The following is a 57,671-nucleotide window of genomic DNA, read 5'->3' on the forward strand; positions in this document are numbered from 1 at the left end:
CAACCTCTAGTGTTGCAAGGGTTTCGTGGGCAAATCAATGGACCATGGAAAGCTTCCACTGTCACCCACTGCTATGAAAAACAAAGCGGATACACCACAGAAATTACACTCGAAGCGCCAGACAAGGGAAAAAAACAAGAGAAAAGGAAAACTCTGAGTGACAAAAAATCAAAGGGACAACTTGACCCTTTGATCGGTGTTGAAGAGTATTGAGACCAAAATCAAAAGTTCGCACTTTGGTGTGGAGGTAAGGAATAGGTGCAACTTGCACCAATTGCTAAAAGGAGAAATAGGATCAAGTTGACCGAATTGCTTAAACGCTTTTTCTCTTTTTGATAGTATGCTTAGGATACAGAAAAATTATCAGTCAATTTGATTGATCATCTCAAATTGTGATTTTGAGCAGAAAAGAAAAGAGGCTTTAAACGATCTTTGAAAGGTCTTTGAAGATCCTTTGAGAACCACTTTAAAACTCTTTGAGAAAAAATAAATTGGTACAAAACCTAGTGGCAAAATATACAAAACCTGCTGGCAAGCTACAGCTACACTACACCCGCTGACAAGCTACAAAGCTACAACAACAAAAAAGTAATGGTAGCGGAGGAGGGATTTGAACCCCCGACACAAGGATTATGATTCCTCTGCTCTAACCTACTGAGCTACTCCGCCAAAATAAGCAATCATAACTGTAAAGAATTACATCTTTTGCGGATATAAGGGGTAGAATAGTAAGATGTCAAGCATCGTTTTTAAGCTTTTCTCTTGTCATTCTATTTTATCCTCGATATGTAAAAGTGTAATTTTATATGATAAAGTGGGGTAAGGCATGAAAATGGTGCCACGTGTAGCGGTTTTAGGATGCGGTCATTGGGGTGAAAATCATATACGGACACTCCATTCTCTCGGGGCTTTGGCAGCAGTCTCTGATATTGATAATGATCGTGCTGCTAGTTTTGCAACGATGTATGGTGTAGAGCTTGTTACACCAGATGGTCTTTTTACGCATCGAGATATTGATGCGCTGGTATTAGCACTGCCGCCACAATTGCATACGCAAAATGTGCTCCGTGCTGTTAAAAATGGTAAAGATGTTTTGGTGGAAAAACCAATAGCCTTGAATGTTTCTGATGCTAAACGCCAAGTTCAGGAGGCTGAGGCTTATGAGCGAGTTTTTATGGTGGGCCATATTTTACGTTTTCATCCGGCTTTTGAAAAAATGTGTGAATTGGTGAAAAACGGAGAAGTGGGAGATGTGCGATATATTTATTCTCATAGATTAGGCTTTGGAAAATTTCACACACACAGCGATGCTCTATGGGATCTTGCGCCTCATGATCTCTCAATGATTTTGGCATTGACAGGGTGTGAACCTTCCGAAATTCGCGGTGAGGGGGCTGCTGTCGTGGATCAGATTTCTGATTTTTCTCATATTCACATGACTTTTCCAAATGGTGTGCGTAGTCATCTTTTTACTTCACGCTTGAGTTCTTATCGTGAGAGACGTTTAACTGTTGTTGGAACAAAAGCTATGCTCGTTTTTGATGATATGGAACCGTGGAGCCGTAAATTGGCAATGCACTATTTTGCCGTTTGGAAAGAAAATCAAGAGTGGGCTTTTAGCATGGATGAGCTGAATTATATTGATGTTTGTGAAGATTTGCCGCTTACTTGCGAATTACGGCACTTTCTTCATTGTATTGAAACGCGTCAATCACCTCGTACAAATGGTGATGATGCTATTGCGGTTTTACGGATTTTAACAGCTGCTGGTGTCAATTATGATAGATAAAAGAGATAGGTAGCGCTTTTGCATTCTTGTGATGATCAATGGAGTTAATATGCAATTCATCGACCTTGGGGCGCAGCGTGCGCGTATTGAAGATAAAATTAATTCTGCAATTGCACATGTGGTCGCTAGTGGTAAGTATATTTTGGGACCAGAAGTAACAGAATTTGAAGAGAAATTGGCAGAATATCTTGGCGTTAAACATGTGATTGCATGTGCTAATGGAACAGATGCTTTGAAGATGCCTCTTATGGCTAAAAATATTGGTCCAGGGGATGCTGTGTTTTGTCCTAGTTTTACATTTTCAGCAACGGCTGAAGTGGTTGCTTTGGTGGGGGCTAAGCCTGTTTTTGTTGATGTTTTACCTGATACATTCAATATTGATGTTGAAAAACTTTCTCACGCTATCGAAATGGTAAAAAAAGAGGGATGTCTAAAGCCAAAGGCTATTATTGCTGTTGATTTATTTGGGCTTTCTGCTGACTATGTGCAAATTGCTCAAGTGGCAGCAAATGAAAATCTTTTTGTAATTGAAGATGCTGCTCAATCTATGGGTGGAAGAAGCGGTAGTACTATGTGCGGTGCTTTTGGTGATGTGGCTGCTACAAGTTTTTATCCTGCAAAACCATTAGGATGTTATGGCGATGGAGGCGCTATGATGACCAATGATGATCATTGTGCAGAACTTTTACGCTCTATTTTGTTTCATGGTAAAGGTGAAACGCAATATGACAATGTACGTATTGGCATGAATTCGCGCTTAGATAGCATTCAGGCTGCAATTTTACTAGAAAAGTTTGCGATCTTTGAAGATGAAATGGAAAAGCGTGTAGAAATTGCTCGACGCTATTCCAGTGGCTTAAGAGATATTGTTACAGTTCCAGAAATAGGAGAAAATATTCGTTCTGCTTATGCACAATATACGATTAAGGTAAAAGAACGTGATAAATTAAAAAATTTTTTACAAAAAAATTCTATCCCTACAATGATTTATTATAAAACTCCTTTACATCAACAACCTGCTTATAAACACTTTCCTTATGTAAAAGATTCCCTTTCTGTTTCAGAGTCTTTAGGAGAGTGTGTTTTAAGTTTACCAATGCATCCTTACTTGACACAAACGGATCAGGATATGATTATCCAAAAAATAAGAGATTTTTATCACTCTTGAGAGCGTGTTTTATCCTTAAAATTATCGTAAGAGCTCTATTGGTGCCCCATCTTAGAAGGTATTTTTTGTTAGAGCGTGTGACCAATGTTTTTGGTATTATTTGCTTTCTAGGATCTATGAAATGTTGTCCTTTAGGACGGTGATATGATTAGCAAGTGAATTTGCTAAACAAGAAGATGCTTTTTAACAGAACGGTATGGGTTAAGAAACTTTGTCCTTTAGCTTAGCAAGAAAGTCACGTTTAATAAAAAGGATTTGGGTTATGAAAGTTACAATGAACCTTTGTTGGTTTTACTCTTCATCCAAGGTGTTTTAAAAGATAACTTATTTAACAGGGCTTTTGGAGAGACAAGCGATTTTTTTGCGAATACGTGATGCTAGGTCATTTTTGTTTTTTGATTTTTGAATCAATGTATTGATGGGTGATGTATTCCCCTCTTGTAGCGCTATTTGAGCTGCCAATGTTGCTGCAAGTTCTTTTGTTTCTTCACGGAGTTCTTCCAGCAATTGGTGGTTAGCAGTCGTGTCAAGCTCATGAGTTTGGATTTTTTGTAAACGTTGCTGATAGTGTGCGATTTTTTCACGCATCATTTTTCTTTCCTTTGAAAGTGTGTATTGTGGCGATATTTTGTTTGATTGCTATCGCTTCTTTGGTGAGAGTATTTTGTGTGGAGAGGCATAGCCGATAAAATTGTTCTGTTACTTGGCTCAGTTGTATTTTTTGTTGGGCGTATTTTTTTTGCAAAAATTCGTACTTTTGTTGGTTGTTTGCTAATTCTACAGCATGTTGTGCACGAAGAAAATCGTGATTTGCTTCTATTTCCGCGAGTGATAATGGCATTTGCGCATAAACATCTTTATACGCAAAATGAACGGCTTTACGCCAAATAAAAGGAGACAAAAGTACTAGTATCCAAGAAGTGAAAGCAACTCCAAGAATAAAAAAAAGAAACGATTGAATAAGCATAATACCCCTTTTCAAATAAGAATACGTTTAAAACGGATTCCATGTCGGTCTAGGTGTTAATTTTAAATATCCTATATTGATACCAAGGCGTGCACCGATTCCTGTACGTATTGGGATTAACAAGGTATTATGGTATTTGAGGACATGAAAACCAACACCTGCAATTAAATAGGCCGAACCTGAAATACCACCATAGCGTTTCCATAAATTATTTATGCTATTAAGGTTGTAGACTAAGATCATTAAACGGGAGCCTTGGCCGCCAAAATCCCATCCTACTGAGGGACCTTGCCAAAAAACTTTATGTTGACCATAGCTTTTGGTAAAAACCCTTCCTTCGCCATAGGTTAATCCAGCAAAAAAGGCACCAGAAGCTTCTTCTCCTAAAATATAGGCATTGGGATAACCGTATTGTGAAAAAATATTTTGAATTGCAACAGCCAGACCACTGGCTGTCTTTCCAAAAAAAAGATGACCAGAATCAATAATTTCTTGGAGTGAATAATGGGGTTCGTTTTGCTCTATTGGTTGTAGTTGAGCATGTGCAGTGTTTATGGTGATGAATAAAAGGAAGATTAAAGATATAATATTTTTGTACCAGTATTTGAGCAGAGAGAGAGCCATGGAGTTTTCTCCTTTTATTAGTGATAAACAAAAAGATAATATTAGAATTTTCATTCTATTCAAATAAAAAATAAGATATAAGGTTATTTAAATTCTTGAATTTATTTCTGAAATTTTTTTAGCATGATTGTTAATGTTTCCTATTATGCATCAGATATTAAGAGTTTTTCTTTAAAATAAAGTTTGTTTTTTGAATCTAGGAGTTTTCAATCATTATGACGTTAGATATTTCTTTGAAGCCTATGGATCTTGCTGCTTTGCTTTGTAGTCGTATTTGCCATGATTTGATTTCACCTGTGGGGGCTATTCAAAATGCAATGGAGCTTTATGATGAAGGAGGAGCTGAAGAAGATGCTTTACAATTGGTGCGTTTATCCGTTGCGAGTGCTGCTGCACGTCTACAATTTGCGCGATTGGCTTTTGGTTTTGCTGGTGCAAGTGGAGGACAAATAGATACACGGGCTGCAGAGCAGGTTGCTCAACAATATATGAAAGAAGAAAAAGCAACTTTAAAATGGCAAGCTTCTTCTTTATTGTTACCAAAAGATGAAGTTAAACTTTTGCTTAATTTATTATTGATTGCAAACGCAACAGTTTCTCGTGGTGGTGAAATTGTTGTTATGATTTTGCAAGAAGAAAATAAACGTTCTTTTCGATTTGAGGTTTTTGGTAAAACTCTCCGTATACCCCCTCATTTCCTTGCGTTATTTCGTGGAGAAGTTCAAAAAGAGTTTATTGATGCACATGTCATCCAATTTTATTACACAATGTTACTTTCTCAGATGACAGAGATGAAAATAAATATTGATGAAAATGATCATTGTATTGTTTTAGAAAGTGTAAAAAAGCTTTGAATAAGAGAGAAGCGCTTAAGCCTTGTTGGGAAAAGTGGCTTCGATTGAACTTATGAGCAATAGGGTTATATGTGTAAATTTGGTATGGTTACTTCTTAAGCTTTAAGCGCTTTCTATGTGAGATTCTTGGTGTGCGAGTTTTCTACTTTTAACAGAGAACAGATCTCGGGAAAAAATCTCGGCCCGCTACACTCCGAGATTTTACAATGTGCATGTTCACTGCTTAAGCGGTTTTTCGTACGTTCTCTTCAACAGGATCACGTAATACATAACCACGTCCCCAAACTGTATCAATGTAATTTACACTAGAAGAGACTGCTTCTAATTTTTTTCGCAATTTACAGATAAAAACATCGATAATCTTTAGTTCTGGTTCATCCATTCCACCATAGAGATGATTGAGAAACATTTCCTTAGTAAGGGTGGTACCTTTACGTAAAGAGAGAAGCTCTAGCATTTGATACTCTTTTCCGGTTAAATGAACGGGGCGCCCTGCAACTTCGACGGTTTTTGCATCAAGGTTAACAGTGAGATCACCGGTAACAATAACCGATTGTGCATGCCCTTTCGAACGACGAACAACTGCATGGATACGTGCAATGAGCTCATCCTTATGAAAAGGCTTCGTCATATAGTCGTCAGCTCCAAAGCCAAAACCACGGACCTTGTCTTCAATGGCATTCATACCAGAAAGGATTAGGACAGGAGTTTTTATTTTTGCCAACCTTAGAGTCCGCAAGACATCATATCCTGACATGTCGGGCAGATTCAGATCAAGCAAAATGATATCATAATCATAGAGTTTTCCTAAATCGATACCTTCTTCACCCAGATCAGTGATATAAACATTAAAGTTAGCTGACTTTAACATTAACTCAATGCTTTGAGTAACTGCTCTATCATCTTCAATTAATAATACGCGCATTTTAGATCCCTCACTTCGCTCCTTCACGAATCATAAGGAGCATTTCTATTTTATAATCAGTTAGCAAAGCCACTGTTATAAAAACAATTCATGAAATCAAACACTTATAACAAAGTGTTTATGTATATTTCAGTAGTACGCGTAACAATCACTACTAAATTCCCCACTATCCATGATAGTGGTTAACAAAATATTTTTATTTTTGAAAGAGGCTATAAAATTATTTTAGAAAAATCGCATATTTTTTAACATAATAAAAAAGAACGGCTTTTTCTATAAACTTTAACTTAAAAAAATTTGTAAAAGAGCATTATAAATTACTTTTTTACAATTTCAGTGTTTATTTACTGAGCTTTAAACCTCTTCATTTTATAATGGGGGGAAAAGTAAAGAAATAGTTATTGCTCTTTAAAGCAGATTGTATTTTCAGATGCTTTAATGAAAGGTGAAAGTTATTATAATTTCAAGTTAATAGACTGCTTTTGTCGGATAGACATATAACTAAAAAGATATTTATTGGGTGTGAATGCGAGTTTTGAGTTGGCGCAATCAAGGAGTAGTGAGTATGAAGCCGCGAGAAAATATGGTGCGATTGAGGATGTTTCAAGTGCGTGGAAAACGCCGTGAAATTGCACAGCTTGAGATGATGATCGCAGAATTTGAACGAATGGTGTTAGAGCTGGAAGCACAGATTACTCATGAAGAACGTAAATCTGGAAACAATGATGTTCACCATTTCGCTTATTCTGCTTTTGCGCGTGCAGCGCGGCAAAGACGTGATAATCTGATCAATTCAATTCGTGATTTACAGCTTCAAAAAACAAACGCTGAAATTGCTCTCCATGAAGCTAATACAGAGCTGCAACGTGCACAGCTTTTGGAAGCACGAGAAAAGAAGATTGCTGCGGGTGATGAGGATATTTTGATTCAATCTAATTCAATGGTTGGCTAATTTAATGGTTGGATGATAAAAGCAATTATTGAAAAATCCATTCTTTCAGATTTATCTTTTGGGTATAGTATAAAACAGCCAAATTTTTATCAAATTTGGCTGTTTTATAAGTTTTTTTATGTTATCGAATCGTAATTAATGGCAACTTAATGCCTGTAGTTTTGAATCTTGGTCGTTCGTAATCCCGCTAAGCCGTGTTCATCGATCAAACTTTGCCATGAAAGAAATTCTTCTACAGTCAAAGTATAACGTTGGCACGCTTCGTCAAGACTTAACAATCCACCTCTGACAGCCGCAACAACTTCAGCTTTGCGACGAATCACCCAGCGTCGTGTTGTTTGCGGCGGTAGGTCGGCAATTGTAAGCGGACTTCCATCTGGCCCAATAACATATTTCATTTGTGTTTTTATCAAATTGGTCATTCGTATCCTCTACCTTTAGTCAAGGACTTGATTCGTTTATAGAGCATGAAATTTAAAAAAGAGCTAAACACGCTGAAAGAAAAAATTAATAAAGTGATTGAGCACGTAAAAAGAAGTTTAAGTGAAGTGTGTAGAAGAGCTTCTTGTAATATTTTTCAGATTTTAAAAAGAGCAAAAAAGGTTTTCTCCCAAACGATTGCTATTATGCCTTATTTCTATCATTCTTTTTTTGTTTGCAGCAGCTTTTAAGAAAGTAATGCCTATGGTTGTGGAAAAGATAAAAAAACAATATAAAGACAATCAATCGTGTAAAAGTGCTGAAGAGCGTACATCAAAATGTTAACATATGGGTAGCTATTAAACAGAGCATTAAATAGAGAATGAATACATGTTTTTAAACAGTCTTGATTTACCAGGACAGCCTGAGGATTCTCGCATTGTTGTTGCAATGTCAGGGGGGGTTGATTCATCGGTTGTTGCAGGTCTTTTGAAAAAGGAAGGGTATAATGTTATTGGCATTACGTTGCAGCTTTATGATCATGGGGCAGCAACGCATCGGGTAGGGGCATGTTGTGCAGGACAAGATATTGAGGATGCACGCCGCGTTGCAGAAACATTAGGAATACCGCATTATGTTCTTGATTATGAAAAGCGTTTTCGCGAAGCTGTTATTGACCCTTTTGCAGAAAGCTATGCTCATGGAGAGACACCAGTACCATGTATTGCATGTAATCAAACGGTTAAGTTTGCTGATTTATTAGCAACGGCACGCGAATTGGGGGCAGATGCTTTGGCTACGGGACATTATATTCGTTCGCGTTCCCACGGAGCGCATCGAGCACTCTTTCGTCCTCTCGATAATGATCGTGATCAGAGTTATTTTCTCTTTGCAACGACACAAGAACAGATTGATTATTTGCGTTTTCCACTTGGTGACCTTCCAAAAACCCGTGTTCGTGAAATGGCAGCAGAAATGGGCTTTGTGGTTGCTAATAAGCATGATAGTCAGGATATTTGTTTTGTTCCACAAGGAAAATATTCAGATGTTATCGCAAAACTGCGTCCAGAAGCAGCTAATCCTGGCGTTATTGTCCATATTGATGGAAAGATTTTAGGTAAACATTCGGGAATTGTTAATTATACAGTTGGTCAACGTCGTGGTATTGGGGTGTCAACGGGTGAGGCGCTTTATGTGGTTTATCTCGATGTGGAAAATGCACGTGTTATTGTTGGGCCACGTGAAATGTTAGAAACGTATAAGCTTTTTTTACGTGATGTGAATTGGCTTGGTGATGAGTCGTTAGATAGTTTCCCTTCTCAAGGTATTGAGGTAGCTGTAAAGGTGCGTTCAACGCGTCCTCCTCACCTTGCGCGCTTACATTATAAAGAAGGTATTTTTTCCGTTGATTTATTGGAATGTGAAAATGGTGTGGCACCAGGGCAAGCTTGTGTTCTTTATGATGGAAATGGTCATGAGGCGCGTATTCTTGGGGGAGGATTTGTAACACATTCAGAACGTGCGGCCGATACTGAAATGATGTTGAAGCGCGTTTTATGCAATCTCGAAACAAAAGATTCTGTTTCCTCTGAACTAAAACAATAGCTTCGTAAAATATAGTCAATTGATTTATAATGATAATTTTTAACCTTAAACTTGAATGAGAGACTTCCGGAAGATTTTCTCATTGAAATTTTTTTAATGATTGGATCCATCAAAATTATGTCTTTTGCACGTTATGAGCGGGGTTAGGGGGTGGGAAGCATTGATAAGAAAAATATAAAATGTTTTTTAATCAATGCTTTCAAATGCTAGGGAACAGCAACATTATTGGGACTGATGGATAACATACAACATCGGATATGTTTTACAACTTAAAGTGTTATCATCTTTAGTGTTCAAAGTTGGTAAAATGGGCAAGTGCAATACCTGAGGCTGTGGCAACATTAAGGCTGTCAAAACCGTTAGTCATGGGAATACGTAAGGTTTTTGATTGTTGTAGTATATGGGGCGGTAAGCCATCGCCTTCTGTTCCAAAAATAAGTGCCATTCTTTTAGTTTTGCTGGCTTGCTTGAGAGTGTGTGAAGCAGAAGGGGAGAGTGCATAAAGATGAAAGTTTTTATCCTTTAGAGCAGCTATAATGTCATTTATATCAGCGTTTTGCGTATAGGGTACTTTTAAAGCAGCGCCGGCAGAAACTCTTATTGATTTACGATAAAGTGGATCGCATGAGGTTTTGTCGACAATAATGCCATTACTGGCAAAGGCTGCTGCATTACGAAAAATTGATCCCACATTATCGTGATTCGAGATACCACATAAAACAAGAATCAAAGCTTTTTCTGGAAGATGTTGTAGAAAACTTTGTAAGGATGGCAGTGTTTTGCGTTTACCAATACCCAAGACACCACGATGAACATGGAAGCCGGTGATATTATCCATGACTTTTTGTGGAACACAATAAATGGGACATAGAGGCTGTGTTTTTTCTAAAAGCGGTAGAAGTCCAGAGAGACGGTTTGCTACGATGAGCAGTGAGATGGCAGAAAACTCTTTCGAGTGCAGTAATGCGGACAAGGTTACTTTGCCTTCAGCAATAAATTGATGTTGCCGTCCAACAAGATCTTTTTCACGGATATTATGATAGGCTTTTAGGCGTGGATCATCTGTTTCATTGATTGTTATGATATTCAAATGCATGCGAGATTTTTAGTGCTTTTTTCTTATGATTTCCAGATGTTAGAATTTATTTTATTAAAAAAAAAGAGATAAAAAAACATTATTTTAAAACTTATGGTAGAATTTGTATTGACAACACACAACCATAGGTATAGTATGAAAACACTGGTACGGAATCATATATTTTTTCTCGTATCGGGTGCAGTATCTTGGGTCCCCGCTATTTCCCAAGTTCTGTATGCCCTTAATTTCTAAGGGAAAAGAATCTGGGTCCCCAATGCCCAGATTCTTTTTTTGAGGGTATCACTGTTCTTCTTTTTTATATCTCAATTTTTTAGTAAGTCATATTTTAAAATCCAGTTGACCTGTAGGGTTACATTAGGGTGCTAAGATATTTTTTAAGGTGCAAAGATGGCTTATAGATGGGTTATAATGCACATCATAAGACTGAAAAATAACGCATGATCATGATACATTTGAGCAAAAACAAGTTTTTTGTTTATGAGATGTGAAATGGCTTTAAGTTATTCAAAAAACGATTAATAATGAAGATGATGTGTTTGATTGCTCTTGGGAAAGCTCTTTGTTTATTATTTTCCTTTCTTCTTCCTTTATTGGTGCTGTTCGTGTAACTGAGCAGTTTTTACGATAATAATGGTGAGCTGGGGCGTTTATTGTATGATGAAGCTTCTGTAATATTGAGGAAATATTGTCGATATGCCAAAAGTATAATTATATGGTTGAAAATATTAATTCCCTATTTCGTGAAGAAAAGGATGAGGCTCATGGATGTAAAAATCAATATACAAAGCTTAACTTTATACTCTATTTTTATTGCGTGTATTGTTTTTGCTTTGAAATATTGGGCATATCACATCACAGGTTCGGTTGCACTTTATTCTGATGCATTGGAATCAATAGTTAATATCCTTGCGTCATCGGCAGCATGGTGGGCTGTTAAAGTGAGTATGAAGCCAGCGGATCAGGATCATCCCTTTGGGCATCATAAAGCGGAATATTTTTCCGCAATTCTTGAAGGGATACTCATTATTATTGCGGCAATTGTTATTTTAAGAGAGGCATGGATAGCTCTTTCTACCGTTCAATTATTGCAGAAGCCTGGAATATGGCTTGTTATTCATCTTATTGCAACTGTCATAAATTGTATGTGGGGAATGGTTCTTATTTGGCAGGGAAAATATCATCGCTCACCGGCTCTTAAAGCTGATGGAGTCCATTTTATAACAGATGTTTTTACTTCGCTTGCAATTTTAATTGGTCTGATTGCTGGTTTTGTAGGAGGATGGGGAGTTTTAGATCCAATTTTAGCGATAATCGTTGCCGTTAATATTCTCTTACAGGGCTGGAAGGTGATTAGAAATGCTATTCAGGGATTAATGGATGTCGGCGTTGAATTGAATGAAAGCATGCGGATTCGGGAGCTGATTTCTGCAAATGCATCTGGTGCGCTTGAGGTCCATGATTTACGGACGCGTGTTGCTGGGAGGGCTACTTTTATAGAGTTTCATTTGGTTGTGCCTGCTGTAATGCAGGTAGGAGAAGCACATAAGATTTGTGATAAAATCGAAGGTGTTCTTCAAAAAGAATTTGATAATGTGCGTATTTCTATTCATGTCGAGCCTGAAGATGAGGCAAAATTGCCTCCCGGTACAACAGTGATACCTTTTATATAAAAAGATTTTTTTCAAATTGCCTGTCATGTTATGGAGATTGTTTTTTTATGATGGGGCGATTCATACCTCTCGACAATACAATGAATCTCTTTCGTTGATTTAATTTTTGCATCAATCAATTATAAAAGGTTAAACAGAGTATTTAAGGCAAGATTTATTCTATTTCGTTAAAATACTGTCACTTAAGGTGGGGGGAGATAAGGCATATAAAATTTGATCTATTAAGTGTTTTTAGAGTGTGGAGTAAATATTCAAAATAGGGCTTGCCGGTGTATTCTTGTGTAAGTGAATCTCATGAAATGGTTAGCAGCTTAAATTCACTTAAGAGAACGGATTGTTTACAGACTGTTGGGAGTAGATGTTTCGTTTCTTAGGGCGAAGAGGAATGAAGCTTTTGTAATAAGTTTAATGAGATTTAATTATAAGTTTTATATAAAAGTTATGAATAAAATTTTAAAGTTTGTGATCATAGATTAATCATCATTATTGTTGCTAATAAATGTGTTGTTTTATCGATACAATGTGTTCTGTTTTAAGTGTTTCTTTATTGCATGAAGGATAGGGGGCTCATTAAAGAATAAAAAAACAAAAAATAATGCTCATAGCTCTATTTTTTAAAGGATATTATTGTCGTTGCTTTAGAAAATCGCAAAGCTGAATTAAAGAATGATGCTAAAGATAGCAATTGGTTTTTAATTGATGCCGTCATATTTTCATTCCAATCTGGCATCAAAAATTTTACAATGACGCGTACAGTACTGCTGCATCCTAATCATAAATATGCTGCTACATCAGGGTTATTTTAATGTATAGACAACAAGAAAAAGCACAGACTTTATGAGGAAAACAATGCTATAAAGTCAAAAATTTATACGCAATAAATTAGAGAGATAGATCGAATTTTTATAAAATACTTTATGAGACAACAACCAAACATATCTGGCTTTACTTTTGCTTATTTTTACAAACGTTCGTTTATGTCTTTTGCGTTATATTCGTAAAGATCAGATTAGCGGTAATCTATGGATAACTCTTGGTTGAGAATATGAAAGGAAAGCATGGTACTATAATAGAGTTTTGCCTGTCTTTATCGTGCAACCAGTAAAAGTGATTACAAATCCGTGATTTCGTCACAAGTTATTTTATCATACCTATAAACAAAGTTAGATGTTTACCTGAATAACTACAGTATATATTTTAAGAATAGAGAAGATATTTCATATCGCTATGATGTTATTAAAGAGCTCTTAAAACAATGATTCCTGGTGTTTTTGCAACATAATCCATAAAAGGAGAATCAACGACTTTTTCGTTTGCTTTTCGTGAAGAAGCATTTCTTAACATTGGACCTTTATCTGTCATGATAAAGAAGCCTACGTGTGTTACATCCAATCCAGCAAGTTTTGTATAAATACCAATAAAATCACCAGACTGTAAACGACCTATAACCTCCTCATTAATAAAGTTGCTTGGAATATATGTTATCGTGCGTTTCACAACTGGCAACCCAGGTAGATAGCTTTCACCATCAGCTTTTTTGTTGAGATATTTTTCTATTTTTACCGCATGGGGACTTATTTCAGCGGTAATATCAGTGGCGAGTTTATATTCTCTATAAGCCCAGTCTGTAAAAAAATGTTTGCGATTTAAAAAATGAACATTACCGTTAATATAACGCGTTTTTATGACGTTATTTATGAATTCTGGTTGGGATATTGATTTGCGCAATGCTTCAACATAATCCAGATAAGTGAAGCAATCTAAGCCTCTAAAATCAATAATCAGTTTTTCTGGTGTATTTTCTGAGCCATGTAACATATTTGCTTGGTAAGGTGTCCCTAAAAAAGCTTCAGAAAGAAAGCCAATTAGTGCCCCTTTTTCCTGATAATTTGTTTCTGAACGTTTTTTGAGAAGAGCATTTAATTTATTTAGAGTATAAGGATCTAAGTTTACGTTGGTTGTTTGTTGTGTTTTTATTTTATTTCCTAAAATACTCTCTTGTGAATCAGAATCCTGAACATCACATCCTGTTACCAATATTAAAATGAGAACTAATAGGGATATTTTTCGCATTCTATACACCATTTTTGCATTAACAATTCATGACTAACTGTTTCTAAAAGTGCTATTTTTAAAATGCGTATCATGATTATCATTAGATTTAACGGTAGCATATAATCATTAAGAGCATCAATGAATATAAAGATATAATCATGGTTTTTAAGATTACACAAATTGCAAGCAATATGAATAGTTTCTAAGATTATAGATTCAAAGAATATTTCTCTATAATATACTTATTTTTAAATAAAATGATTGTCAAATGAATATTTTTAAAAAATATGATGAGCTTTTTACGTTGTTAAGCTATTCGGGTGATGCTGCTTTAATCTTATAGCACATTCTGAGGGTAAGCAAAATTTTTAAGAGCTTATCATTATAAAAGATTTCAATTGCTAGAGGATATCTAACGTATCAAATGGAATTGAGATTCCTAAAAACGGTGGTATGAAAAGAGGAAATGATGTCTGATAAAATCCATCATAATGTCTCTAAAACTATTGGAAATACTCTGTGTTTCATGAAATTTTGTTCATGAGTTGGTCGCACAAATATTTTGTTCGTATAATGCAAAAAAAATATTTTTATGCTTTGACAATGATATACTAATTAAAATGTAATTTTATATTTTTATCTTGACTCTTACTTAAATTTTTACTTTGTTATTATTTTATATGTGACAAGTATATGGTATAGAATACTTTTAAAAGGAAAAGGGAGTAAAAAGATAGCGGGGGAGTAATTGTATGCGTAAAATAGTGTGTATGTTATGCAAGACCAAATGCTCAATCCGAATTTTGTTCAGCGTGGGCTCGTTTTAGTGTTCATCACTTTATTGTTAGATATTCTTGGCATTGCGATTATTTGTCCTATTTTGCCTGAATATTTTTCTCAATTAACTGGAAAAGATGTCAGTACATCTTTTGTAGAAAGAGGGAAATTACTTGCAGCTTATTCAGTGATGCAGTTTTTGTTTGCTCCTGTTATTGGCAATCTTTCTGATCGTTATGGTCGTCGTCCTATTTTGCTTCTCTCTATTATCTGCTTTGCTCTTGATAACCTCATATGTGCTATAGCATGGAGTTATTCTATGTTATTTATCGGGCGTCTTTTGTCAGGGATGAGTGGTGCTAGTTTTGCAACTTGTACAGCTTATCTTGCGGATATATCCGATGATAAAACCCGTACACGCAATTTTGGTCTGTTAGGCGTTGCATCCGCATTGGGGTTTATTTTAGGATCGTTTATTGGTGGTTTTTTAGGTCAGTTTGGTCCGCGTATTCCGTTTTATTTTGCTGCTGGTTTTTCACTCATTAATTTTATTTTTTCTTGGGTTATGCTTCCAGAAACTCTTTCTCTATGGAATAGGCGCTTTTTTGATATTAAGCGGGCAAATCCCTTAGGTGCTTTTTGGCACCTGAAACAATATCCGATGGTTCTTTGGGTGTTATTGGTCTTTTTTCTTTATTGGTTTGCGGAATCTGTATGGTTAAGCATTTGGGCTTTCATTGCAAAAGAACGCTATGATTGGAGTTCTTTTTCTATTGGGCTCTCCTATAGTGTTTTTGGGATAGGCCAATTTATTGTAGTCGCTCTCATTTTGCCTTATTTTTCTAAACGATGGAGTGATTGGCATATTGTTATAGTGGGGCTTTTGTTTGCCTCCGTTGCTATGCTGGGCTATACATTTGCGACGCAGGGGTGGATGGTTTATATGGTTTGTACGTGTACAATGCTTGAATATCTTGTTCATGCACCTATACGTGCTATTGCTTCAGCGCAGGTACCAACAAATGTACAAGGAGAACTGCAAGGAGCGATGACATCTGTTATTTCGTTAAGTTTAATATTTGGTTCTGTTTTTTATGTGTTTCTTTTTGAATGTTTTACAGATAAAAATGCACAGTTTTATTTTTCTGGTGCTCCTTTTGTTGGAGGCTTTTTTCTTCTTGTCGTTGCGACAGTTATTTTTGTCTTGCGGGTACGTTAATTTGTTGAGGAGAGCTGGTACGTACTATTTTGCTAGAGAATGCACAAGATAAACAAAAAGTTTTTTGTGATATTGTTTGTATAGTAGAGTCTGTATTTTTTCTGTTGCTTGCAAATTAATATTCAGTGCTAATGCAGCAGCATATTGAAAACAAAGATTAAAACGTATCTGCGTTAGATGTATTAGTACTGTGCGAACAATTCCAAATTTTATATGGCAAATTGGAAGTAAAATATTGCGTATATTTGTTTGCATCACTTCTAGAATCGAAAAAAACTCATTTTGGAAGAATATTAAAGTTGTAAAATTGAAAAGCCGTTTCCTGTGTTGCCATCACTTGTTTATTCGGCTTTACAGCTTTCAAAACCATTTACGGTAATATCTTGTAAAAAGTAGAGATTTGTTGCGTGGTCTCGCACTTTAGTTTTTTTATTCTTTAATAGGAATTATGCTTCTCATGCAAAATAGAATGCTTAAAATTGTATTGTGAATCCAATACTTATTTGAAGGAATAGCTTTCAATGTGTTTGCGCCAATTTCATGATAGTGCCAATAAAGAATATAAGGTAAAAGTCACTGTCAATGGTATAAGATCTGCCGTACACTACTCACTTTACGTATATAAAAGATGCAGCACCAATCATTCACTTTGCCAGTTTCCAATGTTCCGATAGCTCTGAGCTTTTGGTACGGTTAGGTACTTTACTCTTTTTAAAAATGGTTTTTATTGACACACTTATTTTGCTTAGGGGAAGCCAATGATTTTGATGAATACAATTCTAAGAGGAGAGTCATGAGAAAAATTCAAGCTATTCAGTGCTCTCATTTTAGTTGCAAAATGATAAATAATAACACTTATTCAATAAGTTGTAGGTATAAAAATAATATAGTTGTGTATGGGAAGATGATATAATTTAAAGGAGAGAAGCTAGAAGGTGAGATATTTTATTTTAAGATATTTTTTTATAATTCATAATGAGATCACAGAAATGCTGAAAGAGGTAGTGGCTATCTTGTGGTCCAGGAGAAGCTTCGGGGTGGTATTGAACAGAAAAAACTGGTTTTCCAATGATTCGAATACCACAGTTTGAACCATCAAAGAGAGAAATATGTGTTTCTTGAACATGTTGTGGTAAAGAGGCAGAATCTACGGCGAAACCGTGATTCATCGATACAATCTCAACTTTTCCAGTGTTGAGGTCTTTAACTGGGTGGTTGGCACCATGATGTCCTTGGTGCATTTTCATGGTTTTTGCACCAACCGTAAGAGCGAGAAGTTGGTGACCAAGACATATTCCAAAAATTGGTAAATTATGATCAATTAACGTTTTGATCGTTGGAACGGCATATTGAGCTGTAGCTGCGGGGTCCCCTGGTCCATTAGAAAGAAAAACGCCATCAGGGTTCATTGCTAGAATTTCTTTTGCAGTTGTGTGGGCAGGTACAACAGTAATGCGTGCTTTTTGTGTTGCCATAAGGCGAAGAATATTGCGTTTAATACCATAGTCAATTGCAATGATATGAAGATTGTGCACATTGTTTGTACCGTATCCTTTATTCCAACTCCATGGTTTTTCATCCCATTGCATTGATGATTGAGATGTCACGTCTTTCGTAAGGTCAAGATTGACGAGACCGTGCCATTTTTGCGCACGTTTCTTTAATGAAGGAATATCAAAAATTCCATTAGAATCATGTGCAATGACAGCATTTTGCGCACCTTTTTCACGAATAAGAATTGTGAGCGCACGTGTATCAATACCACAAAGTGCAATAATTTTACGCGTTTTAAGCCATTGATGAAGATTTTCATTGGCACGATAATTTGAGGGATGTGTAATGTCTGCCTTGAAAATAGCGCCAACAGCACCATGACAATTGAGAGGGGAGAGATCTTCAATATCTTCGCTATTTGCCCCTACATTTCCTATATGAGGAAAAGTAAAATTAACGATTTGTTGTGTGTATGACGGGTCTGTGAGGATTTCTTCATAGCCTGTGATGGCGGTGTTAAAACACACTTCAGCTTCAGCGATACCTGTAGCACCTGCTCCTTTGCCTTCAATAACGGTTCCATCTGCTAAGACTAAGAGGGCTGTAGGTTTTTTGATACTCCAAGGGTGGCTGGATGAAGTCGCTTGTATCATAGTATGTATCCACAATTTATTCTCTGAAAGGTATAATGATCAACTTTACACAAAAATCATACCTTTAACAGATGCTGTGTATATTATTCTGGTAATGTTTCGCTTGAAATAGGCAGTATAAGTACATTCCATGAAGAGGTAAAGTCTTGTTTTAGCTTTTCGAAGATCGAGTCCTTAATTATTTTTTATCCTCCATTGCAAGATGGATAAAGATTGGTTAAAAGACACTTTTTTCTTGAACAAAATTGGATAAATTTATGTTGCGTAACCAGATTGATGGGGCACTTAGGGCTGCTTTTAAAGCGCAAGATAGTGCGCGTCTTGCTACACTTCGTTTAATGAATGCTGCAGTTAGGGATCGTGATATTCTTTATTATGATCAAGGGAAGTTAGAAGTGGATGATCAGCAGATACAGTCTGTTTTCACTAAAATGCTTCAACAGCGTGAAGAATTGATGCGAGTCTATAAAGAGTCTGGTTGCCTAGAATTGGCAGAGAGAGGACAAGCAGAAATAGAAGTTATTCGTGAGTTTCTTCCTTATCAACTTAAGGAAATGGAAGTAGAACAGGTTCTCTGTGAAGCTTTAGCACAAACAAAAGCTGAAAAATTACGCGATATCGGTAAGGTGATGGCATGGCTTAAGGAACGGTATGCGGGGCAAATGAATTTTTCTAAAGTGTGCAATAGTCTTCGTAAAAAATTGCAATAGATCGCATTAATTCAAGGGGACTGGAAAATGTTTTTTATTGTGCTTCGCCTTTGTAAGTCAGTAGGATGTTGATAAATATTATTTATCTTGTACATACATAACTATTATCAAAAAAATTATAGAGTTTCTACTTTTTAAAAAAGATCTATTGTCTGCACTGTTAAAAATTTTAAAATAGGATGATTAGCTAATTGATACAGATTTCCAATTTTGGGGAATGTATTGTTGTTTTTTTGCTGTTTCAAAGCATTTTTTTGATAAAGAGTTGCCGTATTTTTAGAGTGGTGATTATTCGGCAAGAAATTTAAATGTAGATGATATTTATCAATATGGTGTGTATCTTCTTAATTCAAGCACTGGTTTTAATGATAAGAAAATCAGAACTTTAAAACGTTTTTTCTATAGAAGACATTTTTAAGCTGAGTTGATGAAATGAAAAGATATTTTTAAAATAAGTATTTGTTTGTAATGTGTTTTGAGCTGATTTTGAAATTCTTTTCTCTGATTAAATCCCTTATAAGCTATATAAAATCTATAAATTATGCAGAATAAAATGAGTAATCTCTATTTGTGGGGATACAGTGGTGAATCTGTTAAAAATAGTTCAGTTAGCAACAATGGTTTACCCGTTAACCGTAAACGGGAACGGCGTGCCCATAGCACACCTTGTTGACCAATATGAATGTAATCGCGGGTTAATTTGTCATAGTTAAATAAATAATGTCCTAGAGGTACAGTTCCCAAATGCATCAAGGCTTGATTGTGTAGGAGGGTTTCTTGTGGAATTACAGTGCGTCCAAAAAGCCAAGGTTTATTATCTCCCATCAATATGATTTCGCGTAGCCAATAACGCGCACTTTCGGGGAGATGCTCTGCTTCGTCTGTTAATTGATCTCGCGTAATAAAACATTCGCGTTGTGGTTGAACTTGGAGGCAGGTACAATATTTTTTTAATCGAAGCGTCATTGAACCCGATTCTATGAGCCAATCGCGAATATTTTCTGGTATTGGAGGATTTTGATCAGAGAGCCACTTTAGAGGTGGTAAGATGGAATCTTCAAGATCAGACATCATTTTACTCCACATTTAAAGTCTTATTCCATATGTTATGTTGGGCGAACTAAAATAAATAGCTCTATTATAATACAAGGAGTATAAAAGCAGCAAGATTTTAACAGGAAGATATCAAAGGTCTTTAGAAGAAGATATGCGGAAAATACCTATTATAGGATCATTTTCATTAAAAAAGCAAAATAAGGTATTATGTTTTATCCAAGATGCTTTCACACAATGCATTACGGAAATTTCTTTATCGCATGAGAGCAATGGGAAAAATGTTTTGTGCTTTAAAATTCGTTTGTAACGCATATAAAAAATCATCTATGTAAGATGATATAAAGAGGAAACTGTAAGAGAAATAAAACTTTATTTTATACTTTGGAAAGTGAAGAGATATTCAAACCTTTTGAATTGAGATGTAAAGAAGATCGTATTCTTTATAATCAAGAAGTTTATAGTAATACATATATATTTTAGAAGAATTTAAAATAGATTATATTATTGAAATTGTAATAAATTACTTCATATTACATAATATGTAGTTATTTTATAATAAAGTTATCTGAATATTATTCAGATGTATTTATAATATATTTATTTTAGATATTCTTTTATTTTACAGATTAGAAAAATTTTTTATCATTTTTTGCTTACTTTCTCTCTTTATTTCTTAAGAATGCAAAAGAGCTCTTCGATTTTTTCGGTAAAAAAGGTATTGTTGATGAAATGTATAGGCGCTAAGTGCTATGCGGTAGAATCTTTGATCATCGTTGGTGATTTTTGTAACCTTATGGATTGTTATTACAGTAAGATGAGCTAGATTTGCGCGCACTGTACAAAAATAGGTTCGTATTGCGTTAAAATAACGCAACATATCTCTCCTGATATGCGTAAGTTTATATAGGTATGAAATGGGTGCGTTATAAAGGTCTTTACTGCATTTTGTTTTAAAATATGGTGATGGTGTATGCCCAAAATCGCAGCTTAAGCACCTCACCATCATATCAAAACTGGTAACAACGAGTTACTGGGAAATATTTCAAATTTTTCTAGTTGTTTCCCAGTTTTTTATTGAATCCCAAAAGGTATAAAAAATAAATGCTCTAGGATCGAATTTTTTGTCCTATCCATATAAGAATACAGGCTCCTATAAAACCTGAAATAAGATAGCCAAGCCAACCAGCAAAACTTACACCTAAAAGACTAAAAAGAAAGCTTGCTAGCGCAGCGCCAATAATCCCTAAGATAATATTTAACAATATTCCTGTTTGGCTTTTCATAATATACTGTGCAGCCCAACCTGCAATCCCGCCGATAATAATAGCTGCAATCCAACCGATGTTTGCATCTTCCATGATACCCTCCTTTGCCTGAACTTAAATTGTAACTAGAGTAAACTTTATAAAAATCAAGATTTATCCCTTTTTTATCCAGTGGAAAGGATATTTCTGTTAGAAATTTTACTTATTATTTTCCTTTATATTAAAATAATATTCACATTTATATCATAATAATACTTAACAAGTATAAATATATAACACATTTTAATTTATAAATAAATTAATTATTTGAGAGATATGAATAAAAGAAGAAAATATTAGTGAAAATGTTTTAAGAAGTTATAAAGTTTATTTATAAGCTTTTTAAGCTCTCTCTTAAGTTTAAAAAAACAATTGTGATTTGTGATTAAAGCAATAAGTAAAATGGATATTTAAAAGTTTGGAGCTTGCCAATTGATATCAATGATGTTTGAAATGAAATTAAAACTGTTTTGTTGACACGTTATAGAATGGCTGTATAGATTGATCCTCTACCAATTAGGCACACCAAAACGCAATTCTCTTGATATGAACGTTGCATTTTTGTGGGGTTTTGCATTCCTTATAGAGTATTTCTGTTTTTGCGGCTACTGTGGGGCAATTCCTTTTTACAAGGCGAGTTTAGGTTGGAACCATCATACTCTTGACTTTCTCTTTATGTGTTTAACAGTCTTGGTTTTGAGATGATTGGGCATTTTTACGTCTTTCTTCAAGGGTTCTATTTTACATGCTGCTTTGTTTATAATGTACAAAAAAATGACTTTGAGTAATTCATCATGAATAGATTTTAAATGAAAAAAATTTACGATGAAGAGAGCTCATTTAAATTGTCAAATAATAAAATATTTTGATTAAATCAATATCTTGACCATATTCAAAAGCGAGTAATCGATGTGATGTATTTCTTATTCAAGTTATTTAAAAGTTTAAGGTTTTTCTGTTTGTTCTTCAGCAGGGGTGCGTAGGCGAGAACTTTGAAGAAGTCCCTGTTCTTCTAAAATGGGGTAGATCATTGAGGTCAAAAGAGAGTTGATTTGTTTGAGGTCGCGGACAGTGTCGAGATGAAGACTGGATGATTCTACATTTTTGAGATCACCTTCACGCAAACGTTTGAAATGTTTTAAACTCATCTCTTTTTCTAAGTTTCGTAGTTGATCTTTTTTTTGTACCAATAGGTGTGCAGTGTGTGTATCACGTGAGACGAGAACGTTAAATGCTATATGCGCGTTGGCTAGTACAATGGCGTGGAAACGAAGGAGATCATTCCAGCCCTCGCTGCTGAACCGTAAACCTTTTTGTTGTTTCTTTTTAACCAGCATCAGCATATTATGAATAATGATATCGCCTGCTTGGTCTAATTTTATACAGGCGCCTAGAAGTTCTTGCGTTTGAAGAGCTTCTGCATCAGATAATTTTTGTCCCGCTAATCGTGCAAGATAAAGTTTGATGGCGATATGTTTTTTGTCCAATATGGTGTTGAGTTGGTTGAGCTCACGAATGATATTGGGATCAGGATTTTCATAAAGTCCCATGATTTTTTCTAGCATGATGTCTACAAGATCACAAATATGAATGACTTCACGCATGACATTCGAGAGAGCGAGAGAGGGGCGTTCAAGCACACTGTCATCAAGAGCTGTTTGATCCGATAAATTGAGCGTTTTGTCGGCTTGCGTTTTTTTTGCACTTATATGAACAATTTGAGTGGTTAATTTTAAAACCCATTTTGAAAGCGGTATTCCAGCAAGGAGAATGAAAACATTAAAAATAATGTGGGCGTTGATCACTTGAGTAGGGGCGTTATTGCCAAGCCATGTGATGGGAGGGCGAAAGGAGAGAAATAAGATAAGTACAAGGATTGAACCGGCCCCACGCATGAGTAAATTTCCTAAGGGAACGAGGCGGGTATTAGGAGAGGCGTTGCGCGTTAAAAGTGGTGCTATAAGAGAAGAGCCAAAGTTGACACCAAGAACCATGACAACACAGAGTTGCGTATGGATAAGATCGTAGTTGGCAAAATTGACCAGCAAAATGATTCCTGCAATAGATGAATGTAAGAGGTAGGTTAAGCCAGCAGCCAACAAAAAAGTGGAAACAGGATCGGTGGAAAGATAACGAATGATGCTAGGCAAAATTTCGCTTTCACGTAAAGGTTCTGTCGCTGTACTTATCATCTCTAAAGATAAAATCAACAGACCAATACCGATGACAATACGTCCTATTTGACGCCACTCACGTTTTTCTGTTGTCATGAAGATACAAGTGCCAATTAAAAGACAAAGGGGCACAACAAGTGTGAGATCATAGGTGAGAATTTTAACAACAATTGCTGATCCTAATTCTCCTCCGCGTACAGCCATAAGTCCCGCTACTCCAGAGACAAAACCAGATTCAACGAAAGAACCAACAAGGAGCGTTATTGCTGTAGAGCTTTGTAAAATCATTGCTGTAAAAAGCCCAAAACTTACCGCAAACAATGGTTTTGAAATGACGTGGCACATTTTATATTTAAGTCTGTCACCATAGGCGCGTTCAATTCCTGTGCGCACCATGCGTGTGGCCCAGAGAAGTAAAGAAATAGCGCCGGCAAGATGAAGGAGTACCAATGAACCATTCATGATACTTTATTCTTTCTCTGTTGTTATGAGTATGTTTGCCTCAAAATTGATAAATTAAACTTTATCGTTTTTATTTCGCTTTTGCTTTTAATACTTGATTAAAATCATAACCGCTTGGATTTTGAAAAACCTTTAGACCAAAACAGGGAAGAATGGAATAAAGGTGATCGAAAATATCACCTTGAATTTGTTCGTAGTCTATCCAAACGGTGGTGTTCGTAAAGCAATAAATTTCCAAAGGTAAACCATTTTCTGTAGGAGGTAATTGCCGTGCCATAAAGGTCATATTAGGGTTGATGTTTATATGCTGTTGTAGATAAGCAAAAACATAAGCACGAAAAGTTCCAATGTTGGTTAAACGGCGCGTATTGGCTAAGACATCATGATTTTTATCTAATTGAGCGTTCCATTGGTCAATTTCTGCTACTTTTTGCGTGAAATAATTTTCTAATAAATTAAATCGGGAAAGATATTTTTGTTCTTCTTCTGTGAGAAAATGGATACTTGATTGATCAATAAAAAGGGAGCGTTTGATGCGTCTTCCACCCGATTCTTGCATTCCACGCCAATTTTTAAAAGGGTCGGTCACAAGTTTACGGATAGGAACTGAGGTGATGGTATTGTCGAAATTTTGAACTTTAACAGTATGCAGGGCAATTTCAATAACATCACCATCGGCACCGAGATTAGGGATTTCAATCCAATCACCAACGCGAACCATATCAGTGGATGAAATTTGAATACCGGCAACGAGAGAAAGAAGCGTATCTTGAAAAATTAACATGAGAACCGCGGCCATTGCACCAAGACCGGAGAAAAGAATAAGAGGGGAGCGGTCAATCAATGTAGCGACCATTAAAACTGTCGCAACAGCAAAAAGTGCAATTTTAGCAATTTGAATATAACCTTTTATTGGTTTTAACCGTGCTGTTGGTCGTTGTTCGTAGAGGATGTTAATGACATTCAGACAGGCAGAAATTGTCAGAACAACAAAAAAGATAATGAAGGCGTTAGCAACATTACCGATGACGGTACTGAATGCATTGGGCAATGTTGGTATAAAATTAACACCAACCGAAATAATAAAGGCTGAAATGATATCCGCTATGTATTGAATAGCATTATTAATATCGATCGTTGTATTTTTGGGGAGAAAAGAAGAGAGTTTTTTGGCTCCGTGAATAAGTAATTTTCGTCCTAGAAAGTTGACTAAAAGGGCAAATATAGTAAGAATAATAAGCCAAGAAATAGCCTCTAACCACGGATATTGAACAATAAATTCGATCACTTTTCCATTCTCCATTTCTAAAGTTATATGCAGTTAAGAGTTTAAAATTTTACAACTACTTAAGAAGAAGTATTGGAATTATGCTCTAAAGTCGTTAAATATGCAAAAAAGAATTTTCAAACTCTGTGAGAGATAATGCGTTTCCCGCCCGATTTCCTTAATGAACTGCGTACTAGACTCCCAATTTCAACAGTGATTGGTCAACGAGTGGATTTTGATCCTCGAAAAAGTAAGCCTTCACGGGGAGACTTTTGGTGTTGTTGTCCATTTCATGGTGAAAAAACGCCAAGTTTTCATTGTGATGATCATAAAGGGCGCTATTATTGTTTTGGTTGTGGTGTAAGTGGAGATATTTTTACCTTTTTGTGTGAGCTTGATGGATTGCAATTTTCAGAAAGTGTAGAGCGTTTGGCTGATTTTGCGGGAATGAAACTCCCTATTTTGGATTCACAAAGTCATAAACGTCAACTGGAAAAAGATGAGCTTTATGATGTGATGAAAATTGCTACAGATTTTTTTCAATATAATTTACGCGATAAAGGAGGTGTGCAAGCACGTCGTTATCTGGATGCACGTGGTGTGACACCAGAGCTCGTAGAGCGTTTCCGTATTGGTTTTGCACCGGTAAGGCGTACAGCTTTGAAAGAAGCTTTGAGTGCACGGGGCATTTCAATAAAGCAAATGGAAGAATGTGGACTTCTCACAGTGCATGAGGGGGGTGCGGATTCTTATGACCGATTTAGAAATCGCATTATGTTTCCTATCGAAGATTTGCGTGGACGTGTGGTGGCTTTCGGAGGGCGTGCATTAGAGAAAGAGACACGAGCAAAATATCTCAATAGCCCTGAAACAGTGCTGTTTCATAAAGGAAATATACTTTATAACGCGGTAGCAGCTCGCAAAAACAGTCGCTTTGTTGGCGATGAAAAAAATCATTCACTCCTTGTTGTTGAGGGGTATATGGATGTCATTGCATTGACTAAAGCTGGTTTTGAAGGAGTTGTAGCGCCCTTGGGGACAGCATTAACGGAAGCGCAAATTGAGCTTTTATGGCAGATGGGGAAGGAGCCCATTTTGTGTTTTGATGGTGATGATGCTGGTTTAAACGCTGCTTTTCGTGTTGCTGATCGTGTGTTGCCTCTTTTAAAGGCTGGGGTTTGTGTACGCTTTGTTTTGTTGCCACAAGGAAAAGATCCTGATGAAATTGTTTGTACTGGTGGAGCACAACTTTTTTCTTCTTTTTTGCAAAAAGCAATTCCTTTGAGTGAGCTTTTATGGTGGCGAGCTACCTATGGAAAGCATTTTGAAACTCCAGAGACACGAGCAGCGCTAGAAAAACAACTAAAACAACAAATTTTTACGATTAAGGATGAAGATGTCCGTCGTTATTATTTGCAAGATGTAAAAAAACGCCTTTTTGATTTTTTTCGTCCCTCTTTTTCGAAAAAAAAGGGAGAAGGGCGATATGATCAATCTTCACCAAATAGGATTTTTAAAGATCAATCCTTTTCTCTGTTAGCAAATTCTGAAATAGTACGAAATTCTTCGCAATCTATTCCTTTGCGTGAAGCAGTGATTTTACTCACTTTAGCTTACTATCCTGAGTTGTGGTATGAAAATTTTGAATTTCTTTCTGAGTTAGAATTAAAAAATACTCAATTAATGTGCTTTCATCAAGCTATGTTGGAAATTCTTGGGAATCAACAGCTTCATGATAAAGAGACGATGGTTGCGCTCTTAGAAAAAAGAGGACAAAAGGCTCTGTTAGAGCGTATGAAACATCTTGTGCAAAATATTGGTATGCGTATTATTTTTGGTGGAGCCCCTATAGAGGATGCACGTGCGATATTAAAACAAGCTGTCTACTTGCATCTTCAAGAACACCACCTACATAAGAGATTACAGGATATTAAAGAGCAACTTGTAGAAAATCCTAAGAGTGAGGTTTTTGATCTGCTTCGTGAGGTAAAAAATGAGCTGGAGCGGATGCAGGCAACAGAAGCGTTGATTGAAGGGTTTGGAAGTTGGTTGGATAAAAAATAGACGGGAATACATAAGATACGATAAAATGATTCGCTTTTTTAATGCGAATCAGTCACTTAAATTTTAGATGAGGAAGTTTATGGGAGTGACATTTTCATAAAGATGGCAATTGAATTTTAGGAAAAGCGGGTAAATTTTAGGAAAAGCGGGAAATTGGTTCTTACGATAGGGTACAGAGATTATCTCAGAAGGGCTGAGAGGTGTCGGGGAAACTTCTGGAGTTTTCCTGCGGTTTTGTCTGGATGTAAAGTTTTTCTGGATGTCAGGGCGTATACAAAATGTATTCTTTCCAATAGTAATCTCTTAAAAGGGAGTATATATGAGAGACTATTGGTAGATTTTAGTGAGAACAAAAAAACTGGTCACATGAAAACTGTGAAGTGATCGAGTGGAGTTATGGTATGGCAACAAAGGTTAAACAGAAAGATAATGCAGAAGTAACAAGCCAAGCGAGTTTGGATGGTCCTCTTCTTGATTTTTCTGATGATGCCATCAAGAAAATGATTAAACTTGCCAAAAAAAATGGTTACGTAACAATGGATGAACTCAATGCTGTTCTTCCTTCTGACGAGGTTACATCCGAACAAATTGAAGATATCTTGGCGATGTTCTCTGAGATGGGGGTTAATGTTGTGGATGATGAGGATGAAGTTGAGTCTGAAAATTATGAAGAAGAAGTTACGGTAGAGGGTGGTGATTTAGTAGAAGCCTCTAGCCACGCAATTGCAACGACAACGAATAAACGCGAAGTAACAGATCGTACGGATGACCCAGTGCGTATGTATTTGCGGGAGATGGGAGCTGTTGAGCTTCTTTCGCGGGAAGGCGAAATTGCCATTGCTAAGCGTATTGAAGCAGGGCGTGAGACAATGATTGCGGGACTTTGTGAGAGTCCTTTGACTTTTCAGGCTCTTATTATCTGGCGTGACGAGTTAAAAGAACAGCGTATTCTTCTTCGTGAAATTATTGATCTTGAAACGACTTATGCTGGTCCAGAAGCAAAGCAGGCTCCTGTTATTGAGCGAAGTGAAGTTAATAAGACAGAAGAAGAAAAAATGTCTTCTGGTATACGTAATATGGGGGAGAGCGTAGGAGAGAGAAATATTGAAGATGATGATGAAGAAGACGATGACGATGTTAACTTATCGCTTGCTGCAATGGAAAATGAACTTTGTCCTCAAGTTATGGAAACATTGGATTTTATTGCTCAAACCTATGTGAAATTACGAAAATTACAAGATCAGCATGTTGAAAGCAGTTTGGCAGAGCGTAAAGAGGGGGCCCTTACATCTTCTCAGAAGAAGAAATATATTCAATTAAAGGGTGAGTTGATTCAAGCCGTAAAATCTCTTTCTTTAAACCAAAATCGTATCGAAGCTTTGGTTGAACAGCTTTATGACATCAATAAGAGATTGATTCATAATGAAGGTAAGCTGAAACGGATTGCCAACAGCTATGGTATTGGCCATGAGGATTTTTTAAAAGAATACCAAGGGCGTGAATTGGATGCAGATTGGATGAATTATATTGCTGCTTTGCCCACACCTGGTTGGAAAGAATTTTCGATGCGTGAAGCAAAAGAAATTCAAAAACTGCGAAGTGAGATACAAAATCTTGCGCAAGAAACGGCTATTTCGATTGGTGAATTTCGTCGGATTGTTATGCAGGTGCAGAAAGGTGAACGCGAATCAACAATTGCGAAAAAAGAGATGGTAGAATCTAATTTGCGTCTTGTTATTTCAATTGCAAAAAAATACACTAATCGTGGTTTGCAGTTTCTTGATCTTATTCAAGAGGGTAATATCGGTTTGATGAAGGCTGTGGATAAGTTTGAATATCGGCGCGGCTACAAGTTTTCAACTTATGCAACATGGTGGATTCGTCAGGCTATTACACGTTCAATTGCTGATCAGGCGCGTACTATTCGTATCCCTGTTCATATGATTGAAACAATTAATAAAATCGTTCGTACTTCGCGTCAGATTCTCCATGAAATTGGACGAGAACCAACACCAGAAGAATTATCTAGCAAACTTTCTATGCCGTTAGAAAAAGTACGAAAAGTTCTTAAAATTGCAAAAGAACCCATTTCACTAGAAACGCCTGTTGGTGATGAAGATGATTCCCATTTGGGTGATTTTATTGAGGATAGGAATGCGTTATTACCAATTGATGCAGCTATCCAAGCTAATCTGCGAGATACGACAACACGTGTTCTTGCTTCATTAACACCGCGGGAAGAACGTGTTTTGCGGATGCGTTTTGGAATAGGGATGAATACAGATCACACGTTGGAAGAAGTAGGACAACAATTTTCAGTTACAAGAGAGCGTATTCGTCAGATTGAAGCAAAGGCACTTCGTAAATTAAAACATCCTAGCCGTTCACGAAAATTACGTAGTTTTCTCGATTCTTAAATAAAGGAATTCTTGTGCATTTTAATAAATCTCTCTTTCTTTTTAATGAAGGGGGAGGGGTGTCATATTGTACTTGGATGCTTTTTTTGAGAAGAATATGAAAGAATTTGAATAATCTAGAAAGTTTACGATGTTTAATGTTTTTCTTAGCTTTTGAATTTTGTATTTCTCTTTCTGAAATAACAGATGTAAGGCAAATACTGGTGTGGTAGTCATTTGAAAAAATGAACGAAAAACATTATCTTGCGTGTAGCGGCTCGTTTCTTAAGAAATAGGATTTATTAAGAATAAACTTATATTGCAACATACGGATTTTTTGATGAGAAATGTGTATTCGTTGCGGAATTTTTTTATCATTTTAGGTGACATGTTTTATTTTTTGTCAGTTTATAAAGGGATGTTTCAATAGATTATGTTCATTTATATGCGCTATTTTTGAATAATCTCTTTTTATTCAGATAGATTTTAAGAAAACGATTTAAAGCATACATTGAGTTGAATTTTTTTAAGAGACAGAAATAGATGAAATTATAGAAATTAAACGTTTCATTTTTATAGATCGTCTTAATTAAAAAAGGTGTGTCTGAGTTTATGAGTGGAGAACTTCCCTTTTGGAAAGTAAAAAAATTAGAAGAGATTTCCATTTCTGAGTGGGAGAGCCTTTGTGATGGCTGTGGCCGTTGTTGTCTCCATAAAATTGAGGACGATGATACGGGTGACCTGTATGCAACCAGTATTGCTTGTCGTCTTTTAGATGGGGAAACTTGTAGGTGTCGAGATTATGCTCATCGTAAATCAATTGTACCAGATTGTATATCGCTAGACATTACGACAGTTAAAACAGCGCGTTGGCTTCCAGAAAGTTGTGCTTATAGATTAATTTATGAGGGAAAAGATCTTCATTGGTGGCATCCATTGGTATCAGGAGATTGTCAAACGGTACATACAGCGCATATTTCTGCACGCAGACAGATAGAGGTTTACGAAGACGAATTATTATCTGAGGAAGATTATCTTCATCACATTACTGGTCTTCTATGTAAAGGCCAGTAATATGATTTTTTATACAAAAGTTGGTGACTTAATCGATCGCAAAGACGACAGTGACGCTCACATTATAATTTAATTCACCACCTGCAAAATTTGTATTTGCGTAGCTTGCATCTGCTGCTCTACTCATGAGACGTGGTGTTGGGTGGTAGTAATCATCCTTTTCATTGATTTCAATAATTTTTCCTAATTTCAAATCGGCTGCTTGCGCTATCGTTTGCGCTTTTTCAATGGCTTCAGTAATGGCTTTTTTACGTGCTTCTTGATAAAATGGCTTTGTATCTGCGTTGGTAAAAGTAATGCCGTTAACTGAATTAACACCTAGTGTCATCGCTTGATCAAAGATTTTACCAGCATTGGTAAGATCACGAATGCGCACGGTTAAAGAATTTGAAACATGATAGAGTTTTTCATTATTCTTTTTTTCGTGGTGTTTATCAGAAGTTGACTGATAAATGGATAAACCTGATGTTTGCAAATCATTTGCTTGGATACCATTGTCTTTAAAAGCTTTTATAATATCATTGATGGATTGATTATTGGAAGCTAATGCCTTTTGGGCAGTTTTGTCATAGGTAACAACGGCTAGATTAATAATTGCCATATCCGGTGCAGCTTGACTTTCTCCGATTGCAGTCACTGTAATCGTTGCATTTTTCATTTTATTTTCTTCAGCATAAGCACGTACAGCCAACGATGTGGCTAAGAGTGCAAATGCTAATATAACTGCTTTAACCAGAGAACCCTTCAGTGGTTGAATTTTCTTTTCTATCATATCTATACCTTTATATTTGTCAGTTAACTATTCTCTCATTTTTAAGAGTTCTTGTAAAGAAATTAGGGCACTGAAAAAAAAACCAATAGAAAAGAGAAAAAGATGGGTTATAACCTTTGTCAGCTCTTGTATCATAGGGCATTTTAGTTTAGAGAGAAACAACCTATATGGGGCCTGTAGCTCAATTGGTTAGAGCCAGCGGCTCATAACCGCTTGGTTGGGGGTTCGAGTCCCTCCGGGCCCACCAATAGGGAAATGGCCAATAGAGAAATGGATAGCTTATATAAAAAATTTGGGATTCTACCTTTTTCATTTTTTATTTATTTTTCTGTTTGTTCTAAAATCCTTTGTCATTGTTTGTTGCTATTTTTTTATCAGTCGCTTTAATATAAAGTGATGGTATGTTTTTTAGTCTCATTAAAGAAGTGCTCTCATCTGAAACATTGTAGTATTTGGATTAACTGATATGTGGCGCTATTTACTTTCTTAATTCATATACTGTTTTGTACTTTTTCTGTATGATGTTCTTCATAAAATAGAAGACTAAAAGCTTCATTGGATAAGTTTATTTATGCTTGTTCTGTAAATAAACAGATCCCAATAAAACCAATTTTAAAGATTGTACCTGTTTAGAACAAATGGCTCAAAAAATATTTAGTGTAAATTTACTTTTTTCTGAGTGATGTTAATGTCTTTTAGACGTTCGAATAGCATTATCGTGATGAAAGGTTGTATAATAAGAGAATGCGATCCATAGGCGATCGTATGTATCGTGGGATCAACGATGATAACATTTGTTGATATTTTTTTCCCAAGAGAGGAGTTCTATTTGATTTTTGAGAAATATTGTTCATAGTGACGGTGGCGTGTTCTCTGAAAAGAATTTCATCAATGGTTCTTTGAAGAGTCAATTGAGTGATTTTTTCTATCGCTTTGCATCATCCAGATTTTATTGTAATAAGCATTTTATTATTCTGTAAAAAATGTTTTCTATGGTATTGGCACATTCGTTAAAATGCCATTTTCTGTTTTTGTGTATTTTTCGCTTAATGCTCAAATTATAGAGTTTTCATGTAAGCCAAATTATTATTGAAGAGCAGAAGTCTTTTTTGATTTTACTCTCATAAGAGATTGGTAATATTTCGGTAAACCTAGCACTTTTTTGTATTGCTAACATTTTTCTCGTATTGATTGTGTAGAGAGGGTAATTTTTTTGGAAAAGTATACTTTTCTTCAAAATCATACTTTGAAAATACAATTCTTCATTTACATAGGGGATTTCTCTCTTGTTGTAAATCTGCAATATAAGTTACGTGCAAAGATTATGCGTGGTGATTCGTTTTATTTTTAATAGTATCATTTTTGCTTATGGTAGAGACTTATATTAGTATTTACAAGGTGCGTTTAGAGGGGAGGTTACCTATAAACGTGTTACAGAGTTTTAGATAGTGTGGCTCTGTTTATAAGAATTTATTCCTATAACATTGTTATATTCTTGCTTTGCAATATTGTTAAAAAAACATAGATGGTGCTATGTAGAATAAAATTGTGATATATTTTTTTCAAAAAAGCTTTTTCGTGTTCTCTTATATAGAGTTCAGAAGTGTCTTCAGGGATATTTTCACATTAGTTTGTTATTGGTCCGAATCACAGGATATGCGTAACATTATTCGCGTTTTTGATAGATCATACCAATTTTCATAAGAAGATCTGGATCGTGTGATGCTTTCTGTTTCACTATGGTACATGACTAATAGAACTTCATCTGATTTTGTAAAATAAGTTTGTACACAATTGCTTCCATACTGCCTATTGCAAATATTTTTTTCTAAGGTATGAGATATATTTAAACGCTTTAGCGTTATATAGTTTGACTACATGGAGTATGACTATGAAGAATGATAAAAAATTTGAAACAACTTTATCTGATATTATTGTGAAATGGGAGTCTTTATCAACGTCTCAAAAGCAAGCGATATTGGATAGAGTAGAAAATTCTACAGATTCTGCTCATTCAACAGAACATTTAAGGCTTCAATCTTCTTTTTATCTCCAGACGAAATCAAAGTTATGAGTTTTAAGTCTTCATCGGAGATGTTGAAACCTGTTATTACATATATGGCACTAGCATTTCCCAGTGTGTTCAAAATAGCCATGAGTTTATCTACTGAAGGCCTCTTTCCTCCATTTATCATTTGTTGGACGTAATTTTGTCCACAGCCTGCAGCTCTGCTTATTTCAATCATTGTTCGTCCGTCACTTTTAATCAATTCAACTAAGCGTTGGAACCAATCTTTTTCAGTCTTTGTCATTTTTAGACCTTTACATATTTACGCTATAGCGTTAATATTGCGTTGCGAATCCAGAATATATGATACAAGGAGCGTGAAAATATCCATGTGTAGCTCTTCGCTAATGAAGCATATAGAGTTGTTTTTAACTAATAACAAAATGTCCCCATACACTTTCAGATTCGAATCAATAAAAAATGGTTGCTTAGTTCCACGGTTGTGAAAAAATAAACGTGTATACCAGAAACGGCGATACATACTCGTATGTTTATGAGATTTCACTGTGATAGTATACGTAGCAGCATTATAAATCAAGATATACCCCAACATCAGGATTTGTAAAAAAATTCTGCGTTGAGGTGGTGTGTGAGTATAACGAAGCTTTAGAGCCTTAAGAGATAGGATAATGGCTGTAGAAAAAATGTAAATTCATAGGCAAAGAGTACAGATTTCTCCTTTATTGTAATAAATTAGATCACTATCAGATGGTATATCGTATATATGCGCTAAAAAAATTGAGAAATTAAAAAAAGTGATCTTGGATATTTTATTAAACAGGAAGGTAATCTGAGTCACAAAGGTGGTTGTTTGGTAGGAGGATACATTCGATCAACCCTTATGGGGATGAATGTGTTTTAAGGCAGCTGCCGTTTACAATGAGGTTTGTGTTTATAATGATATTGTTATTTATAACAATGCATTAGCATGTGGTTGTGTAGTCGCTCGTAAGAGTTTGCATGTTTATGAAAGGTAAGAACTTTATAGTTATTTGAATATGAGTGGAGATGCATATGTTTACGCTAATGCGGTCTTTTTTGATCAAGTTTTGAATGCTCAATGTATTGAACTTTATGGTGATACTTGTGATTATAGAAAGGCTCGAGTTTATAGTGATGCTTTAATTTATGGTGATGTAAAGATTTTTGGGAAGGCAAAATTTTACAGAAAAGCTGTGCTTTGTGACACTGATGATTTTTGTAATAATGAAAAACTTTCATATATAGCCGCATTCCCCATGGCGTAAAAAGGAAGATAGGAACAATTTGGGCAAGGCTTGTATGATTGCATTGCGTGGTTAGTTTTATTTGATGTTCCTTATTTTTTGTATTTTGTGTCAATAAATGTGTCGCAAATAATTGGTGTAAGCGTGTAGATTTAGCTGCTTTCAGAGATTTTTTGTGCGTCATTTATCAATGGCTTTAATGGAAAAAATAAGAATGCCGAGAGTGATTGTTCACACTTGGAACATGCGGTTTATTGCATTCTTTTTTTGATTGAGGATGAAACAAATTGGTCAAGATGATCACTTGAGCGACAATTAAGGGAGATCTAAATGAGTGTAAACGAAATTTTATTGGGAGCAATGGTTGTTGTTTTGTTGTGCAGCGGGGTTATATTTCGGTTTTCTTTATATTATCGCAGTCAAGTGAAAGTTTTAAAAGAGGAGTCTAGAAGAATAAAACATGAGTTTTTAAGAGATTCTATGAAGATGACTGAAGAACGAGACAGAGCTATTAGAGAGCAAAGTATGGTGATTAAAAGACGTGACCAAGCAATTGAAAAACTGAAAAAACAAATTAAACAATATGAAAAAAATGAAAAGAAATATCAAAAAATGCTTAAATCTGAAGATGATAAAGAGTGATTGTATTCATATTTTGCATTAAAGGGCTTGGAAATGTGTTAGGAAGATTGGAATGACGAGAGAGATAAACTTTAATGAAGTCAATTATGGTGCTGATGGAGAGATTGTATTGAAAGGGAATATTCAAGTTTACTCTGATTTTATGAAAATATTTAAGTTTATAAGACAGAGCGTCTTTGGTTATAAAATAAGAATTTATGATGATAAACCAGTTTATAGGTATGCTGGTTATTAAAAAGCGCGTCTATACAATCCAGTAATTTTATATTATTGCTGGAAACAATTCTGCGCGTTCTTTTTAGATATAAGGTATAAATGCTACGATAGTTTTAGCTAATAGGTCTAAAAAATTGCATGATAATAGAAAGAAAGAGATATTTGCTTTTTATGAAGATGAAATGGGTAAGTCAGTTATGATTATCAGATGCAGAAGAGGAATATGAAAGATATTAATATCTTGTAAGTAATTATATTCTCATTGATAAATTATCTTTTCTTCATGTGTGTTTATTTTTTATGAAAAATACAAGACTTAAGGGACTTTCTTTTTGATAAATTCTATAAAGGCTTAAGTATGATCGAAAACAAACATAATAATCTGCAAGAATGTGATTATTATGTTTGAGTATCAGAAATAACAAAAAAACTCCCTCCCATTGAGGGGAAAACGATCACTTTTCATTTGTCACAAAAACAACTCAACATACCATTACACAAAATAAACGTTTGTTTTAATGGTAAAGAACGTCAGGACTGTAGTTCTCTAATAAGAGCCTTATGTGTAATTTCTTTGATTTGTTCAATATTGACTAGGATATCTTGTTTTGTTGGATAACCTTTACTAGAAAAAGCAATTTTTTGTGCATCTCCTGAGATTAAACGCCAGTACCATTGATTGTGAACTCCTTGAAACACCTCAAAATACATGCTTCCCACCTCATAAAATAGCTGATAATTTTCAGGATAAATATTTAACTAATCCGTCTGTGAACACTAATGTATGTTTCTATAGGAAGTCGTCAATATATTCCCCTTAAATTTTCTGACCTTAAAAAATAATTTCTATGAGAGCTATTATTCTTTTAACAAGAAAAAAATTCTTGTCAATAAGATATGAATGAGAATTTTATACTATAAAATTATTTTTTTTAATTTAAAGACACTATACTTTCATTTACAATGCGAATATTTTTATTGTCATTACAGAAATAAATTTTATAAATTATACAAAATTTCACCAGCATGGATAAAGTAAAAAATACTCTTCTCCATACTGGTAGAGTTTTATCATTTCTTGCTTTTTCTTTTGAAACAAACGTTTATTGATTAGCTATAACCTCTTTTTGGGATACGCTTCGAATGAGTAAATCAATGAATAAGCTAAGGGTGTAAGAATTAGCCATTTTAGCTTTCATATCGATCAGAGAGGTTGTAGTTTTAGGGTTAACTCCACTTGATAAACCTTGTCTTGACAAATATTGCTGCAATTTTTCATAAGAACTGTTGATTTTTTCTTGATTTAGTTTTTCATTACGATCACTATTGGCAAGTGTTTCTTCCAATCCTTCGATTTTTTTAATAAAATAATTCCAGTCAAAATCACCTTTTGTATATTCGGTGTCAAACATTTTTCCTTGTCCAGTTAAAAGCCAATTAATATTGACACCATATAAAGTGCGGTATGTTTGTAAGACACTAAGATTGGGTTCTCTCTCTCCACGCTCATAAAAAGCAATGGAATTTTTTGTCATGCTAAAATTTTTAGCCAAGGTTTCACGTGATGGATCGCCTAAAGCAAGACGTACATAACGTAAACGTTTTCCAAATATGGTTTTTGATTCAGTTTCAGGACGTGCCACGAATTATCTCCCTCAGTAAATCATCATGGTATAAATCATTAAATAATAAAAGCACACTATGTATTAATATTCTATGATATAATGTCAATATTTATAGCTTTAATTTCTTTTTATTTTTTTATTTTCGTGGATAGAAAGAAATCTTTCGCTTATTGTATTGACAATTGATGTTCATTTCAAAACAAAATTCTCTGTTTGCTACATTTATCTCTTGCTTTTTTTGAGAGAGTTTTCATGTAACTTTACCATATATATTCTATACACTTCTGCATCAATAGATGCAACTTTAAAGAGATGCAAACTTTGGATTTGTAATGGGTGTGTTTTAGATGAATGAGAAAATAAACTTTGAGGAATGATCATGGCCCTATTACGCTATTTTGGGTTTGCTTTTTTTTTCACGATTATTGGTGTCTTTTTAGGAGGGGTTATTGGTTGGTTTGAAACGGAAAGTATTACTGGTTTTCTTAAATATTTTTTTATTTGCTTTGTTTTAGGAGTTTTGGAAATTTCTTTATCTTTTGATAATTCTATTATCAATGCGCGTATTCTTAGTAGAATGGATCCGTTGTGGCGTCGTCGTTTTCTTATATGGGGCATTTTGATAGCTGTATTTGGGATGCGAATTGTTTTTCCATTATTGGTGGTTGTCGTTGCTGTTGGGACTAATCCAATTGCGGCAGTCAAATTAGCGATATGGGAACCACACCGATATGCTGAAGTTTTAATCGATGCACATATGGGGATTGCTGCTTTTGGAGGAACTTTCCTTATGATGGTTGGCTTAAAATATTTTTTTGATTCTGAAAAAGAGGTACATTGGCTTAATGTTATAGAGAGACCTGCTCAAAAGTTTGGGGCGCTTGTTGGGATTGATATTGCAATTGTTTTGATTTTAATCTTATTTGTTTCAGGGCAGATTGACACAGAAGATAAAATAACTTTTTTATTGGCAGCCCTTTATGGACTTTTGACCTTTATCGGTGTTGAAGTTGTCGGTCATCTCTTGGATACCCCTCAAAAGACTTTAACAACAGTAACTCACGGGGGAATAGGGGCGTTTCTTTATTTAGAAGTTCTTGATGCTAGTTTTTCTTTCGATGGCGTAGTTGGTGCTTTTGCCTTTTCACACAACCTTTTTATTATTGCGATAGGTCTTGGTATCGGTGCATTTTACGTTCGTTCTATGACAATTATGTTGGTTGAATCAGGAACATTATTGCATTATCGTTATTTGGAGCATGGTGCTTTTTATGCAATTTTAGTTCTTGCAGTGATTATGTATCTGCAAACGATTATATCGGTTCCTGAAGTTTTAACAGGACTTGTGGGAGTCTGCATTATTGGAATGGCATTATATTCTTCAATTCGTTTTAAGCATCGTCAATTGGATAAACATGTTGTGTCTAAGTAATGGAGATTTCTTCTTTTCTCAGGCTTTTGTTTATCACATATCTTTGAATAGAAAGAGGTCTTTTATGCAAAATAAAATACTATTTTATTGCTTATTTGTGTTTTTGTTTTAAAGTTGAGTCCATTTCATGATATTATCCATGAAGGGAATAATGTACAATCTCTAGGGTACTTTTTGTCCTAAATATTAAGACAGAAAGCTGATGCTATACTTTTTAGCAGCTTTTAGTAGTATGACAAGCTCTTGTATTTAATGGTTCATAAGAAGCATTTTTACTGTTTTTTTGAATGATTTTTATTCATGCATTGATTCTCTTTGTAACGTGTAGGAGCATGGTTTTGAAACAGGTTTGAAATCAGAGAATTTACGATATTCTGGACTCTCACTTAAATATGTGAAAAATAATTTATCCTTTATAAATCAGTATATTACAATGGTAGATTAGAGAAGAATATTTTAAGAGACCATTAAAAGTTCTACACCAGCTTCGTTCATAGTTTTAAGCATAGCATTTAGTGATCCATTTACATCAATACCAGCACAGGAATTTAATGAAACACTGACTTTAAAACCGCATTGTATAGCGTGAAGAGCAGAAAACCCGACACAAAAATCAGTTGCTAAGCCACACATAATGAGCTTGGTAAAACCATGTTCTTTGAGATAAACTTGTAAACCTGTTGGTGTTTTTTGATCATTTTCAAGAAAAGCAGAATAGCTATCCATTTTTTGATTATAGCCTTTTCTAAGGATAAGTTGTGCCTTTTCCACTCTAAGAGACGGGTGAAATTCCGCTCCTTGTGTTCCTTGTATGCAATGATCAGGCCAAAGTATTTGAGGACCATAGTCAAGAATGATGGTATCATAGGGCTTTTTTTCAGGATAGCAGGAAGCAAAGCTGCAATGGTTTTTTGGGTGCCAGTCTTGGGTTAAGATAACGTGGTCAAAATGATTTATGAGATTATTGACGGCGGGTAAAATAGCATCACCTTGTGGTACGGCAAGTGCTCCACCTAATAAGAAGTCATTTTGAACATCAATGACGATTAAGGCTTTTTTTTCCATAAATATATTCCTATATGAGATGATCTTTTATCGTATTTTTAAAAAAGCTATATTTCGTCTTGAAGTTTTGAAATGATTTGCTGGATATTGATATTATTTTTGTAATTATCAAGCCAAAAGAGGGGAACGGATAAGTTTTTACAATTGGTTTTATAGTTTTTTACGAATTGTAACCACGTACCAATTGGAAGAGCACTGTAGTCATTTGTTGCTACGTGTTGATGCAAAGCTTTCATGATCATTGGGCTTGGAACGTCAGATCCCATAAGGCGGCGATCGTTTTGTAAACGTAATTTAAGCCATATCAAGGCAAGGGGGGAAGACCATTGTTTCCCGTAGCAAAAAATCGATGAAAAAAGGGAAGGATTTTTTACTGCGTAATATAAAGCCCATAAAGCGAAAAAAGAAGGCGCATAGAGAATTGCTTTTCTTTTCGGTACCATATTACATTGATAAGTTGGTTTAATACGATAAAAATACAACGTTATATCTGGTATGGAAAAGAGAGGCAATGTTTGATAACAGGTTTCAGGTACAGCTAAAAAGATTTGTTTTTTGCTTTTTGTGGGGATGTTTTTTTGCATTCAGGACCATACTGGGGCTTGTGAGATGAGAAAAAATGTACCAATATAAAGCGAAAAGCTTTTGATACGATGTAAGTGCTATTTACTGTACAGTTTCAAAAAGCAAAAGCAGTTTTTTCAAAATCCTAATCTTTAATATCGCACAATATAAAGAGAAATTTATGGCACGTCAATTTATCTATCATATGGCTGGGCTTAACAAGTCTTACGGCAATAAAAAAGTTCTAGAAAATATTCATTTGTCTTTTTATCCAGATGCGAAGATCGGTATTTTAGGGCCGAATGGTGCAGGGAAGTCAACTATTTTACGTATTATGGCTGGGCTAGATAAGGAATATACGGGAGAAGCATGGATTTCTGAAGGAGCACGCTGTGGCTATCTACCACAAGAGCCTTTGCTTGATGCGAGCAAAGATGTGCGTGGCAATGTGATGGAAGGTGTTGCAGATAAACAAGAAATTCTTGAGCGTTATAATGAATTGATGATGAATTATAGCGAGGAAACGGCTGATGAAAGTGCACGGCTTCAGGACATTATTGACAGTCAGAATCTTTGGGATTTAGAAAGTCAAGTGGAAATGGCTATGGCTGCTCTTGGTTGTCCGCCAGCCGATGGGGATGTAACAAAACTTTCGGGTGGTGAAAAGCGGCGTGTTGCACTTTGTAAATTGCTTTTGTCAAAACCTGATTTATTACTTTTGGATGAACCGACAAACCATTTAGATGCTGAAACGACGGCTTGGCTTGAAAGGCATTTACGTGAATATCCTGGGGCCGTGCTTTTGATAACCCATGATCGTTATTTTCTCGACAATGTGACGGGTTGGATTTTAGAGTTAGATCGTGGGAGAGGTATTCCTTATGAGGGAAACTATTCTGCTTATTTGGGGGCTAAAGCCAAGCGTTTGGCGCAAGAAGGCCGTGAAGAGGCAGCGCGTCAACGTGCTTTATCACGTGAGCAAGAATGGATTGCTTCTAGTCCAAAAGGGCGACAAGCAAAGTCAAAAGCTCGGATTAAGGCTTATGATGAGTTGGTTCAAGCAGCACGTGAGCGCCGTCCTGGAGAGGCGCAAATCATTATCCCTATTGGAGAAAGATTAGGACAGGTTGTTATTGAAGTTGATAATCTCTCTAAAGCTTATGGTGAGCGTGTATTGATTGATTCTCTTTCTTTTAAACTTCCTGCTGGTGGTATTGTCGGCGTTATTGGGGCCAATGGTATGGGAAAGTCGACCTTGTTTAAAATGTTGACGGGACAGGAACAGCCCGATACAGGTCAAATACGTATCGGTGAAACAGTTCACATGAGTTATGTGGATCAGAGTCGCGATTCCTTGGTGGGGAATAAAACTGTTTGGGAGGAAATTTCTGGTGGAAATGACATTATTAAATTAGGCAAATATGAGATGAATAGCCGCGCTTATTGTGGGGCTTTTAATTTCAAGGGGGCAGATCAACAGCAGAAGGTGGCAAATTTATCAGGAGGACAGCGCAATCGCGTACATTTGGCGAAACTTCTAAAAGAGGGGGGGAATGTGCTTCTTCTTGATGAACCGACAAATGATCTTGATACTGAAACATTGGGTGCATTGGAAGATGCATTGGAAAATTTCGCTGGTTGTGCAGTTATCATATCGCATGATCGTATGTTTCTTGATCGATTGGCAACACATATTTTAGCCTTTGAAGGTGATGGCCATGTAGAATGGTTTGAAGGTAATTTTGCTGAATATGAGGCTGATAAAGTTCGTCGTCTTGGGGCGGAATCTCTTAATCCTAAGCATGCAAATTATAAACCTCTTACACGCTAGAGTTTTTTATCTTATCTCAACGTTTTTGAAAAAATGGTGTATTGTACCGTGTTTGTTATTTCATAAATAAAGTGTGTGTGTATTCTGTGGAAGTTTTTATTCATTAGAAATAGTAAGAGATACTTTATGAAATTATGACCTAAATAGGGTTATTCTACTCATGATATATAACCAATTATTGCTTGTAAAATTGCAATGAAAAGGAGGGGATGAAGAGTAAGCACTATTTCTACAAATGCTCTGGTCATTAAGCATTATCATCTTTACTTAATAAAAATGCAAGCTGGCACCATCATGTTATTTATTTTCTCTCAATAGTGTGCAGTTCTTGTTTTGAGATGACCATAAAAGGTATTTTTATCCATATGTCTCCTCCGTTTATGAGCTGTAAGAGAATAATTTGAATTGATTTATCATGAATAGGTTTGAAATGAGAAAAATTTACGGTATTCCGATGTTTTATTCAAGTTGAAAATGATGAATTATTATTATAAATCAATGTATTCTCATTATAAAGAGAAGCAGGGAGGATAAGATCTGTTCGTTTTTACAGTAGCCTATTTTTTTCATAGTATAATAAAATAGAGAGAACAAAATAGATGAGAATACGCGTTTTATGCTTGACTTTTTTTTCTATAAACAAATGTTTATAGGAATGTTTAAGGGATAATTATGAGAAAAAGTGCAAGTTTAGATGCAATGATTGTGCTGCTAAAAGCAGTCGCAGAAATAAGCCATTTACGTGTTCTTACGCTCTTACGTCATGAAGATTTAACAATTCCTGATTTTATTTTTATTCTTGGTCAGTCGCAAGCGTGTATATCACGATATTTACGTTTGTTGTACGAAGCACGATTGATTGAGCGTTATCAGAAGGGAAATAGCCTTTATTTTAAGCTTTGTCATGATTTTTGGGGGAAAGACATTGTAATGAGTATTCTTTTGGCTTTGCCAAAGCATGATATGTTGTTAGCGCATGATTTAGAACGTTTGAAGGATGTTAAAAAGCAACGTCAAAAAACGAGGAAGAAGCATTTCTTACAAAATACGTTGCAATGGGATGTATTACGGTCATCCTATATGGCAGATCATGGTGTGGAAAACGCTTTACTTGAAATCATTGGCGATAAACCATTTCAAACGATGCTGAATATTGGAATAGGTGGAGACTCTGTCTTAAAATTGTTTTCTAATCTTTATACGCATGCGGTTGAAGTTGTGCTTGATAGCAATGTTTTTCACTTATCTGTTGGAGATACAACTTTTGATTTAGTTATTTTTCATTGGGTTTTGCATTTTCTTGAAAATCCTGAAATGTTTCTTCATGAGATATCAAGTGTTTTGCGTCCTCATGGACGTTTATTGATTGTGGATTTTGGTTATCATGAAATTGAGTCTTCATATTCTGATCAAGCACATATGCGTTTTGGATTTTCGGCTTTACAAATAGAACAATGGCTTAAAAATACGGGACTTGTCCTAGAACAAACGGTTTGTCTTACTCCTATACAAAATGAAAACAGTGAGAAGGGTAAGGTTACGCTTTGGCTTGCTCGTGATCCGCGTTTATTAGTTGACGATATCAAAGATAAACAAGTCGATTTTGCATAAATCGCGTTTGTTAACGTGCTTTATTCTCTGATTTTTCTCAAGGAATAGCGTAGAGATAAAACTTTATTCAATCATTGATCATCTATTGTTTTTTACATTTTTATTATGTTTTTATATGAGAGTATTGGTGTTTCATAGGGGCGTGGAGGCTGTGTGCTGTGTAATGAAAGCACCTTTTATGGAGTTAAGGCTATGAGGATTATTATGTAAGGTGTCTTGATATCATGTTTGTTTTATTAGCCAATATATTGGTTTTAAAAGATCATTGATTTTTTAGACTTCAATGAGAGGCTTGAATATAAGAATATTTTTTCATTTTAAATTTTCTGTTTCAGAATTCAAAAGAGTCTGCTTGTCTGTTACAAGAGAAGATATTTATCTAAATAATACCGTTTGTAAAAGGAAATACATCTTTCATACATTTTCTAAATGTGAGAGCGGCTGCAATATGATATAATATTACACAATATAATGTAGTGATGGCTCATACCTTCATAATTGTCAAAGATGGTGGTGCCTAATAGATCTTAAGATGTCTTTTTAAAACAGGGACCTATATAAGAAGTACCTTAGAGTTTTTCGTGAGGGCTACAAGCAGATGCTCTAAAAAGAACGAAAAAGTAAAAGTTTGGTAGATGACACCATGAAATTATTCATAAATTGGTAATGGATTGGAGTGATGTTCTGAATTTTAAAAACATTTTGTACAACAACGGTTATAATAACGCCTCTGGCTTTACGTTTATCTCTGCCTACAAGCATTCATATATGGCGTTCGTCTATGTGTTTTGCATTATATTCATAAAAATAAGATTGACGATGATCTATGGATAGTCCGTGGCTGAAAGTAGGAAAGAAAAGCGTGATATTATACTAAAGTTTCGTATCTCTTTATCATGAGAAGTATGAAGGTTATTAAATAAGTCCATTTTTTTTTGCCCAAAGTGATTTTCTTTCTCTTTATGCTTGTCGCTTATCTTATGACGCAATCCGCGGGTATAGCGTAAAATTGATAGGGAACCATCGTTTTTAGTTTAAGTAAAAGTTATAAGCCGGCATCATCGTTTTATGTTTCAGCTTCTCATGTTACCGAAGATCTTGCTTTAAAATGGTTTATAGAAGGTATTTTGACTCTTTTTATGTTTTTTATCCATATGCTTCTTCTTGTTTGTGATGTGCGATAGTATGGCTATTCATTGATTCAATAGACGAAGATTTAAAATAAGGGAACTTTACGTTCTTGAGATCTCTCATATGAGTTGTAAAATGATGAGTTATGATTGTAAATCAATGAATTGTTTACGTTAGAAGAACAGACTATAACAATTTTTGAGCATAGAAGCTACTGTATGTATTATTTTACGGGATCATTTAAATGATAGAGATTAAGAGAAAATGTCTGCATTGATCTCGGTTTGTTATGTTAAAATGCGTTAAAACTTTTGGTTATTGTAAAACAGTTTATCATTATTTGGAACGATTATAGGGCGTGATTCGAAACAAATACCTTCAGAGTTCTTATTTTTTCATAAAATTAAGCTGTTTAAATTTTTCATTGATTGTTATATGAGAGATGCGACAATATTTTAATGATCATTTACAGAATTTTTTATGAAGATAGATAAGATTTTATTTCTCTAATTTATTGTTTTTATTTAAATAATTCATAGCTTTCTTGCAAGAAGATGTTTTTCATTTTTTACGGTTATTTGTGTAAGATTTTAAAAATCTACGTTTTTCTTTTGCGGTGATTGCTGTTGGAAAAGTGATTCTACTTTTACATCGTTTGATTTTTACAGGGTGGATACGTAGAAATTACGGTTTTTTTAATTATGATCATCAGAGTTATGAAAGAAACTATTTAAAAGTTATAATGATTGTAGATTCTAATTGATGCTTCTTGAAATAAAATTGCTTCAAAATGGGGCGTTTTGAACTTTTTTTGCCTAAATTTTAACATTTTTAAACAATTTATAGCTCTTTTATGTTTTTTTGCGTAGAAGATGATAAGAATTTCTTGTTGTTTAAAGAATTTTATTCCATAGCAAGGATATTACATCGGCTATCTTAGTGGTTGATGTGAGAGGACGATCGGGGAACCTCCTCCCCCCCCCCCGCGTGGATCCCCTAGATTGTCTGGCCTGACTGAGGATTTCCTCAGTCAGGCTTTTTATGATTGTTTTAGGGGATGTTGTAGCGTGTTATCAGGGGGAAGTGTAAGATCTGTTATTGTTTCGCCTATAGTACCTAAATACATAGAGGGGCAGGTCTTATTGGGCGGATAGTGTTAGCGTATTCATTTTCAATAATTTGATTTTTCTTTATTGAGGCATTGTTGAATGCTATAATGAGAATCATAAAAGGAAACTATGTTTGTATTCTGTGATCTTTAGGTAAGAGATAATGGGATCTTTTTCACATCGTATTATTTTTATTTTATTTGTATTTTTTATTTCTGGCGCTGTCTTTTTTGCTTCTCGAAGTAGTGCTGTTTATCAGTTTTTTTCCGGTCGCTCTTCTTTTTCTTCTCAGAAGCTTGATATAACAGAGGAGGAGTTGTTAGAGAGATTGTCCGTGTCTTTTCCAGATATTATCAAGCATCTTTCTAAGATGAGTCCTCAACAGCAAGAGTTATTTATTGCACAGCTGCGTCGCGATGTAATTGCGCTTGCTTTTAAAAGTGGTCAGAGTCGTGAGCAGGCTCACAAATCTGGTGAAACTATTGCTATGGCTCTCTCAAAAGCGATTTCTCGTCCTTCCATTGCTAATGCTTATTTTTAGCTGTTTTTTTAATCGCGCTTTTGGGGTTTATTTTGAGGAGCAAGAGCTTTTCGTGAATTTTTGAAAAGTATGAAGAGGTAATCAATTTGTAAGATAATTAGCAAAATTTATCTTACTCAAAAGGTAGGTAATCGAAGTATAAGGATAATGTTGTAATCATTACAGGAGTGATAGAAAGTCTATTAAGTGTATTGGTCAAGTTAATTGCATTATTGATCGCTACAATGACAAAAGCAGTATTGACTATAATAAAACACGTTAATCGTATTTTATAAGCCAGTTATTTTTTTATTTGATATGGGTAAATAAAAAATTTTTAAAGGATTTAAGATTTCTTTGTTCTACGGGGTTTAGAATATTTATTCACTTGTATGATTTCTGAAAATGGGGCGCAAGGCTGATAAGATGGTAGCCTGTGACAAAGAAAAAAATATTTGAATGAATATGAGAAGTCTATTTTTATTAAAAAAGGCTTTGGGGGTATTGAGTTTTCTAACATTTTCAAAAAAACAGACAAAGGTAATTGTTAAGCTTTGTTGTAGGGACAAAGACGGATATAACTTTTTTAGCATATTGTTTTATAATGAGAATTTGTCATTTTCATATTGAGTGAGAATCTTAGGAATTGTAAAATTCTCTCGTTTTAAATTTATTCATGGTGAAAAAATCAAAATCAGTTTCTTGTGCACTACAGGTGAGAGGCTTGTGTGGATAAAGGCTCTTGAAAAAAAGAAGTAAAAAGCTTCTTTGAGGAATCTTGAGAGCTAAAAGCCTGTTGCAATATTTTGAATTGGTAAAGAGTATGATGGTTTTAGTATATTTATGAATTTTTTATTGCGCAATGATGGGGGTAGGGATTTGTTTTGTGATTTGTTGAGGTTTTATCGGACATAAAGAGTGCTGTGGGTGTTTATTAACCAGAGAGAAGCGTTGATAACGGTTTATATTTTTTGTGAAACTTTTTTGATATTAAGGATCTTCGGTAAAAAGATATTCTTGTCTCTCTTTAAGATGCTATTTTTTAATATAAAAATTGAGTGATACAATAGTGATAGCAAAAATTTGTAGATTATATCATTTTATTTAATACGCTATAAGATTAATTATAGTCTCTTTATTTTTTTATTTTATGATATAGATAAATCTATAATTTGTGCATAAAGAGATTTTCTTTTTTTGCAGAATTTTATCTTGAAATTGTCTTACTCTTTCCTTTTTCAAGCCGTTCTTTTGCTTTCTTTTTTTGTACAATACATTTGCAAATTATTTGCAGCTAGAATTTGAGAATGTTTGAGTGAAGAGAAAGAAAATGCAATTTTTGAAAATCTTGTTAAGTACAGCGTGTGCTGTATTTTTTGTATTTGATATAAGTTGGACTCATAGTGTCTTAAATGTTGCGGAATCAGGAGAAGCTTCAGTAATTATTGCTTCTAAGATTCCTGATCGTCCTTATGAGTTTCTTATTCAGAAACTTGCGAATAAATATAATGTTCCCGTTAATTTAGCACATGCTGTTGTAAAAGTTGAAAGTAATTATAAGGCAGGTATAAAGGGGGCTGCTGGCGAAATAGGTTTGATGCAAATTAAACCCTCTACGGCACGATGGTTGGGTTTTAGTGGTTCTGTACAGGATTTGTACGATCCTGCGACCAACCTTGAATATGGTCTGCGTTATTTGGCACGGGCGTATAAACTCAGTGGTGGAAGTACGTGTGGTACAATCCTTAAATATAATGCAGGTCATGCTGCAAAAAAAATGAATTCCATTTCGGCGAAATATTGCGCAAAAGTGAAAACTTATCTGGCTTCATTAAAATAAAAACATCTTTTTAGACAGGTTTGTTGTAAAATATTTTAAGATGCTATTTTCACGGAGCTGAAAATGTTTTATAAATTAATGCGTCAGTCGGCTGGGCAGCCGCGCTTGTCTAATGCTAAAATGCGGCAGGTGAGGAAAGTCCGGGCTCCATGGAAAGACGGTGCCGGGTAACACCCGGCGGGGGTGACCCTAGGGAAAGTGCCACAGAAAGTAAACCGCCTATTTTTATAGGTAAGGGTGAAAGGGTGGAGTAAGAGCCCACCGCGCATTCAGTAATGAATGTGGCAAGGTAAACCCCACCGGGAGCAAGACCAAATAGAAATGACGTGCAAAATTTAATTTGCAGCCGATTTCCGGGCGAGTCATTCGGGTAGGTTGCACGAGGCGGATGGTAACATCCGTCCCAGATGAATGGTTGCCATGTAAAGTGTAAGCTTTACTCTACAGAACCCGGCTTATAGGCCGACTGATATTTCATGATGATACGCGATATTTTATAAGATCGATTATATGATCTTTTATGGAGTCTATGTGTTTTAAATGGACACTTGAGCAAAGAGTATTTTAAAAAATTATAACATTTCTTTAAGTATAATGCGTTAGGATCTGTCTTGGGATAACTTTAGTTTTTTCGTTCATTGTGATTAATATGAAAGTTGAAGGCTAGGTTACTCTAAAATCAGTTGCTATGAGAGAGCTGTTGATTTGAGACAGCATAACTTCAAGACGGATTATTTTGATAAAGCAGGATCAAAGAGCTGAACGCCATATTCCAGTGTTGTTGCAGCCAGTTTTGGCTGGGCTTATGCCATTGGTTGGAGCAAAAGTGATTGATGGCACCTTTGGTGCTGGTGGTTACACGCGCGCTTTGTTAAAGGCAGGGGCGGAGGTGATCGCTCTTGATCGTGATCCTCATGCTATTAGTGCGGGACAATCGCTTGTTGAAGAATTTTTTCCACGACTTCGTTTGGTGCAAATGGAATTTTCACAGTTGGATCGCGTTGTTGAAGAGAAGGTGGATGCAGTTATTTTGGATATTGGTGTCTCTTCAATGCAGCTTGATGAAGCAGAAAGAGGTTTTTCTTTTCAAAAAGATGGTCCATTGGATATGCGAATGGCTCAGACTGGTTTTACTGCTGGCGATGTTATAAATCACTTAAAAGCAAGGGATTTGGCACGTATCTTTAAGATATTAGGAGAAGAGCGTTATGCGGGGCGAATTGCACGGATGATTGAAAAGCGTCGTGTTGTTCAGCCTTTTTTGCGTACAGGTGATTTGGCGTATGCTATCGAAGCGTTGATAAGACGTAAGCCGGGAGATCGCATTCATCCTGCAACACGTGTATTTCAGGCTCTTCGCATTTATGTTAATGATGAAATTGGTGAACTTGCACGTGGCTTATTTGCTGCTGAACGCATTTTGAAACCGGGTGGTCGTTTGGGTGTTGTCAGTTTTCATTCTCTTGAAGATCGTATGGTCAAAAAATTTTTTTCTTTTCGTTCAGGAGAGTGTATGAGATCACGCTATCTTCCTGAAATAAAAACGGCTCCAGCAACATTTTTCCCTTTGTTTAAAGGGGGGATAACTGCAAGTGAAGAGGAGTTACAGCAAAATCCTCGTTCACGTTCTGCGCGGTTGCGTATTGGTGTACGAACTGAAGCAGAGGCTCTTGTAGCAGATATGAAATTATTTGGTTTAGCAGAGATTGCCAGTTTTGAAGGCGGCAAGAAATGACAGTTTTTCGTACATTTGATATGATCTTAGTGATGATTATGATTTGTATGGCAGGTCTTACTTATAAAGTAAAATATGATGTTCAAAAACGAATGAACGAAGTCCGTCATCTTGAGCATGAAATTGCTGCAGCAAAAAATACGGTAAGTTTGCTTCGTGCTGAGTGGGCTGTGATGATAAGGCCTTCACGCATGCAAAAACTTGCAAAACGTTATCAAAAAGAACTTGAGTTAGAGGTTATACAGCCGCGTCAAATCGTGGCGTTTAAAGATATTCCGGTACGGATACATGATCAAATTGAAGAAGTGATTAAACAAAATATCTTGGAAGATAATCAGGATATTTTGACAAATAATCGGGCTTCTCAGATAAATGGTGTTGTCCAAAAAGGCGCGCATTAATGAAATCGACTTTTTTATTTTCACAGAAGAAAAAGCACTTAAAGAATTCGTTGAATAATCATAATGTTTCTGTTCGTCGTCCCTATTCTAGTCGTCCACGTTTGCTTTTTTCGTTGTTCTGCTTTTTAATTTTATATGGCATCATGGGGGCTTGCCTTATTTCTTATGGGTTAGAAGGTGGACAGATTGAAGAAGCAAAGGGGCCAGGAGTTCTTCAATTGATGGCACGGCCTGATATTGTTGATCGTAATGGTCGTTTATTGGCAACAGATATTAAAACTTATTCACTTTTTGCTGAGCCACGACGTATTATTGATGTGGATGAGACAATTGAATTACTCTCAACAGTTTTGCCTGATCTTAATTGGCAGGAAACCTATAAGCGTTTAAAAAGAAAATCTGGTTTTTCTTGGATACAGCGTGGATTAACACCAATGCAGAAGACGCAAATTATGGCTCTTGGTATACCAGGAATTGGTTTTCGGACTGAAATTCGTCGTTTTTATCCTGATGGATCTGTAACTTCCCATATTCTCGGGATGGTGAATGTTGATAATCAGGGCATTGCAGGTATGGAAAAATATATTGATGATGCGGGGTTGAGTGCTTTGCGTGCCGCTGGTCTTGCCATGGAAGAATCATTAAAACAAGTTCAGCTTTCGATTGATGTGCGTGTTCAGGCAATTGTTCATGATGAACTTATTCAGGCTATGAAGCGTTATAAGGCAATTGCTGCGGGAGCTGTTATTTTAAATATACATACGGGGGAAGTTTTGGCTTTGGCATCACTACCAGATTTTGATCCTGGAAATCCTATTGAAGCTTTAAAAAGTGATCGTCTCAATCGGATAACGGCAGGAGCTTTTGAAATGGGATCGATCATTAAAAGTTTTACAACCGCCATGGCTCTTGATTCCGATATTTTTCATTTAAACAGTATTATTGATGCTTCAAAGCCAATAAAAGCAAGTAGAGGGTATACTATTCATGATTTTCATGGAAAAAATCGTCCCTTAACGTTATGGGAGGTTTTTATTTATTCCTCCAATATTGGTTCTGCTAAAGAGGCATTGGCGATAGGGATTGATAAACATCGTGGTTTTTTGCAAAAACTTGGGTTACTGGATCGTCTTACAACAGAGTTGCCTGAAGTTGCCCATCCTATTGTGCCACATCATTGGAAGGATATCCATTCTATGACGATTTCTTTTGGGCATGGTATGGCAACAACACCTTTGCAAACAGCTGTTGGGGCTGCTGCTTTAATGAATGGTGGTTGGTTAATTGCTCCGACATTTTTAAAACGTACAAAAGGACAAACGTTGCACCATGCAAAACGGGTTTTGCAGGCTAAAACAAGTCAAAATATGCGTTACCTTTATAAATTAAATAGTGATATTGGTTCTGGACGTAATGCAAAAGTCGAAGGTTATCGTGTAGGTGGTAAGACAGGAACAGCTGAAAAAGTTGAAAATGGAAAATATTCTAAAACAAAAAATTTCAATAGTTTTCTTGCTGCTTTTCCTATTGATGATCCTGTTTACGTTGTTTTAACAATTATTGATGAACCAAAGCCTGCAGAGGGACAGCGTTCAGCAACAGCGGGGATGAATGCTGGACCAATGCTTGCTAATATTGTTCGTCGCACAGCTAGTTTTCTTGGTGTAAAACCCGATTTTAAAAAAGAATATGAGCCTCTTTTAAGTAAAAAGAGCAATTCAAGTTTCGTTAAACAACGGTAAAATGAATAAAAGGTGCATCGTTATGTTGTTTGGAACAGTTTTTACAGAATGTCTTGAAGATCAGAATCTTTCTTCAATGGAAATAACAGGAATCAGTGCAGATTCTCGACAAGTCTTGCCAGGCTATGTTTTTGTCGCTGTTCAAGGAAAAAAAAGTGATGGAAGACACTATATAGATGATGCGATAAAGCGGGGTGCACGAGCAATTGTTACAGATTGTCATGCTGTTCTTGAGGACTTGTCTGTTCCCATTTTACGTGTTTCTAATGTTCGTCATAGTTTAGCGTTGGCAGCTGCACGTTTTTACGGTTCTCAGCCTGAAACGGTCGTTGCTGTGACTGGTACAAGTGGTAAAACATCTGTTGTCTCTTTTATTCGGCAAATTTGGACTCATGTTGGATTTTGTGCTGCGAGTATAGGAACGGTTGGTGTTGTTTCTCCTAAACGGAATGTTTATGGTTCTCTCACTACACCTGATCCGGTTGTCTTGCATCGTCTTCTTTGTGAAATTTCCCATGAAGGTGTTACACATGCAGCCCTTGAAGCATCTTCGCATGGGCTTGATCAAGGACGACTTGATGGAGTTCGTTTAACGGCTGGTGCCTTTACCAATTTAGGGCGAGATCACATGGATTATCACATGGGGGTAGAGGATTATTTGCGGGCTAAAATGAAGTTGTTTGATACACTTTTGCCTGTATCTGCTCCCGCTTTGATTTTTGCTGATGATGTCTATTCACAAAAGGTTATTGATGTTGTTACACAAGCGCGCCGCCGTGTCTTGACAATTGGTCGTAAGGGGCAATTTATCACGATTAATCGTGTTGAACATCAACGTTCAAAACAGTGTATTGAGTGTCGTGTGGAAAATAATATTTATACATTTGATTTGCCTTTGGCTGGAGATTTTCAGGTAGCCAATGCGCTTATGGCAGCGGGGTTAGCGATTGCAACGGGTGTTTCACCTCGTAAAGTTTTTTCTGCGCTTGAAACTTTGCAGGGGGCACCTGGGCGGTTAGAATTTGTCGGAAAGACAGAAAATAATGCGCCTGTTTATATTGATTATGCCCATAAACCAGAAGCTTTGGAGCAGGTTTTGCTTTCTGTTCGTCCCTTTACGCAAGGGCGTTTGATCGTTGTTTTTGGTTGTGGAGGAGATCGTGATCAAGGAAAAAGACCTTTGATGGGAAAAATTGCGGCGGATAAAGCGGATATTGTTATTGTAACGGATGATAATCCTCGCACAGAAATGCCAGAAAAAATACGCAAGGATATTTTACAGGCAGTGCCAACAGCAATAGAGATAGCAGATCGTGGTGAGGCTATTTCTTACGCGGTGGAGCTTTTGAAAGTTGGTGATACATTAATCATTGCTGGAAAAGGTCATGAGGATGGCCAAATTATAGGGCAGACAACTTATCCTTTTTCAGATCGTCTGAAAGCGATAGAAGCTCTAGAGAACCGAAAGAAATGACAGCTTTATGGGATAAGAAAGCACTTGTTGCTGCAATTAATGGTGTTGTAATAGGAAGCATGCCAGAAACTTTTTCTGGGGTTTCCATTGATAGCCGTACTCTTGCGGAAGGTGATATTTTTTTCTGCATTAAGGGGCATCATCTTGATGGTCATGATTTTGCTGCGCAAGCTTATGAACGAGGTGCAGGCGTTCTTATCGTTGCGGAACACCGTTTAAGGGATATGAAAAAGATATCGGCTCCACTTATTGTTGTTCCTGATGTTTTGCAAGCCCTAGAAAAACTTGCACAAGCTGCACGCAAACGTTCAAGAGCTAAGATTATTGCGATAACAGGATCGGTGGGAAAAACAACGACAAAAGAAGCTTTGAAACAAGCACTTGCAACGACTGGGAATGTTCATGCGAACCTCGCTTCTTTAAATAATTGCTGGGGGGTTCCACTCACTTTAGCGCGGATGCCTATGGAGAGTGATTATGGTATCTTTGAAATTGGCATGAATCATAGAGATGAAATTCGCCCTCTGGTCAAACTGGTTTGTCCGCATGTTGCTCTCATTACGCATATTTGTGCAGGACATATGGGTTTTTTCAAAAATCTTGAAGAAATAGCAAAGGCAAAAGCTGAAATTTTTGAAGGATTAGATGAGAAAGGCATTGCCATTTTAAATGCGGATAGTGATTTTTTTTCTTATCTTGTTCAAAAAGCAAAGAAATGCGGTGTAAAGAATATCTTAAGCTTTGGTGAGAGCAAAAATGCTGATTATCAAGCGCGAGATATACGTCTTCTAACTGATCGTTCTTCTATGATTGTACGTATTAGGGAGCGGGATAGGGAGGTTCAAATTGGTGCTCCCGGACGCCATATTGTGCAAAATAGTTTAGGGGTTATTGCTGCTTGTGATGCTATGGGAGTTGAGTTAGAGCCTGTTCTTCTTTCTTTTCGCCATTTTTCTTCTCAAAAGGGGCGAGGTGTTCGTTATCGACTGTCTTTATCAAATGGGGGTGAATTTTATCTCATTGATGAAAGCTATAATGCAAATCCTGCTTCTATGCGTGCTGCGCTTGAGCTTCTTGCTACAGGACCAGTCGGGGAAGAGGGGCGGCGAATTGCTATTTTAGGAGATATGCTAGAGTTAGGGGAGTATAGTGAAAAGCTTCATCGTGATTTAATAAAGCCAATACGTCTTTCCGGTGCTAATCCGGTTTTTCTATTTGGTGAGGCGATGAAATCTTTAGTTAGTGATTTGTCTGCTGGTGTTAAGGTTCATTATGCTGAAAATATTGAGAAAATTTTATCTCTCCTTTTAGCAGAAATTTCTTCTGGGGATCTGCTTATGGTTAAATCATCCAATAGCCTTTGTTCATCAAATATTGTGACTGCATTGCTTGACCGCTATAAAGCGGTTTCTTCATAATTTTAAGAGGTTTTTTGTACCATGATGCTGTTTTTTTCTTCGTTTAGTGATTGGCTTCCAGGTGTGAATGTATTTCGTTATATTACTTTTCGCACGATAGCGGCTATGCTTACTTCGGGGCTCATCGTCTTTTTGTTTGGACCTAGCATCATTGCTTCTCTTAAATTGCGGCAGGGTAAGGGGCAACCGATTCGTGCGGATGGTCCTCAAACACATTTTAAAAAGGCTGGAACACCTACAATGGGTGGATTGATGATTTTAACCGGCATTGTGGTATCGGCATTTTTGTGGTGTAATTTATCGAATATTTATTTTTGGGTATCGCTATTGGTTATGCTTTCTTTTGGGGCAATTGGATTTTATGACGATTATCTTAAGGTCACAAAACAAACAGACAAAGGATTTTCTGGGAAAGCACGGTTAAGTTTGGAGTTTTGTGTTGCCGCAATTGCTGCTTTTGTCATCCTACAAATTGGCTCATCTGGATTCGCTTTGCCTTTTTTGAAAGATTATCTTATCAATTTGGGCTGGTTTTTTATTCCTTTTTCTGCTTTTGTTATTGTCGCGACGGGTAATGCGGTTAATTTGACGGATGGACTTGATGGCCTTGCTATTGTTCCTGTGATGGTTGCAGCCTTATCTTTTGCTCTGATTGCTTATCTTTCTGGTAATATGAATTTTGCTGATTATCTCCAAATCCATTATGTATCGGGAGCAGGTGAATTGGCTGTTTTACTGGGAGCTGTTGTTGGGGCAGGGCTTGGTTTTTTATGGTTTAATGCACCACCTGCAGCTATTTTTATGGGAGATACTGGTTCGTTGGCTCTTGGAGGATTATTAGGGACTGTTGCAGTCGCTACGAAGCACGAAATTGTTTTGGCTCTTATTGGTGGGCTTTTTGTTGTGGAAGCTTTTTCGGTCGTTATTCAGGTTGGTTATTTCAAATTAACAAGAAAACGAGTGTTTCTTATGGCACCGATACATCATCATTTTGAGAAAAAAGGCTGGACTGAAAGCCAAGTCGTGATACGCTTTTGGATTATTTCAATTGTTCTTGCTCTTATTGGTCTTTCAACACTTAAATTGCGGTGAGATTTTGATTTCTGTTGTGTGTTATAAAGGACAAAAAGTTGCTTTATTTGGATTAGGAAAGTCTGGACTAGCAACGGCACAAGCATTGATGCGTGGCGGTGCAGAAGTGGTGGCGTGGGATGATAGTCCTTCAAGCGTGCAGATGGCTTTTCGGCACAATATTCCAACGCGAGATCTCCGTTATGAAGATTGGTCAGAATTTGTTGCATTGATTGTAGCTCCTGGAGTTCCTTTAAATTATCCTCAACCCCATTGGGTTGTTGAAAAAGCACGAAAAAAAAATATAGAAATTATCGGTGATATTGAATTATTTGTTCGTGCGCGCCAGCATTTTTTACAGCATTATGGTTTTTGTGACCAAGATGTTCCTTTCATTGCGATTACGGGGACGAATGGGAAGTCAACCACAACGGCTTTACTTGCGCATTTGTTGGAAAAAATGGGTTATGATGTGCAGATGGGGGGAAATATCGGAAAGGCAATATTGACCCTTAAGCCATTTGTTAAAAAACGTATCTATGTGATTGAATGTTCATCATTTCAAATTGATCTTACTCCCTCTCTTCAGCCGACCATTGGACTTTTATTGAATTTAACACCTGATCATATTGATCGACATGGGAGTTTTGCCTGTTATGTGCAAACCAAAAGGCATCTGATTGCTCAGGCTTCTCAGGCTTTTATTTCAGTTGATGATGCAGCTTGTAGGGTTTTATATCAACAGTTGCTTCATGAGGGAAAAAAAATTGGGGCAATTTCTAAGGATCATTTTGTTGAAAATGGTTTTTATGCAGATGAGACTAAGCTCTTTTCTGTTTATCAAGGACAGCGTCATATGCTTGCAGATCTGACGTCTATGACTGCTTTGCGCGGACGTCATAATGCGCAAAATGCCCTTATGGCATTAGCAACGTTGCAGGCTTTAAAAATAACCGATCCTTCTATGAACAAGCATTTAGCAAGTTATAAAGGGCTGGATCATCGTATGCAGCAGGTGCGTAAAATGGGGTCTGTTTTGTTTATCAATGACAGCAAGGCGACTAATGCAGATGCAACAGCTCCTGCGCTTTCCACCTTTAATGATATTTTTTGGATTGTTGGGGGACAGGCAAAAAAGGGAGGAATAGAGTCTCTTAGAGAATTTTTTCCTAAAATTCGTAAAGCCTATTTGATTGGGAGCACGGCGGAAGAATTTGCTCGCACTATTGGATCTGCTTTTCCCTTTTCTATGAGCTTAACTTTGAAAAATGCGGTGCGTGAAGCAGCTGTTGACGCAATGGGTTGTAAGGAAAAAGAGGTGACGGTTCTTTTGTCACCTGCTTGTGCAAGTTATGACCAATTTAAAAATTATGAAATGCGAGGCGAAGAATTTGTCTCTT

At 36.0% G+C, this 57,671-nt stretch carries 45 protein-coding genes, 2 tRNA genes, 1 other RNA gene and 1 pseudogene (1 of these 49 running past the window's edge); 30 read left to right on the forward strand and 19 right to left on the reverse strand.

Annotation, left to right across the window (positions count from 1 at the left end):
* A pseudogene (locus ACFIKR_RS04260) lies at nt 1–213 on the forward strand (hypothetical protein); the annotation flags it as partial.
* 379 nt (nt 214–592) lie between these two features.
* Here the strand turns inward: ACFIKR_RS04260 and ACFIKR_RS04265 are convergent.
* A tRNA-Met gene (locus ACFIKR_RS04265) sits at nt 593–669 on the reverse strand.
* 163 nt (nt 670–832) lie between these two features.
* Here ACFIKR_RS04265 and ACFIKR_RS04270 point away from each other — a divergent pair.
* Both ACFIKR_RS04270 and ACFIKR_RS04275 read left to right on the forward strand, forming a co-directional pair.
* Nucleotides 833–1,789: a Gfo/Idh/MocA family protein gene (locus ACFIKR_RS04270; RefSeq protein WP_375659057.1), complete on the forward strand. Its 957-nt coding sequence runs from the start codon at nt 833–835 to the stop codon at nt 1,787–1,789.
* A gap of 49 nt (nt 1,790–1,838) precedes the next feature.
* On the forward strand, nt 1,839–2,957 hold the full coding sequence (locus ACFIKR_RS04275) for a DegT/DnrJ/EryC1/StrS family aminotransferase (RefSeq protein ID WP_375658965.1): 1,119 nt from the start codon (nt 1,839–1,841) through the stop codon (nt 2,955–2,957).
* A gap of 324 nt (nt 2,958–3,281) precedes the next feature.
* On the opposite strand, the gene ACFIKR_RS04280 is transcribed toward ACFIKR_RS04275, so the two are convergent.
* Genes ACFIKR_RS04280 through ACFIKR_RS04290 form a run of 3 tightly spaced genes read right to left on the reverse strand, consistent with a single transcriptional unit; the run spans nt 3,282 to nt 4,548 of the window.
* On the reverse strand, nt 3,282–3,548 hold the full coding sequence (locus tag ACFIKR_RS04280; RefSeq protein ID WP_375658966.1) for a hypothetical protein: 267 nt from the start codon (nt 3,546–3,548) through the stop codon (nt 3,282–3,284).
* Nucleotides 3,538–3,924 carry a hypothetical protein gene (locus ACFIKR_RS04285; RefSeq protein ID WP_375658967.1) on the reverse strand — a complete coding sequence of 129 codons (387 nt, stop codon included), beginning with the start codon at nt 3,922–3,924 and terminating at the stop codon, nt 3,538–3,540. Before ACFIKR_RS04285 ends, ACFIKR_RS04280 begins: the two co-directional genes overlap by 11 nt.
* 27 nt (nt 3,925–3,951) lie before the next feature.
* Nucleotides 3,952–4,548, reverse strand: coding sequence for a DUF1134 domain-containing protein (locus ACFIKR_RS04290; RefSeq protein ID WP_375626194.1), 597 nt, complete (start codon nt 4,546–4,548; stop codon nt 3,952–3,954).
* 215 nt (nt 4,549–4,763) lie between these two features.
* Between ACFIKR_RS04290 and chpT the strand changes: the two genes are divergently transcribed.
* Entirely contained in the window at nt 4,764–5,402 is a 639-nt protein-coding gene (chpT, locus tag ACFIKR_RS04295) for a histidine phosphotransferase ChpT (protein WP_375658968.1), read from the forward strand.
* Nucleotides 5,403–5,625: 223 nt separating this feature from the next.
* Here the strand turns inward: chpT and ctrA are convergent, their stop codons facing one another.
* The gene (ctrA, locus tag ACFIKR_RS04300; protein ID WP_015856677.1) at nt 5,626–6,327 is read right to left on the reverse strand and encodes a response regulator transcription factor CtrA; all 702 of its coding nucleotides are present in this window, start codon (nt 6,325–6,327) and stop codon (nt 5,626–5,628) included.
* Between the two features lie 565 nt (nt 6,328–6,892).
* Between ctrA and ACFIKR_RS04305 the strand changes: the two genes are divergently transcribed.
* Nucleotides 6,893–7,279 carry a flagellar export protein FliJ gene (locus ACFIKR_RS04305; protein ID WP_375658969.1) on the forward strand — a complete coding sequence of 129 codons (387 nt, stop codon included), beginning with the start codon at nt 6,893–6,895 and terminating at the stop codon, nt 7,277–7,279.
* A 146-nt stretch (nt 7,280–7,425) separates the two neighbouring features.
* On the opposite strand, the gene ACFIKR_RS04310 is transcribed toward ACFIKR_RS04305, so the two are convergent.
* On the reverse strand, nt 7,426–7,701 hold the full coding sequence (locus ACFIKR_RS04310) for a DUF1153 domain-containing protein (RefSeq protein WP_015856675.1): 276 nt from the start codon (nt 7,699–7,701) through the stop codon (nt 7,426–7,428).
* 388 nt (nt 7,702–8,089) lie between these two features.
* Between ACFIKR_RS04310 and mnmA the strand changes: the two genes are divergently transcribed.
* A complete protein-coding gene (gene mnmA / locus ACFIKR_RS04315; RefSeq protein ID WP_375658970.1) occupies nt 8,090–9,304 on the forward strand; it encodes a tRNA 2-thiouridine(34) synthase MnmA in 1,215 nt (404 codons plus the stop codon).
* A 286-nt stretch (nt 9,305–9,590) separates the two neighbouring features.
* On the opposite strand, the gene ACFIKR_RS04320 is transcribed toward mnmA, so the two are convergent.
* On the reverse strand, nt 9,591–10,400 hold the full coding sequence (locus tag ACFIKR_RS04320) for a TrmH family RNA methyltransferase (protein ID WP_375658971.1): 810 nt from the start codon (nt 10,398–10,400) through the stop codon (nt 9,591–9,593).
* 764 nt (nt 10,401–11,164) lie between these two features.
* On the opposite strand from ACFIKR_RS04320, the gene ACFIKR_RS04325 reads away from it, so the two are divergent.
* On the forward strand, nt 11,165–12,073 hold the full coding sequence (locus ACFIKR_RS04325; protein ID WP_375658972.1) for a cation diffusion facilitator family transporter: 909 nt from the start codon (nt 11,165–11,167) through the stop codon (nt 12,071–12,073).
* A 1,236-nt stretch (nt 12,074–13,309) separates the two neighbouring features.
* Here the strand turns inward: ACFIKR_RS04325 and ACFIKR_RS04330 are convergent.
* Nucleotides 13,310–14,146, reverse strand: coding sequence for a DUF1460 domain-containing protein (locus tag ACFIKR_RS04330; protein WP_375658973.1), 837 nt, complete (start codon nt 14,144–14,146; stop codon nt 13,310–13,312).
* A 757-nt stretch (nt 14,147–14,903) separates the two neighbouring features.
* Here ACFIKR_RS04330 and ACFIKR_RS04335 point away from each other — a divergent pair.
* Entirely contained in the window at nt 14,904–16,124 is a 1,221-nt protein-coding gene (locus tag ACFIKR_RS04335; RefSeq protein ID WP_375658974.1) for an MFS transporter, read from the forward strand.
* A gap of 950 nt (nt 16,125–17,074) precedes the next feature.
* On the opposite strand, the gene carA is transcribed toward ACFIKR_RS04335, so the two are convergent.
* On the reverse strand, nt 17,075–18,271 hold the full coding sequence (gene carA / locus ACFIKR_RS04340) for a glutamine-hydrolyzing carbamoyl-phosphate synthase small subunit (protein ID WP_375658975.1): 1,197 nt from the start codon (nt 18,269–18,271) through the stop codon (nt 17,075–17,077).
* A gap of 257 nt (nt 18,272–18,528) precedes the next feature.
* Between carA and ACFIKR_RS04345 the strand changes: the two genes are divergently transcribed.
* Nucleotides 18,529–18,981 carry a GatB/YqeY domain-containing protein gene (locus tag ACFIKR_RS04345; RefSeq protein WP_375658976.1) on the forward strand — a complete coding sequence of 151 codons (453 nt, stop codon included), beginning with the start codon at nt 18,529–18,531 and terminating at the stop codon, nt 18,979–18,981.
* 564 nt (nt 18,982–19,545) lie between these two features.
* Here the strand turns inward: ACFIKR_RS04345 and ubiC are convergent.
* The 4 genes from ubiC to ACFIKR_RS04365 all read right to left on the reverse strand — a co-directional run bounded on the left by ubiC (nt 19,546) and on the right by ACFIKR_RS04365 (nt 25,265).
* A complete protein-coding gene (ubiC, locus tag ACFIKR_RS04350; RefSeq protein ID WP_375658977.1) occupies nt 19,546–20,055 on the reverse strand; it encodes a chorismate lyase in 510 nt (169 codons plus the stop codon).
* Nucleotides 20,056–21,143: 1,088 nt separating this feature from the next.
* Nucleotides 21,144–21,395, reverse strand: coding sequence for a GlsB/YeaQ/YmgE family stress response membrane protein (locus ACFIKR_RS04355; protein WP_015856666.1), 252 nt, complete (start codon nt 21,393–21,395; stop codon nt 21,144–21,146).
* An 890-nt stretch (nt 21,396–22,285) separates the two neighbouring features.
* Complete coding sequence (locus ACFIKR_RS04360; protein ID WP_375658978.1) at nt 22,286–23,977, reverse strand: Na/Pi cotransporter family protein; 1,692 nt, start codon at nt 23,975–23,977, stop codon at nt 22,286–22,288.
* 70 nt (nt 23,978–24,047) lie between these two features.
* Nucleotides 24,048–25,265: a mechanosensitive ion channel family protein gene (locus ACFIKR_RS04365; RefSeq protein WP_375658979.1), complete on the reverse strand. Its 1,218-nt coding sequence runs from the start codon at nt 25,263–25,265 to the stop codon at nt 24,048–24,050.
* A gap of 135 nt (nt 25,266–25,400) precedes the next feature.
* Here ACFIKR_RS04365 and dnaG point away from each other — a divergent pair, with 135 nt between their 5' ends.
* The 3 genes from dnaG (at nt 25,401) to ACFIKR_RS04380 (ending at nt 30,778) form a co-directional block, all read left to right on the forward strand.
* Nucleotides 25,401–27,308, forward strand: coding sequence for a DNA primase (gene dnaG, locus ACFIKR_RS04370; protein WP_375658980.1), 1,908 nt, complete (start codon nt 25,401–25,403; stop codon nt 27,306–27,308).
* A gap of 401 nt (nt 27,309–27,709) precedes the next feature.
* The gene (rpoD, locus tag ACFIKR_RS04375; RefSeq protein WP_375658981.1) at nt 27,710–29,725 is read left to right on the forward strand and encodes an RNA polymerase sigma factor RpoD; all 2,016 of its coding nucleotides are present in this window, start codon (nt 27,710–27,712) and stop codon (nt 29,723–29,725) included.
* Between the two features lie 591 nt (nt 29,726–30,316).
* The gene (locus tag ACFIKR_RS04380; RefSeq protein WP_375658982.1) at nt 30,317–30,778 is read left to right on the forward strand and encodes a YcgN family cysteine cluster protein; all 462 of its coding nucleotides are present in this window, start codon (nt 30,317–30,319) and stop codon (nt 30,776–30,778) included.
* 28 nt (nt 30,779–30,806) lie between these two features.
* Here ACFIKR_RS04380 and ACFIKR_RS04385 read toward each other — a convergent pair whose 3' ends face one another.
* Nucleotides 30,807–31,550, reverse strand: coding sequence for an SIMPL domain-containing protein (locus tag ACFIKR_RS04385; RefSeq protein WP_375658983.1), 744 nt, complete (start codon nt 31,548–31,550; stop codon nt 30,807–30,809).
* A 170-nt stretch (nt 31,551–31,720) separates the two neighbouring features.
* On the opposite strand from ACFIKR_RS04385, the gene ACFIKR_RS04390 reads away from it, so the two are divergent.
* Both ACFIKR_RS04390 and ACFIKR_RS04395 read left to right on the forward strand, forming a co-directional pair.
* Nucleotides 31,721–31,797 (forward strand) — tRNA-Ile (locus ACFIKR_RS04390).
* Between the two features lie 1,644 nt (nt 31,798–33,441).
* Entirely contained in the window at nt 33,442–33,624 is a 183-nt protein-coding gene (locus ACFIKR_RS04395; RefSeq protein WP_015856659.1) for a hypothetical protein, read from the forward strand.
* Here the strand turns inward: ACFIKR_RS04395 and ACFIKR_RS04400 are convergent.
* A complete protein-coding gene (locus ACFIKR_RS04400; RefSeq protein WP_007347852.1) occupies nt 33,548–33,862 on the reverse strand; it encodes a helix-turn-helix domain-containing protein in 315 nt (104 codons plus the stop codon). The genes ACFIKR_RS04395 and ACFIKR_RS04400 overlap by 77 nt on opposite strands.
* A 607-nt stretch (nt 33,863–34,469) precedes the next feature.
* On the opposite strand from ACFIKR_RS04400, the gene ACFIKR_RS04405 reads away from it, so the two are divergent.
* From ACFIKR_RS04405 to ACFIKR_RS04415, 3 genes are all read left to right on the forward strand, one after another.
* Nucleotides 34,470–34,595 (forward strand): hypothetical protein, encoded by a 126-nt coding sequence (locus tag ACFIKR_RS04405; protein ID WP_375658984.1) that lies wholly within the window; start codon nt 34,470–34,472, stop codon nt 34,593–34,595.
* 21 nt (nt 34,596–34,616) lie between these two features.
* A complete protein-coding gene (locus tag ACFIKR_RS04410) occupies nt 34,617–34,865 on the forward strand; it encodes a hypothetical protein (protein ID WP_375658985.1) in 249 nt (82 codons plus the stop codon).
* A gap of 309 nt (nt 34,866–35,174) precedes the next feature.
* Nucleotides 35,175–35,486, forward strand: a complete 312-nt coding sequence (locus ACFIKR_RS04415) for a hypothetical protein (RefSeq protein WP_273788037.1) — start codon at nt 35,175–35,177, stop codon at nt 35,484–35,486.
* Between the two features lie 747 nt (nt 35,487–36,233).
* Here the strand turns inward: ACFIKR_RS04415 and ACFIKR_RS04420 are convergent.
* A complete protein-coding gene (locus ACFIKR_RS04420) occupies nt 36,234–36,413 on the reverse strand; it encodes a DUF1508 domain-containing protein (protein ID WP_015856658.1) in 180 nt (59 codons plus the stop codon).
* A 392-nt stretch (nt 36,414–36,805) separates the two neighbouring features.
* Nucleotides 36,806–37,345: a helix-turn-helix domain-containing protein gene (locus ACFIKR_RS04425; RefSeq protein WP_375658986.1), complete on the reverse strand. Its 540-nt coding sequence runs from the start codon at nt 37,343–37,345 to the stop codon at nt 36,806–36,808.
* 361 nt (nt 37,346–37,706) lie between these two features.
* Between ACFIKR_RS04425 and ACFIKR_RS04430 the strand changes: the two genes are divergently transcribed.
* Entirely contained in the window at nt 37,707–38,759 is a 1,053-nt protein-coding gene (locus ACFIKR_RS04430; protein WP_375658987.1) for a DUF475 domain-containing protein, read from the forward strand.
* A gap of 456 nt (nt 38,760–39,215) precedes the next feature.
* Here the strand turns inward: ACFIKR_RS04430 and pncA are convergent, their stop codons facing one another.
* Together pncA and ACFIKR_RS04440 are read right to left on the reverse strand one after the other, a co-directional pair.
* Nucleotides 39,216–39,824 (reverse strand): bifunctional nicotinamidase/pyrazinamidase, encoded by a 609-nt coding sequence (gene pncA, locus ACFIKR_RS04435; RefSeq protein WP_375658988.1) that lies wholly within the window; start codon nt 39,822–39,824, stop codon nt 39,216–39,218.
* Between the two features lie 47 nt (nt 39,825–39,871).
* Nucleotides 39,872–40,408: a hypothetical protein gene (locus ACFIKR_RS04440; RefSeq protein ID WP_375658989.1), complete on the reverse strand. Its 537-nt coding sequence runs from the start codon at nt 40,406–40,408 to the stop codon at nt 39,872–39,874.
* A 161-nt stretch (nt 40,409–40,569) separates the two neighbouring features.
* Here ACFIKR_RS04440 and ettA point away from each other — a divergent pair, with 161 nt between their 5' ends.
* From ettA to murD, 12 genes are all read left to right on the forward strand, one after another.
* Nucleotides 40,570–42,219: an energy-dependent translational throttle protein EttA gene (gene ettA / locus ACFIKR_RS04445; RefSeq protein ID WP_375658990.1), complete on the forward strand. Its 1,650-nt coding sequence runs from the start codon at nt 40,570–40,572 to the stop codon at nt 42,217–42,219.
* A gap of 672 nt (nt 42,220–42,891) precedes the next feature.
* Nucleotides 42,892–43,830, forward strand: a complete 939-nt coding sequence (locus ACFIKR_RS04450; protein ID WP_375658991.1) for an ArsR/SmtB family transcription factor — start codon at nt 42,892–42,894, stop codon at nt 43,828–43,830.
* A 2,403-nt stretch (nt 43,831–46,233) separates the two neighbouring features.
* Nucleotides 46,234–46,611: a hypothetical protein gene (locus tag ACFIKR_RS04455; protein ID WP_375658992.1), complete on the forward strand. Its 378-nt coding sequence runs from the start codon at nt 46,234–46,236 to the stop codon at nt 46,609–46,611.
* A 1,309-nt stretch (nt 46,612–47,920) separates the two neighbouring features.
* Nucleotides 47,921–48,430, forward strand: a complete 510-nt coding sequence (locus ACFIKR_RS04460; protein ID WP_375658993.1) for a lytic transglycosylase domain-containing protein — start codon at nt 47,921–47,923, stop codon at nt 48,428–48,430.
* Nucleotides 48,431–48,513: 83 nt separating this feature from the next.
* Nucleotides 48,514–48,904: RNase P RNA component class A (gene rnpB / locus ACFIKR_RS04465), an RNA gene on the forward strand.
* Between the two features lie 262 nt (nt 48,905–49,166).
* On the forward strand, nt 49,167–50,165 hold the full coding sequence (rsmH, locus tag ACFIKR_RS04470) for a 16S rRNA (cytosine(1402)-N(4))-methyltransferase RsmH (RefSeq protein WP_375658994.1): 999 nt from the start codon (nt 49,167–49,169) through the stop codon (nt 50,163–50,165).
* On the forward strand, nt 50,162–50,566 hold the full coding sequence (locus tag ACFIKR_RS04475; protein ID WP_375658995.1) for a hypothetical protein: 405 nt from the start codon (nt 50,162–50,164) through the stop codon (nt 50,564–50,566). The genes rsmH and ACFIKR_RS04475 overlap by 4 nt, the downstream gene beginning before the upstream one ends.
* On the forward strand, nt 50,566–52,308 hold the full coding sequence (locus ACFIKR_RS04480) for a peptidoglycan D,D-transpeptidase FtsI family protein (RefSeq protein ID WP_375658996.1): 1,743 nt from the start codon (nt 50,566–50,568) through the stop codon (nt 52,306–52,308). The genes ACFIKR_RS04475 and ACFIKR_RS04480 overlap by 1 nt, the downstream gene beginning before the upstream one ends.
* Before the next feature lie 22 nt (nt 52,309–52,330).
* On the forward strand, nt 52,331–53,782 hold the full coding sequence (locus ACFIKR_RS04485; protein WP_375658997.1) for a UDP-N-acetylmuramoyl-L-alanyl-D-glutamate--2,6-diaminopimelate ligase: 1,452 nt from the start codon (nt 52,331–52,333) through the stop codon (nt 53,780–53,782).
* Nucleotides 53,779–55,200, forward strand: coding sequence for a UDP-N-acetylmuramoyl-tripeptide--D-alanyl-D-alanine ligase (gene murF, locus ACFIKR_RS04490; protein WP_375658998.1), 1,422 nt, complete (start codon nt 53,779–53,781; stop codon nt 55,198–55,200). Before ACFIKR_RS04485 ends, murF begins: the two co-directional genes overlap by 4 nt.
* Nucleotides 55,201–55,221: 21 nt before the next feature.
* Nucleotides 55,222–56,292, forward strand: a complete 1,071-nt coding sequence (gene mraY / locus ACFIKR_RS04495) for a phospho-N-acetylmuramoyl-pentapeptide-transferase (RefSeq protein WP_015856644.1) — start codon at nt 55,222–55,224, stop codon at nt 56,290–56,292.
* Between the two features lie 4 nt (nt 56,293–56,296).
* Nucleotides 56,297–57,671: the 5' portion of a UDP-N-acetylmuramoyl-L-alanine--D-glutamate ligase gene (gene murD / locus ACFIKR_RS04500; protein WP_375658999.1), read on the forward strand. 20 nt of this gene lie beyond the right edge of the window; only the first 1,375 of its 1,395 coding nucleotides appear in the window; it begins with the start codon at nt 56,297–56,299; its stop codon lies off the right edge, out of view.

The organism is Bartonella sp. MR30HLJHH (genome assembly GCF_042194195.1).
Lineage (GTDB): Bacteria > Pseudomonadota > Alphaproteobacteria > Rhizobiales > Rhizobiaceae > Bartonella > Bartonella grahamii.

What these genes read in the sequence shown, in the direction of transcription:
- ACFIKR_RS04345 (WP_375658976.1), top strand. Translation starts at nt 18,529, where the DNA reads ATGTTGCGTAACCAGATTGATGGGGCACTTAGGGCTGCTTTTAAAGCG.
- ACFIKR_RS04335 (WP_375658974.1), top strand. Translation starts at nt 14,904, where the DNA reads ATGCAAGACCAAATGCTCAATCCGAATTTTGTTCAGCGTGGGCTCGTT.
- ACFIKR_RS04430 (WP_375658987.1), top strand. Translation starts at nt 37,707, where the DNA reads ATGGCCCTATTACGCTATTTTGGGTTTGCTTTTTTTTTCACGATTATT.
- ACFIKR_RS04450 (WP_375658991.1), top strand. Translation starts at nt 42,892, where the DNA reads ATGAGAAAAAGTGCAAGTTTAGATGCAATGATTGTGCTGCTAAAAGCA.
- ACFIKR_RS04405 (WP_375658984.1), top strand. Translation starts at nt 34,470, where the DNA reads ATGTGTTTTAAGGCAGCTGCCGTTTACAATGAGGTTTGTGTTTATAAT.
- ACFIKR_RS04360 (WP_375658978.1), bottom strand. Translation starts at nt 23,977, where the DNA reads ATGAATGGTTCATTGGTACTCCTTCATCTTGCCGGCGCTATTTCTTTA.
- ACFIKR_RS04480 (WP_375658996.1), top strand. Translation starts at nt 50,566, where the DNA reads ATGAAATCGACTTTTTTATTTTCACAGAAGAAAAAGCACTTAAAGAAT.
- ACFIKR_RS04420 (WP_015856658.1), bottom strand. Translation starts at nt 36,413, where the DNA reads ATGTATTTTGAGGTGTTTCAAGGAGTTCACAATCAATGGTACTGGCGT.
- ACFIKR_RS04270 (WP_375659057.1), top strand. Translation starts at nt 833, where the DNA reads ATGGTGCCACGTGTAGCGGTTTTAGGATGCGGTCATTGGGGTGAAAAT.
- ACFIKR_RS04355 (WP_015856666.1), bottom strand. Translation starts at nt 21,395, where the DNA reads ATGGAAGATGCAAACATCGGTTGGATTGCAGCTATTATTATCGGCGGG.
- ACFIKR_RS04455 (WP_375658992.1), top strand. Translation starts at nt 46,234, where the DNA reads ATGGGATCTTTTTCACATCGTATTATTTTTATTTTATTTGTATTTTTT.
- carA (WP_375658975.1), bottom strand. Translation starts at nt 18,271, where the DNA reads ATGATACAAGCGACTTCATCCAGCCACCCTTGGAGTATCAAAAAACCT.
- ACFIKR_RS04325 (WP_375658972.1), top strand. Translation starts at nt 11,165, where the DNA reads ATGGATGTAAAAATCAATATACAAAGCTTAACTTTATACTCTATTTTT.
- ACFIKR_RS04310 (WP_015856675.1), bottom strand. Translation starts at nt 7,701, where the DNA reads ATGACCAATTTGATAAAAACACAAATGAAATATGTTATTGGGCCAGAT.
- ACFIKR_RS04410 (WP_375658985.1), top strand. Translation starts at nt 34,617, where the DNA reads ATGAGTGGAGATGCATATGTTTACGCTAATGCGGTCTTTTTTGATCAA.
- ACFIKR_RS04305 (WP_375658969.1), top strand. Translation starts at nt 6,893, where the DNA reads ATGAAGCCGCGAGAAAATATGGTGCGATTGAGGATGTTTCAAGTGCGT.
- dnaG (WP_375658980.1), top strand. Translation starts at nt 25,401, where the DNA reads ATGCGTTTCCCGCCCGATTTCCTTAATGAACTGCGTACTAGACTCCCA.
- ACFIKR_RS04275 (WP_375658965.1), top strand. Translation starts at nt 1,839, where the DNA reads ATGCAATTCATCGACCTTGGGGCGCAGCGTGCGCGTATTGAAGATAAA.
- ACFIKR_RS04280 (WP_375658966.1), bottom strand. Translation starts at nt 3,548, where the DNA reads ATGATGCGTGAAAAAATCGCACACTATCAGCAACGTTTACAAAAAATC.
- chpT (WP_375658968.1), top strand. Translation starts at nt 4,764, where the DNA reads ATGACGTTAGATATTTCTTTGAAGCCTATGGATCTTGCTGCTTTGCTT.
- ctrA (WP_015856677.1), bottom strand. Translation starts at nt 6,327, where the DNA reads ATGCGCGTATTATTAATTGAAGATGATAGAGCAGTTACTCAAAGCATT.
- ACFIKR_RS04440 (WP_375658989.1), bottom strand. Translation starts at nt 40,408, where the DNA reads ATGCAAAAAAACATCCCCACAAAAAGCAAAAAACAAATCTTTTTAGCT.
- ACFIKR_RS04395 (WP_015856659.1), top strand. Translation starts at nt 33,442, where the DNA reads ATGAAGAATGATAAAAAATTTGAAACAACTTTATCTGATATTATTGTG.
- murF (WP_375658998.1), top strand. Translation starts at nt 53,779, where the DNA reads ATGACAGCTTTATGGGATAAGAAAGCACTTGTTGCTGCAATTAATGGT.
- ACFIKR_RS04475 (WP_375658995.1), top strand. Translation starts at nt 50,162, where the DNA reads ATGACAGTTTTTCGTACATTTGATATGATCTTAGTGATGATTATGATT.
- pncA (WP_375658988.1), bottom strand. Translation starts at nt 39,824, where the DNA reads ATGGAAAAAAAAGCCTTAATCGTCATTGATGTTCAAAATGACTTCTTA.
- ACFIKR_RS04290 (WP_375626194.1), bottom strand. Translation starts at nt 4,548, where the DNA reads ATGGCTCTCTCTCTGCTCAAATACTGGTACAAAAATATTATATCTTTA.
- mraY (WP_015856644.1), top strand. Translation starts at nt 55,222, where the DNA reads ATGATGCTGTTTTTTTCTTCGTTTAGTGATTGGCTTCCAGGTGTGAAT.
- ACFIKR_RS04330 (WP_375658973.1), bottom strand. Translation starts at nt 14,146, where the DNA reads ATGCGAAAAATATCCCTATTAGTTCTCATTTTAATATTGGTAACAGGA.
- ACFIKR_RS04415 (WP_273788037.1), top strand. Translation starts at nt 35,175, where the DNA reads ATGAGTGTAAACGAAATTTTATTGGGAGCAATGGTTGTTGTTTTGTTG.
- ubiC (WP_375658977.1), bottom strand. Translation starts at nt 20,055, where the DNA reads ATGATGTCTGATCTTGAAGATTCCATCTTACCACCTCTAAAGTGGCTC.
- mnmA (WP_375658970.1), top strand. Translation starts at nt 8,090, where the DNA reads ATGTTTTTAAACAGTCTTGATTTACCAGGACAGCCTGAGGATTCTCGC.
- rpoD (WP_375658981.1), top strand. Translation starts at nt 27,710, where the DNA reads ATGGCAACAAAGGTTAAACAGAAAGATAATGCAGAAGTAACAAGCCAA.
- ACFIKR_RS04485 (WP_375658997.1), top strand. Translation starts at nt 52,331, where the DNA reads ATGTTGTTTGGAACAGTTTTTACAGAATGTCTTGAAGATCAGAATCTT.
- ACFIKR_RS04320 (WP_375658971.1), bottom strand. Translation starts at nt 10,400, where the DNA reads ATGCATTTGAATATCATAACAATCAATGAAACAGATGATCCACGCCTA.
- ACFIKR_RS04380 (WP_375658982.1), top strand. Translation starts at nt 30,317, where the DNA reads ATGAGTGGAGAACTTCCCTTTTGGAAAGTAAAAAAATTAGAAGAGATT.
- ACFIKR_RS04460 (WP_375658993.1), top strand. Translation starts at nt 47,921, where the DNA reads ATGCAATTTTTGAAAATCTTGTTAAGTACAGCGTGTGCTGTATTTTTT.
- ACFIKR_RS04400 (WP_007347852.1), bottom strand. Translation starts at nt 33,862, where the DNA reads ATGACAAAGACTGAAAAAGATTGGTTCCAACGCTTAGTTGAATTGATT.
- ACFIKR_RS04285 (WP_375658967.1), bottom strand. Translation starts at nt 3,924, where the DNA reads ATGCTTATTCAATCGTTTCTTTTTTTTATTCTTGGAGTTGCTTTCACT.
- ettA (WP_375658990.1), top strand. Translation starts at nt 40,570, where the DNA reads ATGGCACGTCAATTTATCTATCATATGGCTGGGCTTAACAAGTCTTAC.
- ACFIKR_RS04385 (WP_375658983.1), bottom strand. Translation starts at nt 31,550, where the DNA reads ATGATAGAAAAGAAAATTCAACCACTGAAGGGTTCTCTGGTTAAAGCA.